Raw genomic sequence first — 42,321 nt, 5'->3', positions numbered from 1 at the left:
GATATAAAAAACAGATAACGCTGGCATCAGCACGTCAAGACCAACACAAGCACAACCAGGCTACTCCGAAGAAAATGTACCGCCGCCCATCCCCGTGTAGTTCAAGAACCGCGTACTTGCCCCCTGGAACGTCAAACGCACGCTTCCAATCGGACCGTTACGCTGCTTACCAATGATAATTTCAGCCGTCCCCTTATCGGGAGAATCAGGGTTATAAACCTCATCCCGATAAATAAACAAAATCAAGTCGGCATCCTGCTCAATAGCACCAGACTCTCGCAAATCGCTCATCACGGGCCGCTTATTCGGACGCTGCTCAAGACTGCGGTTCAACTGCGACAATGCAATCAAAGGACACTGCAATTCCTTAGCCAAACCTTTCAACGAACGACTGATTTCCGAAATTTCAGTAGCCCGGTTTTCGCCTGCGGAATTGGCCGACATCAACTGCATATAGTCGATAATGATCAAACCGAGCTGACCGCATTGACGCGACAGACGGCGCGCTCGTGCGCGCACCTCGACAGATGACAATGCAGGCGTTTCGTCAATGTAGACTTGCGCTTCCTGCACTTGCTGAACCGCATGCGTCAACTTGGGCCAATCATCCGCAGTCAACTTGCCTGTACGCATACGATGCTGATCCAGCAGGCCCACCGAACCAACCATACGCATGGCAAGTTGCACGGCGCCCATTTCCATTGAAAACACGGCAACGGGCAAACCCTGTTCTATGGCGACGTGCTCACCGATATTCATGGAAAACGATGTTTTCCCCATGGAAGGACGGCCAGCCACAATGACCAGATCGCCGGGCTGCAATCCCGACGTCATGCGGTCAAGATCAGTAAAGCCAGTAGGTACCCCTGTAATGTCAGAGCTTCCCTCGCGATGATAGAGCTCGTCGATACGCTCGACGACCTGCGTCAGCAGCGGCTGGATATCCTGGAATCCGGTAGTGCCGCGCGCACCTTCCTGGGCAATTTGAAACACCCTGGACTCGGCCTCGTCCAGAAGTTGCCGCGCTTCCTTCCCCTGAGGGTTGAACGCAGCCGCCGAAATTTCATCGGCCACCGATACCAGCTTACGCAGCATCGAGCGCTCTCGAACAATTTCCGCGTAACGGCGAATATTGGCCGCAGAAGGCGTGTTGTGCGCCAAAGCGTTCAAATAGGCCAGGCCGCCTACTTCGTCGGACTTGCCGGCACTGGCCAGCGACTCATTAACGGTAACCACGTCGGCGGGTCTGGCCAGGCCGATAAGCCGGGACATATGCTGCCAGATGATCTTATGATCGAAACGATAGAAATCGTCATCGTTCACAACATCGGTAATCCGGTCCCAGGCAGAATTGTCCAGCAACAAGCCGCCCAGTACAGACTGTTCGGCCTCGACCGAATGCGGAGGCACTCGCAGATAGTCCAACTGCGGGTCACTGTCTTTTTTCTTGCTGTCCAAATCTACGCTCCGGAACAAACCTGATGGAAAAATAGAAAAAGCCGGCATACACCGGCTTTTTCTTCATGCGGGCGATGAGTACATTTCAGAACAGAGAAATGTACCACGTAGCTGATACTTGATCAGGCCATTTCGCCTTGTACACGTACCGTGATATCGACCACTACATCAGCGTGCAGGGCAATAGCAACAGGGAACTCGCCAACGGCTTTCAGTGCGCCGTCGGGCAAACGAACCTGTGCTTTCTCGACCGTGGAAAAACCTTCCTTGACCAAGGCCGCTGCGATATCCATGCTGGTTACCGAACCGAACAAACGGCCATCGACACCGGCCTTTTGCGAAATAACAACGGTAATGCCAGCCAGCTTTTCGCCAGTAGCTTGAGCAGCAGCCAGCTTTTCAGCCTGAACTTTTTCCAGTTCGGCGCGGCGCTCTTCGAACTCTTTCAGAGCAGTTTCAGTAGCACGGCGGGCAATGCGTTGAGGAATCAGGAAGTTGCGGGCATAACCGTCGCGTACACGAACGACTTCGCCGAGGTTACCTAGATTGACGACTTTTTCGAGCAGAATAACTTGCATGACGATAGGCCCCGGATTAGTTGTGGTTATCGGTGTAAGGCAACAGAGCCAGGAAGCGCGAGCGCTTGATCGCTGTGTCCAGCTGACGCTGGTAGTGTGCCTTGGTGCCGGTTAAACGGGCAGGAATGATCTTGCCGTTTTCCTGGATGAAATCACGCAGGGTGTCCAGGTCTTTGTAATCGATCTCGTCAACATTGGCGGCTGTGAAACGGCAGAACTTGCGACGTTTGAACAGCGGATTTTGTTGCGTGAACTTACGTTTTTCTTTGCCTTTTTTGAAGAAAGCCATAATGTGCCTCTTTAGTGTTTGGGCTGAGCCCAAGCTGTATGTTCCATGCGCCAGACGTTTATTCGCCTGCGCAACCATTTACCATGAATAACTGCTACACAACGGCGCTTGCGCCGCCGGAAAAAACCCGATTTGCCTGTTGTATGTGCACGACCAGTTTGTTTGAGCCTTTGCGCGCCGGGGCAATAAACCCCTCTATCGACAAAGACGCACCCAAAGGGGTGTCCGCTAACAACAAAGCGATGTCTCCTAGAGCTACGGCAGAAAGTACCACTTCGATCCGGCGCATATGACCGGCCTCCAGGACTTCCGACTCGTGGGACAACATCATTTCGACTGCTGGCATGCCTGCCGGTGTATACCTTAACGGTTTGACCTCAAGGGCTGTGGCAGTTAAATGAAGCTGATTCACGCGTTGGCTCGAGACACAGGCCCTTATTCCGCTTGTGCTGCAGGAGCTACTTCGGCGCTTGCCTTGCGGGCTTCTTCACGCTCGACCGACTTCATCATGATGGAAGGCGCTGTCTGCGCTTTCTTGGTCTTGATGAGCAAATGACGCAGAATGGCGTCGTTGTAGCGGAACGAGTGCTCGAGTTCGTCGAGTACGGTTTGGCCGCATTCGATGTTGAAGCAAACGTAGTGAGCCTTGACCAGTTTCTGGATAGGATAGGCCAGTTGGCGGCGCCCCCAGTCTTCAAGACGATGAATTTGGCCACCGTTGCCGGTAACCACAGCCGAATAGCGCTCGATCATGGCAGGCACTTGCTCGCTTTGATCGGGATGCACGATAAACACTACTTCGTAGTGACGCATAAACTACACTCCTTGTGGATATCTTTTAACCAGCCAATAACGGCAAAGTTAAAAGGGACAGCCCGCCTATGACGCCCGTAGAACAACCGCAGCTTTTGCTTCGCCCAAGAGGCTAACCAAAGAAGCGTTATTGCAAGGCAAAATAAGTCGAGCAAGAAACAACAACCAAGCATTCTAGCATTATTGCCGGGAAAGCAGCAATTAATACTTACGTGGACTTGGCTACACTCGAGCCGGGACTAGCCTTCGACTACCGCGTAGGCCGAGTGATTATGAATGGATTCGAAATTTTCAGCCTCGATGCGAAAACGTTGCACGCCGGCCACACTCTTAAGCTGGACGGCTACATCGCGAACCAGGTCTTCGACAAATTTCGGATTTTCGTAAGCGCGTTCGGTGACAAACTTTTCATCACCGCGCTTGAGCAGGCCCCACAATTCGCAGGACGCTTCTTGCTCGATAGTACGAATCAAGCTGTCAACGTCGACGTCTGAGGGGTCGTTGAATACGGCGTTTACCGTGATGTGGGACCGCTGGTTATGGGCGCCATATTCGGAGATCGCCTTGGAGCATGGGCACAGGCTGGTCACAGGAACGAGTACCGAAAGCTCGAATTCCGACTTGCGAGCCGTGCCTTCGGACTGGCCGCCCTGCACTCGCGCAATCCATTTGACCTCGTAATCCATCAGGCTTGCCACACCGGAAACCGGCGCGACTTTTGTCATGAAATACGGAAACGACGCGCAAATATCGCCTTTTTCTGCGTTCAGCAACACCAGCATGGCTTGCGCCATGTCGCAAAACAACGCAGGTGTCGTTGGAATTTGCCGGTGCTGCTCGAGAAGCGCCACAAAACGGGACATATGAGTACCCTTTTCTTGCGCTGGCAGCGCGACCGTAAGTTCCCAGTTGCCCACTGTGGGCAAGGCCGAACCATCGGCGCCTGCGATCAGCATGGGGTGGCGCACACCGCGCACACCAACGCGCTCGATGACAATATGGCGAGTATCGACGCTGCTCTGCACGTCAGGCATGGCAACAGCAGAATCAATCAAAATATTCATGATAAAAACCTATAAAGCGGCCGCCGAAACGAACGCCAGTTCACAAACAACTATTCATTATGCGGCACAGCCCGTGCACATAACCCTATAACCCTAATGGTATTAGGTACTTTGCCGCCCCATTGTAGCGAAGCGCTGCGGCAGCAATGCCGCAAATCGATGCCGAATAGACTCCGCCAGCCCTGACGCATCCAGCCCCAACTCGCTCAGGATAACGGCCTGTTCGCCATGATCGACAAACTGATCAGGCAAGCCCAACTGAAGGACAGGCCGCTCGATGGCCTGCTTGCAAAAGAATTCAAGTACCGCGCTGCCCGCGCCACCCATGATGGCGGCGTCTTCGATGGTGACAAAGCCGTCATGGCTTTGCGCCAGGCTGGTCAACAACGACTCATCCAGCGGCTTGACAAAGCGCATATCGACCACTGTGGCGTCGAATTCGTCTGCCGCCTGAAGCGCTGCGCCCAGCAACGTTCCAAAAGCAAGAATGGCAATTTTCTGGCCCTGACGCCTTACCACGCCCTTGCCAATTTCAACGGTATCCAGGCCGTCGTGAACCTGTGCGCCACATCCCGCGCCACGCGGATACCTGACCGACGCAGGCCCAGGATGTTGGTAACAGGAGCTCAATAGCAAGCGGGTTTCATTTTCGTCTGACGGCGTCGCGATGACCATATTGGGAATGCAACGCAAAAAAGCGATGTCGTAATTGCCGGCGTGCGTCGCGCCGTCAGCGCCCACGATGCCCGCCCTATCGAGCGCAAAAGTCACATCCAGGTTCTGCAAAGCGACATCGTGGATCAATTGATCGTAGCCGCGCTGCAGAAAGGTGGAATAAATCGCCACAACTGGTTTTTCGCCTTCGCATGCCAAGCCGGCTGCGAACGTGACCGCATGCTGTTCCGCAATACCTGCATCAACGTAGCGCGTGGGGAAGCGCTGCTCGAATTCGACCATGCCGCTGCCTTCGCGCATAGCCGGCGTAATGCCGAACAGACGACTGTCAGCCTGCGCCATATCGCACAACCAACGCCCGAATACCTGCGTAAAAGTTTGCTTACCGGGCGCCTTGGGTTTTTGAATGCCAATGCTGGGATCAAATTTACCCGGGCCGTGATACAGAACCGGGTCTGCCTCGGCCAGCTTGTAGCCCTGCCCCTTTTTGGTCACAACATGCAGGAACTGCAATCCACCCAGCACTCGCAGATTCTCGAGTGTGGGAATCAGGGCATCCAGATCGTGGCCGTCGATAGGACCGACATAATTGAACCCCAATTCCTCGAACAAGGTGGCCGGCGACACCATGCCTTTAGCATGGCCTTCAAAACGTCTTGCCAGTTCCAGCACAGGGGGCACATGTTGCAACACAGCCCTTCCGACGTTCTTGGCAGCCGCATAAAATCCGCCCGACAGCAGGCGCGCCAGATAATGGTTCAGCGCCCCCACAGGCGGCGAGATCGACATATCGTTGTCGTTAAGGACAACCAGGACATTGACGTCCGGCGTCACGCCTGCATTATTCAAGGCCTCAAAGGCCATGCCGGCCGTCATGGCGCCGTCGCCGATAACAGCAATGTGCTGCCGACGTTCCAGCCCCGCATTGCGCGACGCAACGGCCATGCCCAAAATCGCCGAGATCGAAGTCGACGAATGGGCCGTACCGAATGCGTCATATTCAGATTCGCTACGTTTCGGAAACCCTGAAATGCCGCCCTTCTGACGCAAATGAGCCATGCTTTCGCGACGGCCGGTAAGTATTTTGTGGGGATAGGACTGGTGCCCTACATCCCAGACGATACGATCATCCGGCGTATTAAAGACCGTGTGCAAGGCAATAGTGAGTTCTACCGTACCCAGATTCGAGGACAGATGGCCGCCGGTTTTCGAGACGGACTGCAGGACAAACTCGCGCAATTGCACCGCGATCTCTTTGAGTTCGCGCCGATCCAGCTGGCGCAAATCGGCCGGAGATTGAATTTGTTCAAGAGAAACGTTGGTCATACGAGTTATAGAGTTGTGTCCAGACAGCATATTAGACTGTCAACAATAACAGCAAGCGGCTCAATGCGAAAATCCACTTAGCGATCACGCCCGACAATGTAGTCGGCAATGCCGGCAAGACGGGCTGCCGTAGGGCCTAAAGGCAACAGGGCAGCATGAGCCTGATCGCGCAGCGATGCAAGCAAATCACGCGATCCATCCAACCCCATGATCGAGACATAAGTCGGCTTATTCTCGGCAGCGTCTTTACCGGCGGTCTTACCCAGCGTCGCCGTGTCCGAGGTTACGTCAAGGATATCGTCGACCACTTGAAAAGCCAGGCCTACCGCTGCGGCATAACTTTCCAGGCCCTTGCGGGTGGCCGAACCTGCCCCAGCCACGATACCACCAAGCAGTACGCTGGCCTCAAGCAAAGCCCCGGTTTTCATACTATGCATTTGCTGCAGTTGCTCTATCGTAAGCGCATGCCCCACGCTGTCGCAGTCTATGGCCTGTCCGCCAACCATGCCCAGGCTCCCGGCAGAACGCGCCAGTAATTGCGTGGCCTGTACCGTGAGCGCTGGCGCGATAGGCATCAACCCCAGCAACTCGAAGGCCAACGGCTGCAATGCATCGCCTGCCAACATAGCGGTGGCCTCATCGAATTTGACATGCACCGTCGGCCGCCCACGTCGCAGGGAATCGTCATCCATGCAGGGCAAGTCGTCGTGGATCAGCGAGTAAGCATGAATCAATTCGACTGCGGCGGCAGCATGGTCCAAGGCAATTTGCTGCGCAGACGCTGCCGTGCCGGACTGCAACGAGGCTTCGCCCGCCGCATAGACCAGCGCGGCCCGAACGCGCTTGCCCCCGCCCAGAACCGCGTAACGCATGGCTTCATGCAAATGTGAGGGAAGCGTAGTGTCAGACGGCAACAGCTGTTCGAGTACGTTTTCGACATGTTCTACCCGCTCGGTCAGCCATGCGGAAAAATCGACTGGTTGGCGCCCCATCCCTACTCCTCGTTGCCGACAGGTGCATCACCCAACGGCTTGAGCAAATTGCCCTGCAGCACCTTCACTTGCTGCTCGGCCTGATCAAGCCGCCGCTGGCAAATCCTGGCAAGTTCGACCCCTTGCTCGTAAGCCGTCAATGACTGATCCAGCGCCAGAGACCCATTCTCCATCTGCGCGACCAGCGCTTCCAATTGCGCCAAAGCAGTCTCGAAATCCTGCGGCAATGCTGTTTTACTATCCGCAGTTGTATCGGCTTGAGGCTGCGTGCCCGTTATCTTGTCAACCATGACTTTATTCCAGTAGATAAGTGGACCATAACGTCACACTTGTTTTGAATCCTACCCAAATTGTACGAGAAGCCCGGAAATTTGCCGGAACGCGAACTTTCCCATGTGTTTTGCATGAGGTAAAGTACAGTACAATCCCACCTCTTTTGAAATCTCATCGGCCAGGCCTTTTTTCTTCGCACCAGGATCACGCCATCCTCCTGGTTTTACCACCGCGGGGGGGAACTATGACCGACATCGGTCGGGAAGCGCACGTTGCTCCGGCGCAAACGCAACTTTCAGTCAGCAGCTACTTTGATGAAGACACCTTCGTCAAAGAGCAAGCACTCATTTTCCAGAACTCTGCTCTGTACATAGGGCATGAGAAACTGGTGCCCGAAGCTGGCGACTGGCGCACCTTGCCGCAAGAAAATGCAGGCCGTGTATTAGTGCGCAACCCCCAGGGCGTGGAGTTGATATCGAATGTCTGCCGTCACCGGCAGGCCATCATGCTGGGTAGCGTAACGGGACATACCGGCAACCTGCGCGACACTGGCGGCAATATTGTTTGCCCCGTGCACCGCTGGACCTATAGCCAGCAAGGGAAACTTCTGGGCGCGCCCCAATTTCCCGAAACACCTTGCATGAATCTGCAAAAGTTTACGCTTAAAAATTGTCATGGCCTGCTATTCGAAGGGCCCCGCAACCCGGCGCACGATATGGCGACATTATTCAAGCGACCCGAATTCGACTTTTCCGATTATGTGCTCGACCATGTCGAAGTCCATCGCTGCAACTACAACTGGAAGACTTTTATTGAAGTCTACCTGGAAGACTACCACGTAGGACCATTCCATCCGGGGCTAGGTAAATTCGTCAGCTGCGATGACCTGGCCTGGGAATTTTCCGAATGGTATAGCTTGCAGCGCGTCGGCGTGCATCAAGAGCTGGAGCAACCGGGCACCGACACATACCGGCAATGGCATGATCGCCTGACCGACTACCGGGGCGGCGAAGCACCCGAGTTCGGCGCGGTCTGGGTCACTTACTTTCCCACCCACATGATAGAACTCTATCCCCATGTGGTGGTCTTGTCGACGCTGCACCCGGTCAGCCCGCAGGAAACCGTAAATATCGTGGAGTTTTATTACCCCGAAGACATCGTAGCCTTTGAGCGTGAATTCGTGCAGGCGCAACGGGCAGCCTATATGGAAACCGCCATTGAAGACGATGAAATTGCTGAACGCATGGATGCTGGCCGCCGGGCGCTTATGCGCCGAGGCGTTAACGAGACCGGGCCTTACCAGTCACCCATGGAAGACGGCATGCAGCACTTCCACGAGTGGTACCGTCGACAAATGGGCAACGCCGCAGTTTAGCCCTGCCCCCGGGCAACCGGACGCGCCGGTTCACTGCACCATTCGCTCCACGACCCTGGGTAGACAGCAGAGCCCGATAACCCTGCCAGCTCCATGGCAAACAGGTTATGGCAGGCCGAAATTCCCGAACCACATTGATGCACGACATTCTGGGCCGGCACGTCCGGCAACAGGCGCTCGAACTCGTCGCGCAACTGCGCTGCGGGCTTGAATCTGCCATCGTCTTGTACATTCAGTGAACTGGGGCGGTTCAAGGCGCCCGGGATATGGCCTGCCACGGGGTCCATGGGCTCGACGTCACCCCGATAGCGATTGGCCGCGCGTGCATCCACTACGGTGAAGGCGGGACTATCGATATTGGCCAGCACAGCCTGCGCATCAACCGTTGGCATGGCGGCTTGCTCGGCAAAGCCTTGTTCGCTGGCGCTTACCGGCGCATTGGCCTTGGTTTCACTAGCCCCTCCGGCGCTTAGCCATGCAGGCCAGCCCCCGTCCAGGACCGCAACCTTATCGTGCCCGAGCCAACGCAGCATCCACCATACGTGCGACGCATACATCCCATTGCCACCGTCATACAGCACCACTTGCGACTCAGGCGTAAGCCCCTGGCTGCGCATAAGCGCGCCGAACTCGGCACGGGCTGGCAAAGGATGACGGCCGTTCTTGCCTGTTTTTGGCCCCGACAACTGGCGCTCGTGATCAAGAAAGATAGCACCCGGAATATGCCCTTGCTCGTACGCGGCCCGGCCCGCCTTATGATCGGCAAGATCGTGCCTGACATCAAAAACCAGAAAATTGGACGAGGGTATTTTGCCCACCAGTGAACGGGCATCAAACAATAAATCAGACACGTCGGGCCTCCTGTTCGTTAATCTGCGCGCTGGCCTTCGAGGTTTCGCTACCTTGGCCGCGCATAATGCGATCTTCGCTATAAGTGCGCCAAATGGACAGCAGTCCCGAGGCGATGATCAGGGCCATCCCGCCCCACGCTATGGCGTCGGGCAAATCGTCCCAAAAAACAATACCGAGCAACGCAGCAAAGATAATAGTGGTGTATTGCAAGGCCGCTGTCAAAAGCGCTGAACCAAGTCCAAACGCGCGTGTCATCGCCAATTGCCCGACCAGTCCGAATACCCCGACCCCCACCAGCGCAGCCCAGGCAAGGGGGTTGATATAGCGCCACCCCTCGACCGCAAGCCCTACCAGGCTAGTCAGGCATACGCCACAAGAGAATATCAATACCGTGCGCCACTCGGGCTCGCCAACACGGCCAAGTTCGCGTATTTGCATCATGGCCACCGCTGACAAGGCACCCGCGCCCAAGCCTAGCGCAGCCGCAAACCAATGATCCTGCCCTATGCTGGGGCGCAATACCGCGATAACACCCAGGAACCCCAACAGCACTGCCATGATGCGAACAGGGTCGCGCTGAGTTCCGCCCCGTGCAAGCATCCAGCCGGCGATGAATAAGGGGGCCGTATAGTTCAGGCTAATGGCCGTTGACAAGGGCAGGTGCGATATGGCGAAGAAACCCAGCCACATGGAAGTAATGCCGGACACGTTTCGCCAGATGTGCAGTTTCCAGCTTGCTGGCCGTAGCGTACGATGGGTCAGGCGCGCCCAGAACAACAGAAGCAGCACCGAGGGGATACCGCGAAACAGCACCACGTGCGGTAGTGATGCCCCGTAATCCGAGGCCACCTTTACACAGGCTCCCATGCCAGCAAACATGATACTCGCCAGTAACATCCACAGAGACTGCATGTAATCAACCGAATTTCAGATTTAAACTACAAAGTCGATACTATACTCTGCTGTTTTCAAATTTTAAGGTCACGGGAACTTTAAATAAGGGAACCGTCCCCCATATACATAGTCCAACTTGATCGCAGGCCAAGCCGGAAAATATAAAACATGAAACGAATATTCCTATTTTTGCTCACCAACTTTGCGGTATTGATTGTGCTCAGCGCATCCATGAGCGTGCTGGGCGTCGGTCGCTTCATGACCGCCAATGGTCTGGACCTTACCCAGTTGCTGATCTTCTCGGCCATCATCGGGTTCACCGGCTCTATTATTTCGCTGTTGATCAGTAAATGGATGGCCAAGCAAAGCACCGGGGCGCGAGTCATTGATCCGCAAGCACCCGCCAATGCCAAAGAAGCCTGGTTGGTCGATACGGTCCACCAACTGGCCGATCGTGCCGGCATAGGCAGGCCTGAGGTCGCCATCTACGAAGGAGCACCTAATGCCTTTGCAACAGGCGCTTCCCGGAACAACTCCCTGGTTGCCGTGTCCACCGGCTTGCTGACCAGCATGACCGAGGAAGAAGTCGCCGCAGTACTAGGCCATGAAGTCGCCCACGTTGCCAACGGCGACATGATCACGCTGACGCTGATACAAGGGGTACTCAATACATTTGTTGTTTTCTTTGCCCGCATCGTCGGTTATTTCGTCGACCGCGTGGTGCTCAAGAACGACCGCGGCGTCGGCATGGGCTATTACGCAACAGTCATCGCATGCGAAATCGTATTCGGCATCCTGGCATCAATCATCGTCGCCTGGTTTTCGCGCCAACGCGAATACCGCGCCGATGCCGGCTCGGCCAACCTGCTGGGTTCACGCGAGCCCATGATTCGCGCCCTGGCCCGCCTGGGCGGCGTCGAGGCGGGCGAACTGCCTAAAACATTCGAGGCTTCCGGCATTTCGGGCAAACGCGCCATCAGCGCAATGTTCGCATCGCACCCCCCGATTCAGGCACGTATTAACGCCCTGCACGCTGCACAACGAATTTAATCATTGCATGACTGCTGGTTTATCATGCAGCCATGAAAGAATTATTTGCCCTGCTTGATTTTGGCGGCTACATAGCATTATTGCTATGGGGCGTGCACATGGTGCAAACCGGCGTGCAGCGCGCCTTTGGCGCCGCCTTGGGCGTATGGATGGGCCATGCTCTGGGTACGCGCTGGCGCGCTTTCCTTACCGGCCTGGCGATTACCTCGGCGATACAAAGTAGCACTGCGACAGGCCTGATGATCACCAGCTTCGCAGTTGGCGGGTTCGTTGCGCTAGCCCCGGGGCTAGCCGCTATGCTGGGCGCCAATGTGGGCACCACCATCATCGTGCAATTGCTGTCATTCAACCTGACGGCGCTGGCGCCCGCGCTTATTCTTGTAGGGGTATGGCTGTTCCGGCGGCATCAGCCCAGCCGTCGGCGAGACCTTGGGCGCGTGTTCATAGGCCTGGGTTTGCTGTTGATGTCGCTGCACCAGCTGGTTCAATTATTTGCACCGCTGCAAAGCTCCGAATTGCTGCAGATCCTGCTTGATGCACTGTCGGATCAACCCGTCATCGCCCTATTGCTGGCCACCATCCTGGCGTGGGCTGCACATTCCAGCGTCGCGGTCGTGGTGTTGATCATGTCCTTAGCCAGCCACAGTCTGGTCAGCCCTACCCTGGCGTTCGCCCTGGTGCTTGGGGCAAATCTGGGCACATCCATCAACCCTATACTTGAAGGCTCGAGCGACAATGACCCCGCTACCCGGCGCCTGCCAATAGGCAACCTGGGCACGCGTGTGGCCGGCTGCGTGCTGGCGCTTACCCTCCTTCCGTGGCTACCGTCCCTGATGAGCGGCCTGACATCGGATCCTGCCCGCGCGGTCGCTAATTTCCATACCTTATTCAATGTCGTTACGGCGCTCATTTTCTTGCCATTGCTGACGCCATACTCGCGTTTGATGATCAGGCTGCTGCCTAAACGCACCGACCCCAACGACCCATCACGGCCACAATACCTCGACGAGTCGGCACACGAAGTCCCTGCAATTGCTTTAGGTAATGCCGCGCGCGAGGCATTGCGCCTGGCCGATATGTTGCAAAGCTTGCTAGGCATGGCACGAGCCGGCTTCCTGCGCGATAACCGCCATCGCATTACGCAGGCCCGCTACATCAACAATGGGCTCAATCGCCTCGACGGGCTGATCACCACTTACCTTGCAACGCTGGACCAGGATGCCATGAACAAAGAAGATCACCGCCGCCGCGATGAAATTCTGGCATTTTCCGGAAGTATCGCGCACGCGGCCAGCATTACAACCAACGGGCTACTGGGACACGCCAGCAGCCTCTACAAAAAAGGCTGGTCCTTTAGCCAACAACAGCGCGATGAACTGACCGAAGTACTGGATCGCCTGATACGCAATCAGCGCCAGACGGCAGCGCTGTTCATGGCCGAAGATGTCAAAAGCGCCAGATACCTGGCGTACGAAAAAGATCATTTCCGCGAACTTGAAGCAAACGCGGCAGAACAGCATCTGCAGAGTATCAAATCGGGGCAGCTTGACCAGGCCGAGCGAGGGTCGTTTTATCTCGACATATTGCGCGACGTAAAAACCGTCAACTCTTATCTGGTCGAAGCCGCCGCCTACCCCGTCCTGGCCAAGCACGACGAGCTGCTGCCTAACCGCCTGCGCGACAGCGAAAACGTATTGGATTAAGGCACGCATGCCTGGTGCCGCAACGCGGCATCAGGCCAGGTATCGGCCAAACCACGACAGGGCTTTAGCCCAGGCATCCTGGGCATCGGCAGCGTTGTAGCTCGGTCGGTAGTCGGCATAGAATGCATGCCCCGATTCAGGGTAGACCACAATTTCCGAAGCCCGGGCCTCGGTGCTTCCCTGCTCAAGTGCCGCTTCCATACTCTGTACATCCGCCAGTGGGATACTGGTGTCCTTGGCGCCATACAAGCCAAGCACTGGAGCATGCAGCTTACCCGCCACATCAATCGGATTTTGCACCTGCAAGGGCCCGTGACCCGTGGCAAGTTTGCCGTACCATGCCACCCCGGCCTTGCAATCCGGATTATGCGCCGCATACATCCATGTCAGGCGCCCGCCCCAGCAAAAGCCGGTCACACCCAGCCTTGCAGTGTCTGCACCCTGTTCCTTGGCCCACGCCACACTGGCATCCAGATCAGCCAGCACCTGCTCATCCGACACCTTCGATACGATGTCCTTGATCAACAGCGGCATATCTGTATAGCTGGCCGCATCGCCCTGGCGTTGGTAAAGCTCTACCGCCACAGCCATATAGCCTTGCTTTGCAAAACGCCGGCACACGTCCCGAACGTGCTCGTGCAGCCCGAATATTTCTTGTACGACAAGCACCAGCGGTGGACGCGCGGCATCGGCGGGGACTGCGAAATAAGCAGGTATCGTCCCGTCGAATGTCGGCATATCGACCAGCCCGTGGCGCAAACCGTCGGCGCTGGTATGCACCGTGGTTTCAGCGCTGCCCGTAATGGGGGAAAACGACATGGCAACTCCTTAAAAACAAGTCAGTTCATGGAAAAATCAGTGAGCCTGCTCCCAATTAGGTCCGACGCCGACTTCCGCCACCAAAGGCACGCTAAGCTCGGCGACATTGCACATCAGCCCCGGCAAATGCTGTACTACGGTTTCAACCTCGTCTGTCGGTACGTCGAAAACCAATTCATCGTGCACCTGCATGACCATCAAGGTTTGCAGCCCTTGCTCTTCAATCCATTCCTGGGCGGCGACCATGGCCATTTTGATTAGATCAGCCGACGTGCCCTGCATGGGCGCATTAATGGCGGCTCTTTCGGCAGCAGCCAGACGCGGCCCCTTGGCGCCACGTATCTCCGGCAGCCAAAGTCGTCGGCCAAATACGGTCTCTACGTAGCCTTGTTCGCGCGCCTTGCGCCGGGTTTCGTCCATATAAATGGCTACGCCGGGATATCGCGCAAAGTACCGATTGATATATGCCTTGGCGGCGTCCCGGGTTATGCCCAGGCTGGAAGCCAGGCCGAATTCGCCCATGCCGTAGATCAAGCCGAAGTTAATGGCCTTGGCGGCCCGGCGTTGTTCTGACGACACGTCAGCCAGCGCTACGCCAAACACTTCAGATGCCGTGGCGCGGTGAATATCTTCGCCTTGTGCGAAAGCGCGCTGCAGGTTTTCGTCATTGGATACATGCGCCATGACCCGTAACTCAATTTGCGAATAGTCGGCGGAAACGATTTTCCCTTTCATAGCGATGAACGCAGTCCGAACCCGCCGCCCTTCCGCCGTGCGTACTGGAATATTCTGCAAATTGGGGTCGGACGACGCCAGGCGCCCTGTGATAACCGCGGCCTGTGCGTAACGTGTATGGACTCGCCCCGTTGTCGCGTTGATCATTTTGGGCAGTTTGTCGGTATACGTAGACTTGAGCTTGGCCAGTCCGCGATATTCGAGCAGAAGTTCCGGCAATGGGTAGTCGCGAGCAAGCTTGCTGAGGACGTCTTCGTCGGTAGACGGCGCACCGCTTGCAGTTTTGCGAATGACCGGCAAATTCATGCGCTGGAACAGGATTTCCCCCAACTGCTTGGGCGAATTCAAATTAAAGGGCTGGCCGGCGAGTTCATAGGCCTTGTTTTCCAGCAGTAATAGTTGCTGCCCCAGTTCGTGGCTTTGCATGGCCAATACATGCGCATCCAGTCCAACACCGTTACGTTCGATCGCTGTAAGCACCCGCGATGCCTTGACTTCCAATTTATAGATGGTTTCAAGCCCGGCATCTGCCGCGACCTGCGGACGCAAGACCTGGTGCAATTGCAAAGTGAAATCGGCATCTTCACTGGCATAGTAAGCCGCCTTTTCGACGTCGACCTCATCGAAACAAATTTGCTTGGCGCCTTTGCCGCACAAATCCTCGAAAGTCGTTCCGGTGCGGCCCAGCCATCGCTCGCCCAATTCCTGCAAATTCACGCGTTTGTGCGATTCCAGCACATAAGCCTGCAGCATGGTGTCTTCCGTAATGCCGGCCAGGTTTATCCCTTCGTTCGCAAAAACATGGGCGTCGTATTTGGAGTTATGCAGCAGCTTGGAGGCTTCGCGGCTTTCCAGCCAAGGGCGCAAGCGTTCAAGCACCTGTTGCTTGGGCAACTGCACGACCTGATCGGTCCCCCGATGCGCGACCGGTATATAGCAGGCCACGCCTGGCTTGATCGCCAGCGACACACCCACCAGCCGGGCCAGCATCGGATCCAGCGAAGTCGTTTCAGTATCTACCGCGACCAGATCAGCAGCTTCGATTGCAGCCAGCCATCGATCGAAATCAGCCCAGTCCAGCACTGTGTCATAGGAAGTTTCCACCGGCGCCTGGGGCAGCTGCGCTGCCTGGCGGCTATCTTGCTGGGGAATACGTTCAGTGTCGCCACTGAGTTCACGCAACCACGTTCTGAAGCCATATTGATCGTATAACTCCACCAAGGTATCGCGATCTTGCGGCTTGGGAACCAAATCGGCCAGCCCGCCTACCAGCGACGGCACCTCGCAGTCGATTTTTACGGTGAGCAACTGGCGGGTTAGCGGAAAGTTGGCAATAGCCCCACGCAAGTTTTCACCTGCCACGCCTTTGATGGCATCGGCATTGGCGATCAGGGCGTCGACCGTTCCATATTCAGTCAGCCATTTGGCCGCTGTCTTAGGGCCCACTTTAGGCACACCGGGGATGTTGTCGACCGCGTCGCCGGTCAACATCAAAAAGTCTACAATCTGCTCTGGCTTGACGCCGAACTTTGCCATCACGCCGGCGATGTCCTGCTTCTCGTTAGTCATGGTGTTGACCAACTCGACGTGTTCGTTTACCAGTTGAGCCAGATCTTTATCGCCGGTCGAAATCACTGTGCACACGTTTTCGCGCGTCGCCCAGTTCGCCAGGGTGCCGATGATATCGTCCGCCTCTACGCCCGGCTCGGTAAGAACGGGCCAGCCCAAAGCGGCTACCGCCCGATGTATGGGCTCTATTTGGGCGGCAAGCTCCTCGGGCATGGACGGCCGATGGCCCTTATACAAAGGGTAGATCTCGTCGCGGAATGTCTTGCCTTTTGCGTCAAACACGCAGGCAGCGTAATCTGCCTTGTAATCTTGCAACAGTCTCCTTAACATGGAGATGACACCATACAAGGCACCAGTCGGTTCACCCTTGGCGTTTCTCAGGTCAGGCATCGCGTGAAAGGCTCGATATAAATAGCTCGACCCATCAACAAGTAACAAGGTTTTTTTCATGTCAAACAATAAAATAGTCCGTATGCCGGCGATGCAGCAGATTCCCGGAATTATGTCAGAGATGCAGAAAGCTGCCAGCACTCTGGAAGAAATAGGTTGGGGCGTAAGCATTTTCGGCAGCGCCCGCATTAAACCCGAGTCTCCCTATTATGCATTAAGCGAGGCAATAGGAGCCCGCCTGGCCAAGGCCGGGCTTACGGTTATTGCCGGCGGCGGCCCCGGCATCATGGAAGCGGCCAATAAAGGCGCTTTCGAGGCCGGCGGCAAAAGCGTCGGCCTGAATATCAATCTGCCCCACGAAACCACCAATAACAAGTTCCAGACACATAGCCTCGCGTTTGATTACTTTTATTCGCGCAAAGCCACATTTTTCATGCACAGTGCTGCTTACATCGCCATGCCTGGCGGGTTCGGCACTCTGGACGAACTCTTCGAAGTCATGACATTGGTTCAGACCCGGAAAGTACCCGCGGCACCCATCATTCTTGTAGGCGCCACATTCTGGGCCGGACTCATCGAATGGATTAAAGACAACCTGCTGGTTAACAAGCTTATCGGCCCGCTGGATCTGGATTTGCTGACCATTACCGATGACCCTGATGTCGTCATGCAACACATCACCGCCTTCTGCACCGAGTTCGCCGATCAGCTCGACTACGCTCCCGCCCTGCCCGAGTAAAGGCGGCAGAACAATTTCGCATCTTTAGAACGTACGGGGTAAATGCTTACCCTTTTTTCCCAGCTATCCTCCACGCAGGTTCCTGAAAGCCATGACGACTACCCAGCCACCTATCCACCTGAACGATCCCTCCTTATATAAAACCCGCTCGTACATCAACGGACTTTGGACTGATGCGGCTGACAACAGCGTTTTCGCAGTCGACAATCCTGCGAATGGACAGGTCATTGCGCAAGTCAGCAATCTGGACGCGGCCCAGGCGCAGTCAGCCATCGACGCTGCCAACAAAGCATTCAAGGCATGGCGGGCGCGCACCGGCAAGGATCGCGCAAACATCCTGCGCCGCTGGTTCGACCTTATCATCGCGAACACCGAAGATCTCGCCCAGTTGATGACGCTCGAGCAAGGCAAGCCGCTAGCCGAATCCCGAGGTGAAATCACCTATGGCGGATCCTTTGTGGAATGGTTCGCCGAACAGGCAAAAAGGGTAAGCGGCGACATCATGGCTTCACCCAGCAGCGCCAACCGCATGCTTGTCATGCGCGAGCCTATTGGCGTGTGCGCAGCCATTACACCCTGGAATTTTCCCCACGCGATGATCACGCGCAAAGTAGCGCCGGCACTGGCGGCCGGCTGCACTATCGTGCTCAAGCCCGCCGAACAAACGCCTTTATCCGCGCTGGCGCTTGCCGAACTGGCCGAGCGCGCAGGCATCCCGGCAGGCGTACTTAACATCATTACCGCGGACAGCGAGCGTTCGATCGCCATCGGCAAAGTGCTGTGCGCCAGTCCTATTGTCAAAAAAGTGACATTCACCGGCTCTACGGCTGTGGGCCGCATACTCATGCAGCAAAGTGCGCCAACCATCAAGAAGCTTTCCCTGGAGCTTGGCGGTCACGCCCCCTTTATCGTGTTCGAAGACGCCGACCTGGATGCCGCCATCGAGGGCGCGATGATTTCCAAATATCGCAATGCCGGCCAAACATGCGTCTGCACGAATCGTTTCTATGTACATGAAGCGGTGTATGACGCCTTTGTCGAAAAGCTGGCCGACAAGGTTGGCAAACTGCAAGTAGGCGACGGCCTGGCCGACCAGGTAACGCAGGGCCCCCTGATCGATGAGGCAGCTGTGGCGAAAGTCCGGGAACATGTCGAGGACGCGGTTGCCAAGGGCGCCAAAGTGGCTATTGGCGGCCAACCCCATGCCTTGGGCGGGCGTTACTTCCAGCCCACGGTCTTGTCCGGCATTACCGAAGATATGCTGTGCATGCGTGAAGAGACTTTCGGGCCCGTAGCCCCAGTCGTCAAGTTCAAGGACGAAAACCATGTCATCGAGCTTGCCAACGATACCGAATACGGACTGGCGTCCTACTTTTACAGCCGAGATGTCGGCCGCATTTTCCGGGTAGCCGAGGCGCTGGAATATGGCATGGTCGGGGTCAATACCGGGCTGATCTCTAACGAAGTCGCCCCTTTCGGCGGCGTCAAGCAGTCGGGCCTGGGGCGCGAAGGCTCGGTCTACGGCATGGACGATTTCATGGAGCTCAAATACGTATGCTTGGGCGGTATGCAAGGATAGAAACGCCACCATGGCTTTGGGCTGCCCGCCCATAGCGCAGGGCTGAAAATGGTGCAAAAGCTGGCCTAACAGGGATTGATCACCCCTCAACGCTGGCGATTGCGCCATTTTTTATCCGGCCACCTGAAAAAAATGGGTCCAGCGGCATCGGCATTTACCCTTAAGGCAGGCCAGCGCAAACCTGCCAGCCTCTCTCAAAAACCCGCCAAAACCCTTGTTTTCATTGAGAATTATCAAAGCATGGGGCCAAGAACTGGTCCTATCTAATAAAATCAACTGGACCTAGTCGCAGCAGCGGACTATAGGCACTATCCATTCAATCGGCGACACAACTACACAAACCCTATAAACATAAAGTGTCGCGATCACCTGAATGGAGCAGACAATGAATCCCTTATTCGAACGTGCCCGAAAATTCGCCCTGTTAAGTGTTGCCGCTGGAGTGCTCGGTCTAGGTGCTGCCGGTGCACAAGCTCAAACTAAAGTTGTTGTCGGCTACCAGCAAATCGTGGGGCCATTTGTCAGCGCCATCGCGGATGGAAGCTTCGACAAGGCGGCCAAAGAAGCTGGCTACACAATCGACTGGCGCCAGTTCAGTTCAGCCGGCGATATTTCCAGCGCCTTTGCCTCGCGCGATGTACCGATCGGCGTCCTGGGTTCCACCGGCATTACCGCCGCTGCGACACGTGGCGTCGATATCGAACTTTTCTGGATTCTGGACAACATCGGCAAGTCTGAAGCCCTGGTTGCGCGTAACGGTTCCGGCATCACCAAGCCGGAAGACTTGGTCGGCAAGAAAGTTGGGGTGCCTTTTGTCTCGACTTCGCACTTCCACCTGCTGGTTGCATTAAGCAAGATTTGGAATATCGATGCCAAGAAAATTCAAATCCTGAATATGCAGCCACCGCAAATCGTGGCGGCCTGGCAGCGCGGCGACCTTGATGCTGCCTACGTTTGGCCTCCAGCGCTGACTGAGATCCAAAAAACCGGCACCACGATTGCCGATTCGGCAGAGATCGGTGAAAAAAGCGTCCCTACTTTCGATGGCCTGGTGGCCGATAAGGACTGGGCAAAAAAGAATCCGAAATTCATGGCTGCATTCACCAAAGTCCTGGCCACCTCATACAAAAACTATAACGACAATAGCGCCAAAATGACGGCAGACTCGCCCGACGTCAAAGGCATTATCAAGATGATAGGCGGCAAGCCCGACGACGTTGCCGAAGCGCTCAAACTGCTGATTTTCCCTAACGCCCAGGAACAAGCCTCAACGACATGGTTGGGTGGCGGCAAGGACAGTGGCGCGGTCAAGACACTAACAGCCAGCGCCGATTTCCTGAAGACGCAACGCCAGATAGACAAACCGTTGGCTGATTACACATCGTTTGTTAACGGATCGTACGCCGCAGCGGCAGCCAAGTAACTTATTTGTACCCGTATCAGCGAGTCTGAACAAGGCACCATCTTGTCAGACCCGCTGTACACCCAGTATCGAGGAGTCAACAGCATGACAGCATCCATGGCCAACCTTAGCGTCAGAGGGGCCAATGTCACTTATCCCGCATTGCAGCACGGCGGTTCAGTCATTGCCCTGAAGGACGTCAATCTAGAAATCAATTCGGGCGACTTTGTCGTGGCGCTAGGCGCATCAGGCTGCGGGAAAACCACGCTGCTGAACCTGTTGGCCGGATTTCTATCGCCCACCCAGGGTGAGCTGCTCTTGGGTGGCAAGCCGATTGTAGGACCCGGTTCCGACCGCGGAGTCGTGTTTCAGAAGCATGCCCTGCTGCCGTGGCTGAATGTCCTGGAAAACACCGAATTCGGATTGAAACTTCAAGGCGTCGGAAAAAGCAAACGCCGCGAGATTGCGGCAAGAAACCTCGAACTTGTCGGATTGCAGGATTTCCACCAGCACATGATCTACCAGTTGTCAGGCGGCATGCAGCAGCGCGTCGGCATTGCACGGGCTCTGACCTGCGACCCTGCAATGCTGCTGATGGACGAGCCCATGGCGGCCCTGGACGCGCTCACGCGTGAAACCATTCAGGAACTGCTGCTCGACGTATGGCAGCACACGAACAAAATGTTCTTTTTCATTACCCACAGCGTCGAAGAAGCCCTTTTCCTGGGCTCCCGGCTCATCGTTATGTCGCCCCGGCCGGGGCGCATCACCCACACTTATGATCTGGATTTCAATAAGCGATTTCTGGAAACGAGGGACGCCCGTGCAATCAAATCAAGCGAAGACTTCATCCGGATGCGTGAAACTATCCTTGGGATCATCTACGGCGACGAACGGGCCGCCGGCCAACCGGAACTCGCCCATGTCTAAAAAGCTATTTCTGGGCAAACCCGCAACGCCTGGCAAAGTCTACGGGGCTCCAGGGGCCGGCCATAGCAACTTCATCAGTCTTATGACGGGCGTGGTGTTGATAGCGCTGTGGTTCCTGGTTACCAGCATGGGCTGGATCAAGCCGATTTTCCTGCCTTCGCCCTTCGCGGTCTACGACAAATTCATCGAGGCGATGACAGAAGGCGTCGCCAATTCGACGTTGCTGCAACATACGGGCGCCAGCCTGGGCCGCGTCATGGGCGCCTTCGCCCTGGCTCTGGTTACGGCAGTGCCGATCGGCGTAATGATGGGCGTAAACCGCATTGTTCGCGGCCTGTTCGATCCGGTCATCGAGTTCTACCGCCCCCTGCCGCCGCTGGCCTATCTGCCCTTGGTCATCATCTGGTTCGGCATTGGTGAATTCCCCAAAGTATTCCTGATCTATCTGGCTATTTTTGCACCTATGGCCATTGCTGCGCGCTCCGGCGTCAAGTCAGTGTCCATAGAGCAAATCCACGCCGCCTACGCCATGGGCGCATCCAGCCGGCAGATTATCTCGCATGTGATTCTTAAAGCGGCCATGCCCGAAATATTTACCGGTATGCGTATTGGCATCGGCGTAGGCTGGACCACCCTGGTCGCCGCGGAAATGGTGGCCTCTGCGCGCGGCCTGGGTTTCATGGTGCTGAATGCCGCCCAGTACCTTGCGAGCGACACCGTTATCATGGGTATTCTGGTTATCGGCTTTTTCGCCCTGATTTTCGACTTACTGTTGCGCCACCTGGAAAAAATCCTGATACCCTGGAAAGGCAAGGTCTAAACGTTTCAGGATACGCCGGCAACAACCAGTTCCGTCATCTTTCGACCAGCAAGGCCTTATCCGCCACCCGGATAAGGCCTTGTCTGCGCTTGCCTACTATAATCAACCTCAACGGATTGACGCAGCCAGCCTGGCAATCCAGCTTTCCACATGGGAATCAAGCAATATGCAATCGCCTACTGCTCCTATCTCCGCAGTGTTATGGGCATCTCTTTTCGAGCGTGTCAGCGGCGATTCGAACCTTAGCCTGCAAGGCCGCATACGCCAGATGCTGGTATCGGCGATTTTGTCCGGGCATCTTCCAGCGGGCGCGCCTGTACCTTCCAGCCGCCTGTTATCAGAAAACCTGAAAATCGCCCGCAATACGGTTGTCTTTGCCTACCAGCAACTGGTCTCTGAAGGCTATCTGGTCTCGCGGGAGCGCAGTGGGCACTTTGTCGCCGATGATGTCCTCAAAAGCCATGTCGGCCATGCCCAGCCCCAGGCCGAGGACAACCGTCCCGCCCCTACTGCGACAACGTGGAGCCAACGCATGGCCTTCCACCCCTCCCGGCAGCGTAATATCGTCAAGCCCTCCGACTGGCAAAGCATGCCTTACCCTTTTGTCTATGCTCAGTTCGATGCCTCGCAATTTCCTACAGCCGAATGGCGCGAATGCTGCACCAAAGCGCTATCGGTACTGGATATCCGCAGTTGGGCTCCCGACCTGATCACCAGCGACGACTCTGCACTGATCGAGGAAATCCGCACTCAGGTGTTACCCCGCCGTGGCGTCTGGGCCGAAAAAGACGAAATTGTCGTGACGGTGGGCGCGCAGCATGCGCTGTATCTGTTAGCCGATTTGCTGATACACAATCATACGGTTGTCGGTATGGAGGACCCCGGCTACCCGGATGCCCGCAATACCTTCGCCCACCGTACCGAACGCTTGCTATCGTTGCCGATAGACGAAAATGGCCTTTGCATTACCCCGGCGCTCGAGGCCTGCAATTATATTTTTGTCACCCCTAGCCATCAGTGCCCGACGACCGTCACACTGCCGCTGGAACGACGCGAAGCCCTTCTGGCGCTGGCTGAAAAGTCTGACAGTATCATTATCGAAGACGACTATGAAACCGAAAACCGCTACGACAACAGCCCGACCCCGGCTCTGAAAAGCCTGGACAAGAATGGGCGGGTCATTTACGTAGGCAGCCTGTCGAAAAGCTTCGCTCCCGGATTGCGTATCGGCTACATCGTCGCGCCGAAAGAACTCACCCACGAACTGCGCGCCTTGCGGCGCTTGATGCTGCGCCATCCCTCGGCATATATTCAAAGGGCATTCGCCCTTTTCATATCCCTGGGGCACCATCACTCTTTGCTGCGGCGTCTTTGCGTACTTTACGGGGACAGGGCCCAATCCTTGCAAGAGGCCATGGAAAGATGGCTGCCCGAGTTCGAACTCGTGCCTCTTAATGGCGGGTCGTCTTGCTGGGTGAAAACCCCTGCCCATGTCGACACGGAGCACCTGGCGGTGGCGGCATTAAAAGAAGGGGTAGTCATAGAGCCGGGCAAGGTATTCTTCCATCACCCAGGGCACGGCAATAACAATTTCATCCGTATGGGGTTCAGCTCGATCAGCAACGAAAAAATCCCGGCCGGGATCGAACGCCTGGCCAGGGTTTATCGCAACTTATACCCTGACGCTTAAACAAGCCCCAAAGCTTGCTCGGTTTGCGCCCTGGCGTGTTGTTCCAGGGCCGCATACAAAGCGATCTCGTCGTGCACCGCTGCGCCCAGAGCATCTTCCAGCATGGTGCGATTCGCCACAACTTTATAATCTTTCTCGCTATTTTCAGCGCCCAGATTAGATTGAAAAATACCTGCGGCGCTGACTGGCAAGAAATCCTCATAGATGATTGGGTCGAAGCGGACGTAGCCTTGCTCCACCAGTTCATCCCAACCCAGGCCTGCGGAAACCGGCTTGGCCGCCAGGACCTCATCATTAGGCCGGGCATAGAAAAAAGCCAGCCCTTGCTTTCGCAAGGCGTCGAAACTGTCTGGAAAACGTTCAAAGACCTTGTTCAAGGTTGCCTGATAGGTCTGGGCATATGCGTCTTTGGCGACACCCTGCATTTGCTCGCGAACGGCGGCAGTAAGCTCATCGTACAGTGCTCGCCCAGCGCTCGTCAGGGCCACGCCTCGCTGTTCGATTTCACCGAAACGCGCCGTATGCGTGCCTTCACTCGAATCGTTCTGGTCCGTAAAGAAAATAGGCTCCCGTAGCGCCATGAAGCTGGTCTGACGCAACAAGATAGGACACTTGCGGCGTGGCGGACCTTCAATGGTTTCTTTTGCCGTAATGCCATATTTGGGCATACTGGCCTGCGCCTCGTCTATGTCCAGCGTACGAGGGGTCAAATGATTGATATGGGGTCCCTTGAAACATACGACGTCGGCAATCAACGGGTGCGCTTTGCGCAACAAGTCGTACGTGTGCCCATCGACGGTCGCGTCATGGTGCCATTTAAAAGTGAACAACGCCTCTGCAACAAACTCTTCAGCCTGCATCGAATCCAGGCCACCCTGCTGCTCGAACAACGCAATCAGCTCAAGACAGCGCTCTGTGAAAATCTTGCGTTTTGCCAGCGTAGACCTGGCCGTCTCGCGCAAGGCGGGGTCATCAATCAACTCCAGCCTGAGCAATGATGTAAATACGCGGAACGGATTTTTGGCCAATGCAGCTTCGTCAATCGGCCGGAAAGCAGTCGAATGGACAGGGACGCTGGCAACCGTCAAATCGTAATAACCAACGGGGAACATACCCATCACAGCAAACAAGCGGCGTAAAGTCGCCAATTCCAGCGACGTGCCTACCCGGATAGCGCCGTGACGCTCTACATCCAGCCTGTTCAGCTGGCCTGTACTGCTCAGATGATGGTTCAGGGCACTGTCGGACAATACCTGCTCATTGACTGCTTTAACCAACTCCAGAAGGGTGCCGTACTGAGGCACTTCTTTTCGATACATCCCGGACATCGCTTGCGAAAACAACGTGCGCGTATCGTCCGTACTGATAAACAACTGTCCTGACATTCTGCCTAACCTTAAATTTCAAATGATGAATTACGTATGCGAAGCCGTACCTTAAGCGAAAAGCCCGCCATAAGGCGGGCTTAGTGTAAAAGCCAGATGCCCCGACAAAGAGGCGTCTGCAACTTAAAAGCGTTCGTCGCGCAAATAATAGTACTTATACAGCATGGCCTGGCCTAACCGCCTGAACGGCGCGAACAAGTGCCCTGGCAAGGGGGAATTATAGATCGGCAAATCCCAGTGCTTTCCATCTTTGCCCATTATTCTTTCCGCGAGGCGACGCCCTGCGTGGGCCGAGAAAGAAACCCCATTGCCGCCATATCCAAAAGCATAGAAGACTTGCTCCTTGGGATCCGGCTGCGTAATGCGCGGCATCATGTCATGGCTGACATCCACCCATCCCCACCATGAGTACGCAATAGGAATATTGCGCAGAGTAGGAAACTTGCGGTAAAGGCCTTCTTTAAGAAGATCCAGATGACGGCTATTTTGCGCATCGGCGCCTGTCAATGCGCTGCGGCTTCCTATCTGCATAGAACCGTCGGGCAACAAGCGGTAGTAGAAACGCAGGGTACGCGTATCGGTGATGAATGTCGTGCTTTTAAGCCCGGCCTCCTCACGCTCTTGCGGTGTCAGCACCCTGGTGACCATCGAGTTCGACAAAATCGGCATGATCTTGTTGCTAAGCGACTTGTGCAGGCCCTGCGGCGTATAACCGCCGGTCGCTACAGCGACCCGGCGAGCGCGAACCACACCGCCAGGAGTACGCAAATGATGCACGCCGTTGATGGTTTCCCAACCCAGCACCGGACTGGCCGGGTGAATTTTTACGCCCAGCGCGCGCGCCTTGCGTATGTAGCCAAAGGCAAGCTTCAAGGGATGCACACCGACGCCATCGGGTTCATACAGGGCCCCTGCCGCCTCCTGGTCGGCGACATAGCGTTCATGCAGTTCCTCGCGGCTCAACATGCGCGTGTCATACCCAAACACATCTTTCATGACACGGCATTCATTTTCCAGAAAAGCCATTTTCTTGGGACGATGTGCGGTGTACAAATGGCCGCCAGGCTGTGCATCGCAATCGATGGTGTCGACCAGGCTTTTCCAGTATTCAAAACCGCCATGTATTTCGGCGTCCAGCCGTTTAGCCGTATCCAGGCCCCAGCGCTGTATCCACTGCGAACGATAAAGCCGGCCGGACGCATTCTGCCCCTGCCCGCCATTGCGGCTGGTGCAGCCCCACACCGCCCGGTTGGCTTCAAGAACGACTGCCTTTACGCCATGTTCCTGGGCAAGATTCAATGCCGTTACCAAGCCCGTGAAGCCTGATCCGATCACCACGACATCTGCATCAAAGTCGTGATCTACCGGACCGTCGTCCTCAGGCGGCGTACCGGCCGTACCCACCCAATAGGTAGGCGCGTAAGCCTGTCCACGGCCTGTGGCCGACACCAACGGATCGTAACGGGGATCGTAAGGGCTTTCTTTAAAAGATCCCGATGGCAAGGGATCCGTGATTTCAGGGTTGGCAGCCATTATTACTCCATGAGTTCATATACGGAATTTTTCTGCCTTAGACTTTGGCGGGCAAATGCGGACGATTCTTGCGGAATGCATTTTTCAGGATGATCTTGCCGTCCCGGAATTCAAGCAGGTCGACCATATTGGCTTCAATCAAGGAACCATCCGCCGCGGTGCCGGTAAATGTCGACTCCATGACGCCATGGTCTCCAGCGGCCCAGCATGAAGCGTTCAGCCATTGCGCATCCGGTATGGTTTGCCAGGCTGCCTCAAACGCCTTGCGCACAGCGGCAACGCCCTCATGGCGCGAACCATAGACCTCGGGCCCTGCGACCGTTTCGAACACACAATCCTCGTGCATGAAAGACATCAAGGCGTCGATATCATGGCGATTCCATGCATCTCCGAAAGCCTGAATGGTCTGTATCAATTTTTCATTGGACATTACTGCTATCTCCCTTTGGTTCCCGCATACAAATGCATAGTTCAAGATTTACCTATGTAAGGTAGGAGATGGCGCCTTCTGGGTCTAGGGCCAGTGGCAACGTTTCGCATAAGCCAGTTGAAAAACCCAATACCGGCCAAACGAAACTATTTGTTCCGTAAACGAGATATTTGTTTGACTTTTTATTTTTCACAGATAGAATGCAAATAAATAACAAATATCGGAATAAATCATTTCATTATCTATAAGTCACCCAGCTTCGGCGATAACGAAACAGGCTCCGACTTATACCTCTTCACACAGGAATACAGCCATGACCACGACTACCAACGCTCCAGTGACCGGGCCTCAGAAGATGACACCTTCTGAAGCCTTTGTAGAAACGCTAGTTGCCAACGGCGTTACTGAAATGTTCGGCATCATGGGCTCCGCCTTCATGGATGCCATGGATATTTTTGCTCCAGCCGGCATCAGCCTCATTCCCGTCGTTCACGAACAAGGCGCCGGCCACATGGCCGACGGCTATGCCCGCGTCAGCGGCCGCCACGGTGTTGTCATCGGCCAGAACGGCCCCGGCATCAGCAACTGCGTAACCGCTATTGCCGCCGCTTACTGGGCCCACACACCGGTCGTAATCATCACTCCCGAAGCGGGCACCATGGGCATAGGCTTGGGCGGCTTCCAGGAAGGCAATCAACTGCCTATGTTCCAGGAATTCACCAAATATCAGGGCCACGTCACACACCCTGCGCGCATGGCCGAATACACTGGCCGCTGCTTCGATCGCGCCATGTCGGAAATGGGTCCGACACAACTGAATATCCCACGCGATTACTTCTACGGCGAAATCAAGACCGAGATCCCACAACCCCAGCGCCTGGATCGTGGCGCAGGCGGCGAAGGCAAGCTTAACGAAGCCGCAGAGCTCTTGGCCAATGCCAAGTTCCCCGTCATTATCTCGGGCGGCGGCGTTGTCATGGGCGATGCCGTCGAAGAATGCAAGGCATTTGCAGAACGTCTCGGCGCGCCGGTCGTCAACAGCTACTTGCATAACGACTCCTTCCCGGCAAGCCATCCCTTGTGGTGCGGCCCGTTGGGCTACCAAGGATCCAAGGCAGCCATGAAACTGATCGCCAAGGCCGACGTCGTCGTTGCACTGGGCACGCGCCTGGGGCCATTCGGCACACTGCCTCAGCACGGTATGGACTACTGGCCCAAAGACGCCAAGATCATCCAGATCGACGCCGACAACAAAATGCTGGGCCTCGTCAAGAAAATCACTGTCGGGATTTGCGGCGACGCCAAAGCGGCTGCGGTCGCATTGACCCAGCGCCTGGAAGGCAAGACACTGGTCTGCGACGCCACCAAGGAAGCACGCGCCAAAGACATTCAGGCCGAAAAAGCAGCCTGGGAAAAAGAGCTCGACGAATGGACTCATGAAAAGGATCCGTTCAGCCTCGACATGATCGAAGAGCAAAGCAAAGAACCCGGCAACTATCTGCACCCACGCCAAGTACTGCGCGAGCTGGAAAAGGCCATGCCCGCGGACGTCATGGTCTCGACCGACATCGGCAACATCAATTCGGTGGCCAACAGCTATTTGCGCTTCGAGAAACCACGCAGCTTCTTCGCACCCATGAGCTGGGGCAACTGCGGCTACGCCTTCCCCACCATCATCGGCGCCAAAGTCGCAGCGCCACACCGCCCTGCCATCTCGTACGCCGGAGACGGCGCCTGGGGCATGAGCCTGATGGAAACCATGACATGCGTACGCCACAACATCCCGGTGACCGCAGTGGTGTTCCACAACCGCCAATGGGGCGCCGAAAAGAAAAACCAGGTCGACTTCTACAACCGTCGATTTGTTGCCGGTGAGCTCGACAACCAAAGCTTTGCAGATATTGCCAAGGCCATGGGCGCGGAAGGTATCGTGGTGGACAAGCTGGAAGACGTTGGTCCGGCACTGAAGAAAGCCATCGACATGCAAATGAATGAAGGCAAGACCACGATTATCGAAATCATGTGTACCCGAGAGCTGGGCGACCCGTTCCGTCGCGATGCCCTGTCCAAGCCAGTGCGCCTGCTCGATAAGTACAAAGACTACGTGTAAAACCATGAATCTGCTTGATCGCATCCTGAACCGGGCACGCCTGGATCTCAAACGCATCGTGCTTTGCGAGGGTGAAGACCCTCGCATCTTGAAGGCGGCCAGTCAGGCCGCCGATGAGAAGCTTGCACACATTATTCTGGTTGGCGACAATCAGAAAATACAACTTGCGGCGCAGGAATACGGATGCGATCTGGCAGGGATAGAACTGGTGGATCCGCGCACATCCCCTTTGGCGCCGCAGCTCACGCAAACCTTGCTTGAGCTGCGGCAAAAGCGCGGCATGACACCAGAGCAGGCTGCGGAAGCCATTTTGCGACCGGTGACATTCGCCGCGCTGATGGTCCGCCAGGGCCATGCAGACGGCTCGGTCGCCGGCGCGGTTCTGACCACGGCCGAAGTAGTACGCACTGCCATCCAGATCATTGGAACCCGGCCCGGAACCAAGCTGGTTTCGAGCTTTTTCCTGATGCTAAGGGAGCAGCCTTTCCACACCAACACCCAAGCCATGATTTTTTCCGACTGTGGTCTGGTCATCGACCCGGACGAGGAAGAACTGGCCGAAATCGCTTTGGCGGCAGCAACCAGCGCCAGACAACTGCTCGATGAAGAGCCTAGAGTCGCCATGCTGTCGTTTGCCACTGATGGCAGCGCGCATCACGCCAAAGTAGATAAAGTGCGCCATGCGACCGAACGCGTACGCGCCCAACGACCGGAACTGACGATAGCCGGAGAAATCCAGCTGGATGCGGCCATCGTGCCGGAAATTGCCGATCGGAAAACCCCTGGCTCTGCGCTGCACGGGCAGGCCAACGTATTGATATTCCCGAATCTGGATGCGGCCAATATCGGCTACAAGCTCACCGAACGACTCGGCGGAGCAAGCGCCATAGGCCCGCTCCTGCAAGGCCTGAATAAGCCCGCCAACGATTTATCCAGAGGTTGCAGTGCCCAGGACGTATATAAGGTGATCGCCGTAACAGCGGTCCAGGCACAAGACTCAACGCCTGCGGCGTCCGCTTAGCAGATACAGAAACTCATCAAACACAGAGTTATCCAGCCCTTCGGACAAGTCGACCGCCATGGAGCGCTGGTAATAGGGGCTCAGATCCAGTCCCACCCCCAAGCCTATAATTTCAATTCCGTACTGTTGCCCATATTGCCGAACAACCGCCTTTAAATGGTTATCCAGATAAAAGGCGTCGTTGGCCAAATTCGTTGCGCTGTCCATCGGACAACCGTCAGACAGCACGACCAGAATGCGCCGCTCGACATCACGCTCCAGCAAGCGCTGACTGGCCCACTGCACGGCTTCACCATCTATCCCTTCCCTGAACAGATCGGCTTTCATCAGCGCCACGATCTGTGAACGAGCTTGTCTCCACGATGTATCTATGTCTTTGAATACCAAGTGGCAGGCTTCATTCAAGCGCCCTGGCGCATCGGGACGACCCTGCGCGAACCAGTCTCGCCGCGCACGTCCGCCATTCCAGGCCAGCGTCGTAAAGCCAAGGATTTCCGTACCGACACCGGCCTGCCCCAGCGCCCGCATGAAGATATCCAGCATCAAGGCCAGCGTTGTGCTGTACTGTTTCATTGAGCCGGAACAATCAACCAGAAAGCTGACTGCGCAGTTCGATACCGGTACGTACTGGTCGCGGCGAAACAGACGTCGCTCGCCGGGAGAACTAATCAACTGCGCCAGGCGGCGGCCGTCGATGACACCCTCCTCTTCGCCAAAACGCCATCCGTTGCGCTGCGGCTTGGCGAGCAATACACGCAATGCGCGTGAAAGCTTGGCAACGTTTACACCCTGCTTTGCCAAGCGTTGATCCAACTGCTCTCGATACTCTTGCAACAAGGCTTTGCGCACCAGGCTTGACGCCGCAATTTCCTGATCATACTGATTGGTAAAGACACGATACTGCCCACGCGACGCGATGAATGCCGCGCTGTCGCCGGTATGGGCAACAGCAAAGTCCTCGCCTTCGTCCTGCTCGAAATCCAGCGACAACGTGAATGCGCCACGCCTGGCATTGGCAGTTTCGGGACTATCTTCATATTCACTTTGCACCCGCTCGCCAATATCGCGGGCTATCTGCAACGCATACTCGGCAAAACTAGCCTGATCGTGGCGGCAGCGCCGAATTCCGGCAAATGCCTTGCCCAAACCCGGAGCCAGTGCGGCACGGGTCGGTTCCAGCAAGTCCTGTATGTGCTCGGGCAGCTCGTGCGCCATCAAGCGGCTCCAGGTTATTTGCGAGAACGCAAACAGCAGTATGCCCAGGCTAGTCTCGGTCGCGCCCGAACCAAGAAAAGCATCCGACCAGGTTTGGTAGCGCAATATCAAATTACGCCTTACTCCCGGTAATGATTCCGGCGCCAAAGATTCCACCCGCAACTGCTCAAGCCACTCAAATATCAGCCGCTCGATAGGCTGATCGGGAATCCGCTTTTCATGCTCGACCGGATCGGAAAGCAGCAACCGCAACGCCTGGCTATCGGCGACACCGCGATATGACGCCAGCGAATCAATACCCGGCTTCAACTGCAAGTGCGGTGCATGCGCCGGGACCCGCTGATTGTCGTTGTACAGTCGCCCGCCTTCAAAATGCAACTGCGTATTGCCCGTAAGCGCCCGCAGCACCACTGCCGATAACTCTTCGGCCCTTTGCTGATACCGGGTACGCTTCTGGATATCGCCCATGGCTGGCTAACGCAGCGCTTGCGGGCTGGATTCGAGTATTTCGTCGTCGAAACTGCGCTGGTAGTATTCCGCTACGGTTGCGCGCTCCACGTCTTCGCATTTGTTTAAAAAGGACAGACGGAACGCCAGCTTAATATCGGAAAAAATCTGGCAGTTCTCGGCCCAGGTAATCACTGTTCTTGGCGACATCAGCGTCGATAAGTCGCCGGCCTCGAACCCCTTGCGGGTCAGGTTTGCCAGGCTGACCATCGCCTGTACCAGGCGCCGGCCGCGCTCAGTATCAAGCTCGGGAACACGCGCCAACACGATTCCCAGCTCATCCTCAGGACTGAGATAATTTAAGGTAGCGACAATATTCCAGCGATCCATTTGCGCATGGTTCAGCATTTGCGTGCCGTGATACAGCCCATTCAGGTTGCCCAGCCCTATGGTATTGGACGTAGCGAAAAGGCGGAAATTCGGATTGGGCTGTATAACGCGATTCTGGTCCAACAGCGTAAAGCTGCCTTCACGTTCGAGGATGCGCTGTATGACGAACATGACGTCGGGGCGACCGGCATCGTACTCGTCGAATATCAGGGCGACGGGTCGCTGCAGCGCCCATGGAACGATGCCTTCCTGGAACTCGGTGATTTGCAGGCCGTCACGCACCACTATGGCGTCTTTCCCGACGAGATCCAGGCGGCTGATATGGCCGTCCAGGTTCACCCGCACGCACGGCCAGTTAAGACGCGCGGCAATTTGCTCGATATGGGTGGATTTGCCGGTGCCGTGCATGCCCTGCACCATGACGCGGCGATTGCGTGCAAAGCCCGCCAGAATGGCCAGGGTTACATCGTGATTGAACCGATATGCATCATCGATTTCCGGAACATGCTCGTCGCGCTCAATAAAGGCGGGAACCTGAAGGTCGGAATCCAGGCCGAACGTGGTTCTGACCGACACCTTGTGCATCATTGGCATACCGGCACTGACCTGAGACATGGTACATCCTCATCAAAATTTATGACTGCAGACCGTTGGACACTTCAATAGCCGCCAATGCTTTGGCCGCGCGCTGCAAAGCGGGCAAACACTGCAGAGATTTTTCCGCCGTCATACGCACAATAGGCGCCTGAATGGCAACAGCCATATTGGACTTGCCTTGCTCGATGGGCACCAGCACCGCTACGCACAGCAAGCCTGGCAAAAACTCTTCGTCGTCCATGGCATACCCGTCACGGCGTACGCGCTCGATCTCCGCCTCCACCTGTTCGGCGGTGGTCAATGTTTTATGCGTATACTTTTCCAGTACAGAATGGGCCAGCAAGCGGCGCCTCTGTGATGGCGTCATTTGCGCCAGAAACAGCTTGCCGCTGGCCGAGCAATGCACCGGCACCCGTGAACCCGGGTGCAAATAAAACCGCAATGGCGCCACGGTTTCGACGCGGTCCAGGTACAACACTTCGCTGCCGGAGCACGTTGTGATATTGCAGCTTTCCCCTACCTCTTCCACCAATTGACGCAGCACTGCATGCCTCGCACCATGTACTGTATTATTCAGCAAGAGATTCTCGGCCATGCGGCGCAGGCGCAAACCGGTGCTGTACTGCCGCCCGTCTCCGTCGCGCTGGATCATGCCGGCACCTTCAAGCTGCTGCAGCATGCGATGCAAAGTCGGCTTGGGCAGGTTCAGCTCCTCGACCAGGCTTTGCAGTGAAAAAAACTGGTCTTTCTGGGCAATGACTTCCAACAACGCGAAAAGACGCATGGTGGGTGTATTACCATCGATTTTTTGATCATCCGACAAGGAAGAAATAGCAGTCATGGCTTTCATATTTTAAATTTAGGAATAAATTGTACCGTTTTTTATAAAAAATGTTGACTATTACCTAAGCAAAGCCTAAATTTTATAAAAATTGTCCACATCCTATCAGGTAAATAAATGAATATTGGCATAGCCGGAGCAGGCCTGCTGGGGCGACTGCTTGCCTGTCTGCTTACGCAACAGGGCCATCAAGTCAGCATTTTCGATCCCGCCAGTGGCCCCGACGGCAGGGGTGCGGCGGGCTGGACGGCCGCAGGCATGCTGAGTCCCACTGCGGAACTGGAGTGTGCCGACCTGAACGTCTTCCAATATGGATTGCGGTCGCTGGCTCGCTGGGCGCAGATCATCCCGTCGCTGCCTGGCAGCGTCTCGTTGACGCAAGCAGGCAGCTTGCTGTTGGCCCATCGTCAAGACAGCGGAATGGCGCAACGCACGATAGGCTTGCTGAAACACAAGGCGCCGCCTGAGCATGCACCGCAGAGCTTGTCGCTGGAACAGCTATCGCAGTTGGAACCTGACATTCACGGCCCTACCCAGGCCTGGCTGCTGCCCAACGAGGGGCACTTGCATACCGTAGAAGCTATGGACGGCCTGTATCAAGCAGCAGTAGCCGCCGACTGGCACTGGAATCGGCCCGTTACCACCCTTGAACCGTATACCTTGAACACCGCTGATCAGGCCTATCGCTATGACCATGTATTCGATGTACGGGGTCTGGGGGCAAGGCCCGCATCGGCATCATCGAGCGCCCAGGCCAACACCGTTTCCTGCCAGAATGTTCGCGGCGTGCGCGGCGAAATATTTTGGCTGCACGCGCCTGGCGTCAGTCTGTTGCGCCCTGCAAGACTCATGCATCCACGCCATCGCGTGTACATGGTTCCGCGTACAGGTAATATTATTGTTGTCGGGGCTTCCGAAATTGAAAGTGAAGATCGATCCCCTGTATCACTGCGCAGCACGGTGGAACTACTGGCCGCGGCGCACAGCGTCATGCCGGGGCTCGCCGAGGCACGCGTGGTACATAGCGAAACCAACCTGCGTCCAGCCCTGATCGATAACCTGCCCCGCATCGAACACGAACCAGGCCTGACCCGCATCAACGGCCTGTTCCGACATGGCTGGCTTATTGCCCCGGCCTTGGTCGACGATGCCCTGGAACAACTTTTCTCCAACCTTTAAATGATTCGAGCTTATCTGTGAGCACTATCCGCATTACCCTCAATGGCAACGTCCATACGATATCCAAAGGCCTGACACTTGAAGCCCTATTGCAAGACCTGTGCGCCAATCAATCTGTAGCGCCATCGACAATAGCCAGCGCCGTCAACAGCCAGCATGTGGCGCGACATACCCGCGCCAGCGTCGTACTTAACGACCAGGACGTAATAACGACATTCGAACCTATCAGCGGAGGCTGAGCATGCCATTGTCCATCGCCGGCGTAACGCTGGAAAGTCGATTTTTCCTGGGTACAGCCGGATACCCTTCACCTCTGGTACTGGAGCAAGCCATTCAGGCCTCAGGCGCCCAAGTGGTGACGGTCGCCTTGAAACGCCAATTACCGCAAGGCGCCCAGGCCGGTTCGTCTGCCTCGGGTTCTCAGTCGTTTTTCCAACTGATCAAGCAAAGCGGCGCGCACCTGCTTCCCAATACCGCTGGCTGCCATACCGCATCCGAGGCCGTGGCCCTGGCCCATATGGCCCGCGAAGTGTTCGATACGCACTGGATCAAGCTGGAAGTGATAGGCGACCAGTACACCCTGCAGCCCGACCCTTTCGAACTGGTCAAGGCCGCGACCGAGCTCGTCAAAGAGGGGTTTGAAGTTTTTCCCTACTGCACCGACGATCTGGTCACCTGCTACCGTCTGCTCGATGCGGGCTGCCGTATTCTTATGCCGTGGGGCGCGCCGATCGGCTCAGGCCAAGGCCTGATCAACCCGTATGCATTGCGCACCCTGCGCGACCGTATCACCGACATACCGTTGATCGTCGATGCCGGCATAGGGTCGCCGATGGACGCCATGCAGGCCATGGAATTGGGTTTCGACGCGGTCCTGTTGAACTCGGCCGTCTCCAACGCCCATGATCCCGTGCTGATGGCCGAAGCCTTCAGGCTGGCCATTGATGGGGGGCGCAAAGCCTGGCAGGCCGGCATCATGGCTGAGCAAGATATGGCTGTAGCCACTACCCCCGTAACGGGAAGGCCATTCGTTCTATAAAAAAACCGCTACCCATCTTGCGATGGTGTAGCGGCTTTCAACTTGGCGTTCTAGAGACGCTTAGTTGGTTTCGCGCGAATGACGGCGACGCTCGTGTTCTTGCAAGTAGCGCTTGCGCAAACGTATGGACTTGGGCGTGACTTCAACCAATTCGTCATCAGAAATGAATTCCACCGCATATTCCAGCGACATCTGAATTGGCGGCACCAAATCGATATGCTCGTCTTTGCCCGACGAACGCACGTTGGTCAGCTTCTTTTCCTTGGTAGGATTAACCACCAAGTCATTATCGCGGCTGTGTATGCCGATGATCATGCCTTCGTACAACGGGTCTTGCGGCGACACGAACATGCGGCCACGCTCTTGCAACTTCCACAAGGCGTAGGCGACGGCGGTACCATCGTCCTGACTGATCAGCACGCCATTGCGACGCTCGCCCACACCGCCTTCGCGCATCGGAGCATAGTCGTCGAAAATGTGGCTCATCAGGCCGGTACCGCGTGTCAGGGTCATGAACTCGCCCTGGAAGCCAATGAGGCCACGCGCAGGAATACGATATTCCAGGCGCGTACGGCCACGGCCATCGGCAACCATATCCAACAAGTCGCCCTTGCGGCGGCCCAGCTCTTCCATGACACCGCCTTGATGGCCGTCTTCGATATCGACCGTCAAGAGTTCGAAAGGCTCGCAACGCACGCCGTCGATTTCTTTATAGACAACACGAGGGCGCGACACGGCAAGCTCATAGCCTTCACGACGCATGTTTTCCAGCAGAATCGTCAGGTGCAATTCGCCACGGCCGCAGACTTCGAAAATGGTATCGTCGTCGGTATCATTAACGCGCAAGGCGACGTTCGCTTTCAATTCGCGATCCAGGCGTTCGCGCAACTGACGGCTGGTTACGAACTTGCCTTCACGGCCAGCCAACGGCGAGGTGTTCACCATGAAGTTCATGGTCAGCGTAGGTTCATCGATACGCAGCATAGGCAAGGCGTCGTGTTTCGAAGGATCCACGATGGTGCAGCCAATACCGATTTCGTCGATACCGTTAATGAGTACGATGTCGCCGGCCTGCGCTTCGTCAACCAGCACACGCTCCAGGCCCTGGAACTTCAAGACCTGGTTGATGCGGCTCTTGATGGGTGCGCCATCGGGGCCAAACTTGACCACCACATCCTGGGCAGCGCGTATACGCCCGCGGTTGATACGGCCGATGCCGATCTTGCCCACGTAGGTGCTGTAGTCCATGGAAATAACCTGCATTTGCAGCGGGCCGTCAGGATCGTCTTCACGCTGGGGAACGTACTTGAGCACGGCCTCGAACAAGGGGCGCATGTCGCCTTCGCGCACGTCCTCTGTCAAACCCGCGAAGCCATTCAGACCCGACGCGTAAATCACTGGGAAGTCCAGCTGCTCTTCGGTCGCGCCCAGCTTGTCGAACAAGTCGAAAGTGGCATTGATGACGTGATCAGGGCGAGCACCGTGGCGGTCGACTTTATTGATGACGACGATAGGCTTCAAGCCCAGGGCCAGCGCCTTGCGCGTCACAAAACGCGTTTGCGGCATAGGACCTTCGACCGCATCCACCAGCAGCAACACACCGTCAACCATGGACAGCACCCGTTCGACTTCTCCGCCGAAGTCGGCGTGTCCGGGGGTGTCGATGATGTTGATGTGCGTGCCTTCGTATTCGACCGCACAGTTCTTGGCCAGAATCGTAATGCCGCGTTCTTTCTCGATGTCTCCGGAATCCATGACTCGTTCCGTCATTTGCTGGTTATCGCGGAAAGTTCCGGATTGGCGCAGCAATTGGTCTACGAGTGTGGTTTTGCCGTGATCGACGTGGGCGATGATCGCCACATTGCGCAAAGCGCGATTCATAATTCTTCCTTCGGTTTAAGGGTTGCTGGCTGTAAGCCGGCGGGCAAGGCATCTAGCGCGATTAAGGTAGTTTGAGGTGCAGACATAGCTTGCAAGGCTTCCAGCTCGATAGCATCGTCGAGTTGAAATGGCCCGACACTGGTACGGCGCAATGCCGTCAGGTGGGCGCCACAGCCAAGCTGGCGGCCAATGTCTTGCGCAAGAGTACGGATATAGGTGCCTTTACTGCACTGAACCACAATTTGCGCCTCAAGCCCGGTAAAGCTCAAGAGTTCCAGTTTGTAAATCGTGACGGGCCTTGGCGGCCTGTCTAGTACTATGCCCTGACGGGCGTATTCATACAACGGCTTTCCATCCCGCTTTAGCGCCGAATACATAGGCGGTATTTGCTCGATGTCGCCGCGGAAATTTTCAAGTACAGCTTCCAGCTCTTCCTGGACAACACCCTTGAATTCAGGGGCTGCGGTAAAAACCACGTTTCCAGTCAAGTCGCCGCTATCCGTTTCCTCGCCGAACCGCAGCGTGGCTACATAGCCTTTATCAGCATCCAGCATACAGCCGGCGATCTTGGTGGCCCGCCCCAGGCAGCACACCAGCAGTCCGGTAGCAAAAGGATCAAGCGTGCCGGTATGCCCCGCTTTGCGGGCGTCTAGAGCGCGCTTTGCGCGCTGCAAGGCGTGATTACTCGACAAACCTTCCGGTTTGTCCAGCAACAGGACACCATCGAGCATCTGCCCGCGTCGGGAAGCCATCGTTTATATATCCATGCAAAAACGATAGCCCCCTTAGGGCTGCTCGTCGGGATCCTCGGGTTCCGAGGGTTTGGAAGATTCGTTGTAAGGCCGATTGGCCTCGTCGATAAGCAGCGAAAGCTCTAGGCCACGCGCAAGCTGATCGTCGTGAAAAAAGCGTAGTGTCGGAACCGTGTGGATATGCAGCAGCTTGAACAGCAGCGAATGCAGCCATCCGGCCTTTTCGTTAAGCGCAGTGGTAGCCACCTCGGGCTCGGCGCCGAGCACACTGAAATAGACTTTAGCGTGCGCGTAATCGGCCGAGAGCTCGACACTGGTCAGAGTAATTAACCCCACGCGAGCCATATCGAGCTCGCGCTGGATCAGCCCGGCCAGATCCTTTTGGATCTGGTCGGCCAGCCGGGTATTTCGCCCCGGATTAGGTTTGGACTTATGACGTCCCATAATTATAGTGTCCGGGCCACTTCTTTGATTTCGAAGATTTCAAGTTGGTCACCGACTTCGATATCGTTATTGCCCTTCAGGGTGATACCGCAATCGAAGCCGAATTTGACTTCCTTGACGTCGTCTTTGAAACGGCGCAACGATTCGAGCCAGCCCGTCCAGTGCACCACGTTATTGCGCAGCAAGCGTACTTGCGAATCGCGGCGTACGACACCATCAGTGACCATGCAACCGGCAATGTTACCGATACGCGAGATACTGTAGACCTCGCGGATCTCGACCATGCCGATGACTTCTTCGCGTTTCTCTGGCGTAAGCATGCCGGACATTGCGTTGCGCACGTCGTCGATCGCATCGTAAATGATGTTGTAGTAACGCAAGTCTATGCCGTTGTTCTCGGCCAGTTTCTTCGCGCTTTGCTCGGCACGCACGTTAAAGCCGATGACTACCGCACGCGAGGCAATTGCCAGGTTGACGTCGCTTTCCGAGATGCCGCCGACCGCTGCGTGTACAACCTGTACCCGGACTTCGTCAGTGGACAGCTTGACCAGCGAGGAAACCAGCGCCTCTTGCGAACCCTGCACATCGGTCTTGACGATAAGCGCAAGGGTTTGCGTGCCTTCACCGATATTATCGAACATCGATTCGAGCTTGGCGGCCTGTTGGCGTGCCAGCTTGACGTCGCGGAACTTGCCTTGACGGAACAGCGCGATTTCACGCGCCTTGCGTTCGTCGACCATGGCGATGACCTCGTCGCCAGCCGCCGGCACTTCCGTAAGACCCTGTATTTCTACAGGAATCGAGGGACCGGCACTGTTAACAGGCTTGCCGTTTTCATTGAGCATGGCGCGGACCCGGCCAAAGCTTGCGCCGGCCAGCACCGCGTCGCCGCGATTCAAGGTACCGCTTAGCACCAGGATTGTTGCGACAGGACCGCGGCCCTTGTCCAGGCGTGCTTCGATTACGATACCCTTGGCAGGAGCGTCGACAGGCGCCTTGAGTTCAAGGATTTCTGCTTGCAGCAATACGTTTTCAAGCAAGTCGTCGATGCCCTGGCCTGTTTTGGCCGAAACACCGATAAAGGGAACGTCGCCGCCGTATTCTTCAGGCACAACCTGTTCGGCTACGAGTTCTTGCTTGACGCGTTCCGGGTTGCCATCGGGCTTGTCGATCTTGGTGATCGCCACGACCAGCGGCACACCAGCTGCGCGAGCGTGGTGTATGGCTTCCTTCGTCTGCGGCATAACGCCGTCGTCGGAGGCAACGACAAGAATGACGATATCGGTTGCTTTCGCACCGCGGGCACGCATGGCGGTAAAGGCCTCGTGTCCGGGAGTATCAAGAAAGGTCACCATACCGCGTTCGGTCTTGACGTTATACGCGCCAATGTGCTGCGTAATGCCGCCGGCTTCGCCGGAAGCAACCTTGGCACGGCGAATGTAATCAAGCAGCGAGGTCTTGCCGTGATCGACGTGACCCATGACGGTAACAACCGGTGCGCGCGGCAAGGCGTCAACCTCGGCTGCCTCGGTGATTTCGAGGAAAGCTTCCGGATCGTCGAGCTTCGCGGCGATTGCCACGTGACCAAGTTCCTCGACCACGATCATCGCGGTTTCCTGATCCAGCACCTGGTTAATCGTGACCATTTGCCCAAGCTTCATAAGATGCTTGATGACTTCGGCTGCCTTGACGGACATCTTGTGGGCCAAGTCGGCCACCGAAATGGTTTCCGGCACATGGACTTCGCGAGCAATGAACTCAACGGTTTGCGGTTCTTTACGTTCGGGCTGTGCATTGCGGTTGCGGCCGCCACGAGCGTTTCCGCCCTTGCCTGCTTTGCCGCCTGCACGCCAGCCATCACGGCTGGGGCTGGCCGGAGGCGCATCAGCCTTGGCTGCGGGCTTCTTGCGACCACTGTCATCCGTCCAGGAAGTGGAAACTTCCGTGGCCTTGACGACTTTTTTCGTATCGCCTGCAGCTGCCTTGCCATCTTTCTTGCCAGCCTTGGCCCCTGCCGGTTTGTGCAGGGTGCCGGAAATCGTGCCGGCCTCGGGTTCGGGCGCCTTCAGCACTTTGCGCGGACGGCTGAGCATTTCGCGCAGCGCTGCGGCTTCGGCCTCGGACGCACGACGAGCGCGTTCGCGGTCTTCATCGACCACCGGTGCTGGTGCGGGAACACGCTTGAAAGCGGTTTTGGCAGGCCTTGCGGAAACAGGTGCGCCAGTCTTGGCAGGCGTCTTATCGGAGGACGCCTTGTCAGCAGGCTTGGCTTCGGCTTTCTCGGCAGGCTTGACCGCCTCGGGTGCGGCAGCGGGTGCTTCCACAACGGGCTGAGCAGCTACCGGCTCCGCTTTAGCGGCGGCGTCTGCTGCGGGCTCGGCGGCTTCGACTGCCGGAGCTTCAGAAACAACAGGCGTATCGACGGGAGCTGTCGCCGCCACGTTAGCCTTATCGTCCTTAACCGGCTCGCTTTGCGGCTGGGCAGCTGGCGCCGTCACATCGGCGGCCCCGGCCGCCTTGACAGTAGGGGCTGCTTCAGGTTCGGGCGTGATCGCAGCGGGCTCGGCCGGCGCGGCGTCTTGATTGGCAACCGGCGCTTCAGCTTGCTTCAATGGCTCGGCAGTTGGCGCGGCTTGCACGGCGTCAGGAGCCTCGACAGATGCTGGGATAGTGGCAGAGGTGTCGACACTGACGTCAGAGTCCACAGGCAAATCGGCTTGCGCGGCCTTAGCCTCGAGCGCCAATTCGGATGGATCACGTTTGACGAACACGCGTTTCTTGCGCGTTTCCACCTGAATGGTGCGCGAACGGCCGGAACCGTCAGCCTGCCGAATTTCGGAAGTTTGACGACGAGTCAGCGTAATTTTCTTGCCTTCGGACCCGCCATGGGCGCGGCGCAACGACTCGAGGAGTTTCGCCTTATCCGCGTCGGTGACGGCATCGTCAACCGACTTGAGTTCAACGCCCGCCGAACGCAACTGCTCCAGCAGTACGTTCGCAGGCATTTTCAGTTCAACAGCGAACTGGGCGACGGTGTTACTC

At 56.3% G+C, this 42,321-nt stretch carries 37 protein-coding genes; 14 read left to right on the top strand and 23 right to left on the bottom strand.

Annotated elements, in window-relative coordinates; all coding sequences use genetic code 11:
- Positions 1-60: 60 nt before the first annotated feature.
- The 9 genes from ABWO67_RS04450 to ABWO67_RS04410 all read right to left on the bottom strand — a co-directional run bounded on the left by ABWO67_RS04450 (position 61) and on the right by ABWO67_RS04410 (position 7,485).
- The gene (locus ABWO67_RS04450) at positions 61-1,506 is read right to left on the bottom strand and encodes a replicative DNA helicase (protein ID WP_502929963.1); all 1,446 of its coding nucleotides are present in this window, start codon (positions 1,504-1,506) and stop codon (positions 61-63) included.
- Positions 1,507-1,580: 74 nt separating this feature from the next.
- Positions 1,581-2,036, bottom strand: coding sequence for a 50S ribosomal protein L9 (rplI, locus tag ABWO67_RS04445; protein WP_353148084.1), 456 nt, complete (start codon positions 2,034-2,036; stop codon positions 1,581-1,583).
- A gap of 16 nt (positions 2,037-2,052) precedes the next feature.
- On the bottom strand, positions 2,053-2,325 hold the full coding sequence (gene rpsR / locus ABWO67_RS04440; protein ID WP_073108404.1) for a 30S ribosomal protein S18: 273 nt from the start codon (positions 2,323-2,325) through the stop codon (positions 2,053-2,055).
- Positions 2,326-2,419: 94 nt separating this feature from the next.
- Positions 2,420-2,737 (bottom strand): primosomal replication protein N, encoded by a 318-nt coding sequence (gene priB, locus ABWO67_RS04435; RefSeq protein ID WP_353148081.1) that lies wholly within the window; start codon positions 2,735-2,737, stop codon positions 2,420-2,422.
- A 23-nt stretch (positions 2,738-2,760) separates the two neighbouring features.
- The gene (gene rpsF, locus ABWO67_RS04430; protein ID WP_353148078.1) at positions 2,761-3,138 is read right to left on the bottom strand and encodes a 30S ribosomal protein S6; all 378 of its coding nucleotides are present in this window, start codon (positions 3,136-3,138) and stop codon (positions 2,761-2,763) included.
- Between the two features lie 239 nt (positions 3,139-3,377).
- Positions 3,378-4,202 carry a GTP cyclohydrolase FolE2 gene (gene folE2 / locus ABWO67_RS04425; RefSeq protein ID WP_353148076.1) on the bottom strand — a complete coding sequence of 275 codons (825 nt, stop codon included), beginning with the start codon at positions 4,200-4,202 and terminating at the stop codon, positions 3,378-3,380.
- A 102-nt stretch (positions 4,203-4,304) separates the two neighbouring features.
- On the bottom strand, positions 4,305-6,203 hold the full coding sequence (gene dxs, locus ABWO67_RS04420) for a 1-deoxy-D-xylulose-5-phosphate synthase (RefSeq protein ID WP_353148074.1): 1,899 nt from the start codon (positions 6,201-6,203) through the stop codon (positions 4,305-4,307).
- Between the two features lie 77 nt (positions 6,204-6,280).
- A complete protein-coding gene (locus ABWO67_RS04415; protein WP_353148071.1) occupies positions 6,281-7,195 on the bottom strand; it encodes a polyprenyl synthetase family protein in 915 nt (304 codons plus the stop codon).
- 2 nt (positions 7,196-7,197) lie between these two features.
- Complete coding sequence (locus ABWO67_RS04410; protein ID WP_353148068.1) at positions 7,198-7,485, bottom strand: exodeoxyribonuclease VII small subunit; 288 nt, start codon at positions 7,483-7,485, stop codon at positions 7,198-7,200.
- A 227-nt stretch (positions 7,486-7,712) separates the two neighbouring features.
- Between ABWO67_RS04410 and ABWO67_RS04405 the strand changes: the two genes are divergently transcribed.
- Positions 7,713-8,843 carry an aromatic ring-hydroxylating oxygenase subunit alpha gene (locus ABWO67_RS04405; RefSeq protein WP_353148065.1) on the top strand — a complete coding sequence of 377 codons (1,131 nt, stop codon included), beginning with the start codon at positions 7,713-7,715 and terminating at the stop codon, positions 8,841-8,843.
- On the opposite strand, the gene ABWO67_RS04400 is transcribed toward ABWO67_RS04405, so the two are convergent.
- Positions 8,840-9,694 carry a sulfurtransferase gene (locus ABWO67_RS04400; RefSeq protein WP_502929962.1) on the bottom strand — a complete coding sequence of 285 codons (855 nt, stop codon included), beginning with the start codon at positions 9,692-9,694 and terminating at the stop codon, positions 8,840-8,842. The genes ABWO67_RS04405 and ABWO67_RS04400 overlap by 4 nt on opposite strands.
- The gene (locus tag ABWO67_RS04395; protein WP_353148062.1) at positions 9,687-10,607 is read right to left on the bottom strand and encodes a DMT family transporter; all 921 of its coding nucleotides are present in this window, start codon (positions 10,605-10,607) and stop codon (positions 9,687-9,689) included. Before ABWO67_RS04395 ends, ABWO67_RS04400 begins: the two co-directional genes overlap by 8 nt.
- A gap of 150 nt (positions 10,608-10,757) precedes the next feature.
- Here ABWO67_RS04395 and htpX point away from each other — a divergent pair, with 150 nt between their 5' ends.
- Complete coding sequence (gene htpX, locus ABWO67_RS04390; RefSeq protein WP_353148060.1) at positions 10,758-11,639, top strand: protease HtpX; 882 nt, start codon at positions 10,758-10,760, stop codon at positions 11,637-11,639.
- Between the two features lie 32 nt (positions 11,640-11,671).
- Positions 11,672-13,342, top strand: coding sequence for a Na/Pi cotransporter family protein (locus tag ABWO67_RS04385; RefSeq protein WP_353148057.1), 1,671 nt, complete (start codon positions 11,672-11,674; stop codon positions 13,340-13,342).
- A gap of 30 nt (positions 13,343-13,372) precedes the next feature.
- Here the strand turns inward: ABWO67_RS04385 and ABWO67_RS04380 are convergent, their stop codons facing one another.
- On the bottom strand, positions 13,373-14,161 hold the full coding sequence (locus tag ABWO67_RS04380; protein WP_353148054.1) for a dienelactone hydrolase family protein: 789 nt from the start codon (positions 14,159-14,161) through the stop codon (positions 13,373-13,375).
- A gap of 36 nt (positions 14,162-14,197) precedes the next feature.
- A complete protein-coding gene (gene polA / locus ABWO67_RS04375) occupies positions 14,198-16,915 on the bottom strand; it encodes a DNA polymerase I (protein ID WP_353148051.1) in 2,718 nt (905 codons plus the stop codon).
- Here polA and ABWO67_RS04370 point away from each other — a divergent pair.
- The 6 genes from ABWO67_RS04370 (at position 16,914) to pdxR (ending at position 24,015) form a co-directional block, all read left to right on the top strand.
- Entirely contained in the window at positions 16,914-17,594 is a 681-nt protein-coding gene (locus ABWO67_RS04370; protein ID WP_502929961.1) for an LOG family protein, read from the top strand. The genes polA and ABWO67_RS04370 overlap by 2 nt on opposite strands.
- 91 nt (positions 17,595-17,685) lie before the next feature.
- Positions 17,686-19,173, top strand: a complete 1,488-nt coding sequence (locus ABWO67_RS04365; protein WP_353148048.1) for an NAD-dependent succinate-semialdehyde dehydrogenase — start codon at positions 17,686-17,688, stop codon at positions 19,171-19,173.
- 385 nt (positions 19,174-19,558) lie between these two features.
- On the top strand, positions 19,559-20,596 hold the full coding sequence (gene tauA, locus ABWO67_RS04360) for a taurine ABC transporter substrate-binding protein (RefSeq protein WP_353148045.1): 1,038 nt from the start codon (positions 19,559-19,561) through the stop codon (positions 20,594-20,596).
- 96 nt (positions 20,597-20,692) lie between these two features.
- Positions 20,693-21,505 carry a taurine ABC transporter ATP-binding protein gene (locus ABWO67_RS04355; RefSeq protein ID WP_353148090.1) on the top strand — a complete coding sequence of 271 codons (813 nt, stop codon included), beginning with the start codon at positions 20,693-20,695 and terminating at the stop codon, positions 21,503-21,505.
- A complete protein-coding gene (locus tag ABWO67_RS04350) occupies positions 21,498-22,325 on the top strand; it encodes an ABC transporter permease subunit (RefSeq protein ID WP_353148042.1) in 828 nt (275 codons plus the stop codon). Before ABWO67_RS04355 ends, ABWO67_RS04350 begins: the two co-directional genes overlap by 8 nt.
- A gap of 166 nt (positions 22,326-22,491) precedes the next feature.
- Positions 22,492-24,015: a MocR-like pyridoxine biosynthesis transcription factor PdxR gene (gene pdxR, locus ABWO67_RS04345; protein ID WP_353148039.1), complete on the top strand. Its 1,524-nt coding sequence runs from the start codon at positions 22,492-22,494 to the stop codon at positions 24,013-24,015.
- Here pdxR and hglS read toward each other — a convergent pair.
- The 3 genes from hglS to ABWO67_RS04330 all read right to left on the bottom strand — a co-directional run bounded on the left by hglS (position 24,012) and on the right by ABWO67_RS04330 (position 27,363).
- Positions 24,012-25,400, bottom strand: coding sequence for a 2-oxoadipate dioxygenase/decarboxylase HglS (gene hglS / locus ABWO67_RS04340; RefSeq protein WP_353148037.1), 1,389 nt, complete (start codon positions 25,398-25,400; stop codon positions 24,012-24,014). The genes pdxR and hglS overlap by 4 nt on opposite strands.
- Positions 25,401-25,523: 123 nt before the next feature.
- Positions 25,524-26,933: an FAD-dependent oxidoreductase gene (locus tag ABWO67_RS04335; protein ID WP_353148033.1), complete on the bottom strand. Its 1,410-nt coding sequence runs from the start codon at positions 26,931-26,933 to the stop codon at positions 25,524-25,526.
- 37 nt (positions 26,934-26,970) lie between these two features.
- Positions 26,971-27,363, bottom strand: a complete 393-nt coding sequence (locus ABWO67_RS04330; RefSeq protein ID WP_353148031.1) for a nuclear transport factor 2 family protein — start codon at positions 27,361-27,363, stop codon at positions 26,971-26,973.
- Positions 27,364-27,676: 313 nt separating this feature from the next.
- Here ABWO67_RS04330 and xsc point away from each other — a divergent pair, with 313 nt between their 5' ends.
- Both xsc and pta read left to right on the top strand, forming a co-directional pair.
- Complete coding sequence (gene xsc / locus ABWO67_RS04325; protein ID WP_353148028.1) at positions 27,677-29,473, top strand: sulfoacetaldehyde acetyltransferase; 1,797 nt, start codon at positions 27,677-27,679, stop codon at positions 29,471-29,473.
- Between the two features lie 4 nt (positions 29,474-29,477).
- Complete coding sequence (gene pta / locus ABWO67_RS04320) at positions 29,478-30,494, top strand: phosphate acetyltransferase (protein WP_353148025.1); 1,017 nt, start codon at positions 29,478-29,480, stop codon at positions 30,492-30,494.
- Here the strand turns inward: pta and ABWO67_RS04315 are convergent.
- Genes ABWO67_RS04315 through ABWO67_RS04305 form a run of 3 tightly spaced genes read right to left on the bottom strand, consistent with a single transcriptional unit; the run spans position 30,471 to position 33,993 of the window.
- Positions 30,471-32,177, bottom strand: coding sequence for a cobaltochelatase CobT-related protein (locus ABWO67_RS04315; RefSeq protein WP_353148023.1), 1,707 nt, complete (start codon positions 32,175-32,177; stop codon positions 30,471-30,473). The genes pta and ABWO67_RS04315 overlap by 24 nt on opposite strands.
- A gap of 6 nt (positions 32,178-32,183) precedes the next feature.
- Entirely contained in the window at positions 32,184-33,161 is a 978-nt protein-coding gene (locus tag ABWO67_RS04310) for an AAA family ATPase (RefSeq protein ID WP_353148021.1), read from the bottom strand.
- Positions 33,162-33,180: 19 nt separating this feature from the next.
- The gene (locus ABWO67_RS04305; RefSeq protein ID WP_353148019.1) at positions 33,181-33,993 is read right to left on the bottom strand and encodes an IclR family transcriptional regulator; all 813 of its coding nucleotides are present in this window, start codon (positions 33,991-33,993) and stop codon (positions 33,181-33,183) included.
- Between the two features lie 108 nt (positions 33,994-34,101).
- On the opposite strand from ABWO67_RS04305, the gene ABWO67_RS04300 reads away from it, so the two are divergent.
- From ABWO67_RS04300 to ABWO67_RS04290, 3 genes are read left to right on the top strand one after another with little or no spacing between them, the layout of a single operon-like run.
- Positions 34,102-35,163: an FAD-dependent oxidoreductase gene (locus tag ABWO67_RS04300; RefSeq protein ID WP_353148017.1), complete on the top strand. Its 1,062-nt coding sequence runs from the start codon at positions 34,102-34,104 to the stop codon at positions 35,161-35,163.
- Positions 35,164-35,180: 17 nt separating this feature from the next.
- Positions 35,181-35,402 (top strand): sulfur carrier protein ThiS, encoded by a 222-nt coding sequence (gene thiS / locus ABWO67_RS04295; RefSeq protein WP_353148015.1) that lies wholly within the window; start codon positions 35,181-35,183, stop codon positions 35,400-35,402.
- Between the two features lie 2 nt (positions 35,403-35,404).
- Positions 35,405-36,202, top strand: a complete 798-nt coding sequence (locus ABWO67_RS04290) for a thiazole synthase (protein ID WP_353148013.1) — start codon at positions 35,405-35,407, stop codon at positions 36,200-36,202.
- A gap of 60 nt (positions 36,203-36,262) precedes the next feature.
- Here the strand turns inward: ABWO67_RS04290 and typA are convergent, their stop codons facing one another.
- The 4 genes from typA to infB form a co-directional block, all read right to left on the bottom strand.
- Entirely contained in the window at positions 36,263-38,083 is a 1,821-nt protein-coding gene (gene typA / locus ABWO67_RS04285; RefSeq protein WP_353148011.1) for a translational GTPase TypA, read from the bottom strand.
- Complete coding sequence (gene truB, locus ABWO67_RS04280; RefSeq protein WP_353148009.1) at positions 38,080-38,835, bottom strand: tRNA pseudouridine(55) synthase TruB; 756 nt, start codon at positions 38,833-38,835, stop codon at positions 38,080-38,082. The genes typA and truB overlap by 4 nt, the downstream gene beginning before the upstream one ends.
- A gap of 33 nt (positions 38,836-38,868) precedes the next feature.
- On the bottom strand, positions 38,869-39,279 hold the full coding sequence (rbfA, locus tag ABWO67_RS04275) for a 30S ribosome-binding factor RbfA (protein ID WP_132637112.1): 411 nt from the start codon (positions 39,277-39,279) through the stop codon (positions 38,869-38,871).
- 2 nt (positions 39,280-39,281) lie between these two features.
- A partial coding sequence (gene infB, locus ABWO67_RS04270) for a translation initiation factor IF-2 (protein ID WP_353148005.1) occupies positions 39,282-42,321 on the bottom strand: 3,040 nt, incomplete at its 5' end.

Source organism: Pollutimonas bauzanensis, from assembly GCF_040393045.1.
Taxonomy (GTDB): Bacteria; Pseudomonadota; Gammaproteobacteria; order Burkholderiales; family Burkholderiaceae_B; genus Pollutimonas; species Pollutimonas bauzanensis_A.
This window is presented reverse-complemented; position numbering and strand designations above follow the sequence as displayed.

What these genes read in the sequence shown, in the direction of transcription:
- ABWO67_RS04450 (WP_502929963.1), bottom strand. Translation starts at nt 1,506, where the DNA reads ATGCCGGCTTTTTCTATTTTTCCATCAGGTTTGTTCCGGAGCGTAGAT.
- rplI (WP_353148084.1), bottom strand. Translation starts at nt 2,036, where the DNA reads ATGCAAGTTATTCTGCTCGAAAAAGTCGTCAATCTAGGTAACCTCGGC.
- rpsR (WP_073108404.1), bottom strand. Translation starts at nt 2,325, where the DNA reads ATGGCTTTCTTCAAAAAAGGCAAAGAAAAACGTAAGTTCACGCAACAA.
- rpsF (WP_353148078.1), bottom strand. Translation starts at nt 3,138, where the DNA reads ATGCGTCACTACGAAGTAGTGTTTATCGTGCATCCCGATCAAAGCGAG.
- folE2 (WP_353148076.1), bottom strand. Translation starts at nt 4,202, where the DNA reads ATGAATATTTTGATTGATTCTGCTGTTGCCATGCCTGACGTGCAGAGC.
- dxs (WP_353148074.1), bottom strand. Translation starts at nt 6,203, where the DNA reads ATGACCAACGTTTCTCTTGAACAAATTCAATCTCCGGCCGATTTGCGC.
- ABWO67_RS04415 (WP_353148071.1), bottom strand. Translation starts at nt 7,195, where the DNA reads ATGGGGCGCCAACCAGTCGATTTTTCCGCATGGCTGACCGAGCGGGTA.
- ABWO67_RS04410 (WP_353148068.1), bottom strand. Translation starts at nt 7,485, where the DNA reads ATGGTTGACAAGATAACGGGCACGCAGCCTCAAGCCGATACAACTGCG.
- ABWO67_RS04405 (WP_353148065.1), top strand. Translation starts at nt 7,713, where the DNA reads ATGACCGACATCGGTCGGGAAGCGCACGTTGCTCCGGCGCAAACGCAA.
- ABWO67_RS04395 (WP_353148062.1), bottom strand. Translation starts at nt 10,607, where the DNA reads ATGCAGTCTCTGTGGATGTTACTGGCGAGTATCATGTTTGCTGGCATG.
- htpX (WP_353148060.1), top strand. Translation starts at nt 10,758, where the DNA reads ATGAAACGAATATTCCTATTTTTGCTCACCAACTTTGCGGTATTGATT.
- ABWO67_RS04385 (WP_353148057.1), top strand. Translation starts at nt 11,672, where the DNA reads ATGAAAGAATTATTTGCCCTGCTTGATTTTGGCGGCTACATAGCATTA.
- ABWO67_RS04380 (WP_353148054.1), bottom strand. Translation starts at nt 14,161, where the DNA reads ATGTCGTTTTCCCCCATTACGGGCAGCGCTGAAACCACGGTGCATACC.
- ABWO67_RS04370 (WP_502929961.1), top strand. Translation starts at nt 16,914, where the DNA reads ATGTCAAACAATAAAATAGTCCGTATGCCGGCGATGCAGCAGATTCCC.
- polA (WP_353148051.1), bottom strand. Translation starts at nt 16,915, where the DNA reads ATGAAAAAAACCTTGTTACTTGTTGATGGGTCGAGCTATTTATATCGA.
- ABWO67_RS04365 (WP_353148048.1), top strand. Translation starts at nt 17,686, where the DNA reads ATGACGACTACCCAGCCACCTATCCACCTGAACGATCCCTCCTTATAT.
- tauA (WP_353148045.1), top strand. Translation starts at nt 19,559, where the DNA reads ATGAATCCCTTATTCGAACGTGCCCGAAAATTCGCCCTGTTAAGTGTT.
- ABWO67_RS04355 (WP_353148090.1), top strand. Translation starts at nt 20,693, where the DNA reads ATGGCCAACCTTAGCGTCAGAGGGGCCAATGTCACTTATCCCGCATTG.
- ABWO67_RS04350 (WP_353148042.1), top strand. Translation starts at nt 21,498, where the DNA reads ATGTCTAAAAAGCTATTTCTGGGCAAACCCGCAACGCCTGGCAAAGTC.
- pdxR (WP_353148039.1), top strand. Translation starts at nt 22,492, where the DNA reads ATGCAATCGCCTACTGCTCCTATCTCCGCAGTGTTATGGGCATCTCTT.
- hglS (WP_353148037.1), bottom strand. Translation starts at nt 25,400, where the DNA reads ATGTCAGGACAGTTGTTTATCAGTACGGACGATACGCGCACGTTGTTT.
- ABWO67_RS04335 (WP_353148033.1), bottom strand. Translation starts at nt 26,933, where the DNA reads ATGGCTGCCAACCCTGAAATCACGGATCCCTTGCCATCGGGATCTTTT.
- ABWO67_RS04330 (WP_353148031.1), bottom strand. Translation starts at nt 27,363, where the DNA reads ATGTCCAATGAAAAATTGATACAGACCATTCAGGCTTTCGGAGATGCA.
- xsc (WP_353148028.1), top strand. Translation starts at nt 27,677, where the DNA reads ATGACCACGACTACCAACGCTCCAGTGACCGGGCCTCAGAAGATGACA.
- pta (WP_353148025.1), top strand. Translation starts at nt 29,478, where the DNA reads ATGAATCTGCTTGATCGCATCCTGAACCGGGCACGCCTGGATCTCAAA.
- ABWO67_RS04315 (WP_353148023.1), bottom strand. Translation starts at nt 32,177, where the DNA reads ATGGGCGATATCCAGAAGCGTACCCGGTATCAGCAAAGGGCCGAAGAG.
- ABWO67_RS04310 (WP_353148021.1), bottom strand. Translation starts at nt 33,161, where the DNA reads ATGTCTCAGGTCAGTGCCGGTATGCCAATGATGCACAAGGTGTCGGTC.
- ABWO67_RS04305 (WP_353148019.1), bottom strand. Translation starts at nt 33,993, where the DNA reads ATGAAAGCCATGACTGCTATTTCTTCCTTGTCGGATGATCAAAAAATC.
- ABWO67_RS04300 (WP_353148017.1), top strand. Translation starts at nt 34,102, where the DNA reads ATGAATATTGGCATAGCCGGAGCAGGCCTGCTGGGGCGACTGCTTGCC.
- ABWO67_RS04290 (WP_353148013.1), top strand. Translation starts at nt 35,405, where the DNA reads ATGCCATTGTCCATCGCCGGCGTAACGCTGGAAAGTCGATTTTTCCTG.
- typA (WP_353148011.1), bottom strand. Translation starts at nt 38,083, where the DNA reads ATGAATCGCGCTTTGCGCAATGTGGCGATCATCGCCCACGTCGATCAC.
- truB (WP_353148009.1), bottom strand. Translation starts at nt 38,835, where the DNA reads ATGGCTTCCCGACGCGGGCAGATGCTCGATGGTGTCCTGTTGCTGGAC.
- rbfA (WP_132637112.1), bottom strand. Translation starts at nt 39,279, where the DNA reads ATGGGACGTCATAAGTCCAAACCTAATCCGGGGCGAAATACCCGGCTG.